This is a genomic window from Pseudomonas sp. DWP3-1-2 (assembly GCF_049896285.1).
Lineage (GTDB): Bacteria > Pseudomonadota > Gammaproteobacteria > Pseudomonadales > Pseudomonadaceae > Aquipseudomonas.
The window spans coordinates 1-55,954 of record NZ_JAFCTZ010000015.1 but is presented as its reverse complement, the minus strand read 5'-3'; the positions used below and the strand labels follow the sequence as shown (position 1 = coordinate 55,954).

General features: G+C 56.0%; 52 protein-coding genes and 3 pseudogenes (1 of these 55 cut by a window edge). 25 read left to right on the top strand and 30 right to left on the bottom strand.

Features of this window, described 5'->3' with window-relative positions; translation table 11 throughout:
- A protein-coding gene (locus ACP7B0_RS22270; RefSeq protein WP_426143857.1) for an exodeoxyribonuclease III crosses the window boundary here: on the top strand, window positions 1–366 show its 3' portion. 414 nt of this gene lie to the left of the window's left edge; the window shows 366 of its 780 coding nt (coding positions 415–780); its start codon lies off the left edge, out of view; its stop codon occupies window positions 364–366.
- Window positions 367–547: 181 nt separating this feature from the next.
- Here the strand turns inward: ACP7B0_RS22270 and ACP7B0_RS22265 are convergent, their stop codons facing one another.
- The 3 genes from ACP7B0_RS22265 to ACP7B0_RS22255 all read right to left on the bottom strand — a co-directional run bounded on the left by ACP7B0_RS22265 (window position 548) and on the right by ACP7B0_RS22255 (window position 3,795).
- Window positions 548–1,174 (bottom strand): LysE family transporter, encoded by a 627-nt coding sequence (locus ACP7B0_RS22265; protein ID WP_426143856.1) that lies wholly within the window; start codon window positions 1,172–1,174, stop codon window positions 548–550.
- A 103-nt stretch (window positions 1,175–1,277) separates the two neighbouring features.
- Window positions 1,278–1,868: a mechanosensitive ion channel family protein gene (locus ACP7B0_RS22260; RefSeq protein ID WP_426143855.1), complete on the bottom strand. Its 591-nt coding sequence runs from the start codon at window positions 1,866–1,868 to the stop codon at window positions 1,278–1,280.
- Between the two features lie 16 nt (window positions 1,869–1,884).
- Window positions 1,885–3,795 carry an ATP-binding cassette domain-containing protein gene (locus ACP7B0_RS22255; RefSeq protein ID WP_426143854.1) on the bottom strand — a complete coding sequence of 637 codons (1,911 nt, stop codon included), beginning with the start codon at window positions 3,793–3,795 and terminating at the stop codon, window positions 1,885–1,887.
- Window positions 3,796–3,841: 46 nt separating this feature from the next.
- Between ACP7B0_RS22255 and ACP7B0_RS22250 the strand changes: the two genes are divergently transcribed.
- Window positions 3,842–4,306: a TIGR02444 family protein gene (locus ACP7B0_RS22250; protein WP_426143853.1), complete on the top strand. Its 465-nt coding sequence runs from the start codon at window positions 3,842–3,844 to the stop codon at window positions 4,304–4,306.
- On the opposite strand, the gene ACP7B0_RS22245 is transcribed toward ACP7B0_RS22250, so the two are convergent.
- Window positions 4,303–5,154 carry an AlgP family protein gene (locus ACP7B0_RS22245; RefSeq protein WP_426143851.1) on the bottom strand — a complete coding sequence of 284 codons (852 nt, stop codon included), beginning with the start codon at window positions 5,152–5,154 and terminating at the stop codon, window positions 4,303–4,305. The two genes, ACP7B0_RS22250 and ACP7B0_RS22245, sit on opposite strands and share 4 nt — an antisense overlap.
- A 217-nt stretch (window positions 5,155–5,371) precedes the next feature.
- On the opposite strand from ACP7B0_RS22245, the gene ACP7B0_RS22240 reads away from it, so the two are divergent.
- Window positions 5,372–6,049 carry an FKBP-type peptidyl-prolyl cis-trans isomerase gene (locus ACP7B0_RS22240; protein WP_426143850.1) on the top strand — a complete coding sequence of 226 codons (678 nt, stop codon included), beginning with the start codon at window positions 5,372–5,374 and terminating at the stop codon, window positions 6,047–6,049.
- Window positions 6,050–6,147: 98 nt separating this feature from the next.
- Here ACP7B0_RS22240 and rsd read toward each other — a convergent pair whose 3' ends face one another.
- The 8 genes from rsd to ACP7B0_RS22200 all read right to left on the bottom strand — a co-directional run bounded on the left by rsd (window position 6,148) and on the right by ACP7B0_RS22200 (window position 13,865).
- Window positions 6,148–6,612 carry a sigma D regulator gene (gene rsd, locus ACP7B0_RS22235; protein WP_426143848.1) on the bottom strand — a complete coding sequence of 155 codons (465 nt, stop codon included), beginning with the start codon at window positions 6,610–6,612 and terminating at the stop codon, window positions 6,148–6,150.
- A 174-nt stretch (window positions 6,613–6,786) separates the two neighbouring features.
- On the bottom strand, window positions 6,787–7,314 hold the full coding sequence (locus ACP7B0_RS22230; protein WP_426143847.1) for a disulfide bond formation protein B: 528 nt from the start codon (window positions 7,312–7,314) through the stop codon (window positions 6,787–6,789).
- A 229-nt stretch (window positions 7,315–7,543) separates the two neighbouring features.
- Window positions 7,544–8,788, bottom strand: a complete 1,245-nt coding sequence (locus ACP7B0_RS22225) for a heme biosynthesis protein HemY (RefSeq protein WP_426143846.1) — start codon at window positions 8,786–8,788, stop codon at window positions 7,544–7,546.
- Complete coding sequence (locus ACP7B0_RS22220) at window positions 8,785–9,933, bottom strand: uroporphyrinogen-III C-methyltransferase (RefSeq protein ID WP_426143845.1); 1,149 nt, start codon at window positions 9,931–9,933, stop codon at window positions 8,785–8,787. Before ACP7B0_RS22220 ends, ACP7B0_RS22225 begins: the two co-directional genes overlap by 4 nt.
- A 51-nt stretch (window positions 9,934–9,984) precedes the next feature.
- Window positions 9,985–10,761 carry a uroporphyrinogen-III synthase gene (locus tag ACP7B0_RS22215; protein ID WP_426143844.1) on the bottom strand — a complete coding sequence of 259 codons (777 nt, stop codon included), beginning with the start codon at window positions 10,759–10,761 and terminating at the stop codon, window positions 9,985–9,987.
- A complete protein-coding gene (hemC, locus tag ACP7B0_RS22210) occupies window positions 10,758–11,699 on the bottom strand; it encodes a hydroxymethylbilane synthase (RefSeq protein ID WP_426143843.1) in 942 nt (313 codons plus the stop codon). Before hemC ends, ACP7B0_RS22215 begins: the two co-directional genes overlap by 4 nt.
- Window positions 11,700–12,039: 340 nt before the next feature.
- Window positions 12,040–12,786, bottom strand: a complete 747-nt coding sequence (locus ACP7B0_RS22205) for a LytR/AlgR family response regulator transcription factor (RefSeq protein ID WP_426143842.1) — start codon at window positions 12,784–12,786, stop codon at window positions 12,040–12,042.
- A complete protein-coding gene (locus ACP7B0_RS22200; protein WP_426143841.1) occupies window positions 12,783–13,865 on the bottom strand; it encodes a sensor histidine kinase in 1,083 nt (360 codons plus the stop codon). The genes ACP7B0_RS22205 and ACP7B0_RS22200 overlap by 4 nt, the downstream gene beginning before the upstream one ends.
- Window positions 13,866–13,996: 131 nt before the next feature.
- On the opposite strand from ACP7B0_RS22200, the gene argH reads away from it, so the two are divergent.
- Window positions 13,997–15,391, top strand: a complete 1,395-nt coding sequence (gene argH, locus ACP7B0_RS22195; RefSeq protein ID WP_426143840.1) for an argininosuccinate lyase — start codon at window positions 13,997–13,999, stop codon at window positions 15,389–15,391.
- A gap of 214 nt (window positions 15,392–15,605) precedes the next feature.
- Here the strand turns inward: argH and ACP7B0_RS22190 are convergent, their stop codons facing one another.
- Complete coding sequence (locus ACP7B0_RS22190) at window positions 15,606–16,292, bottom strand: glutathione S-transferase family protein (protein ID WP_426143838.1); 687 nt, start codon at window positions 16,290–16,292, stop codon at window positions 15,606–15,608.
- A 201-nt stretch (window positions 16,293–16,493) separates the two neighbouring features.
- On the opposite strand from ACP7B0_RS22190, the gene ACP7B0_RS22185 reads away from it, so the two are divergent.
- From ACP7B0_RS22185 to ACP7B0_RS22175, 3 genes are all read left to right on the top strand, one after another.
- Window positions 16,494–16,769 (top strand): hypothetical protein, encoded by a 276-nt coding sequence (locus ACP7B0_RS22185; protein WP_426143836.1) that lies wholly within the window; start codon window positions 16,494–16,496, stop codon window positions 16,767–16,769.
- A gap of 213 nt (window positions 16,770–16,982) precedes the next feature.
- The gene (locus tag ACP7B0_RS22180; RefSeq protein WP_426143835.1) at window positions 16,983–17,231 is read left to right on the top strand and encodes a TIGR02647 family protein; all 249 of its coding nucleotides are present in this window, start codon (window positions 16,983–16,985) and stop codon (window positions 17,229–17,231) included.
- Between the two features lie 193 nt (window positions 17,232–17,424).
- A complete protein-coding gene (locus tag ACP7B0_RS22175) occupies window positions 17,425–20,271 on the top strand; it encodes a class I adenylate cyclase (protein ID WP_426143834.1) in 2,847 nt (948 codons plus the stop codon).
- A 232-nt stretch (window positions 20,272–20,503) separates the two neighbouring features.
- Here ACP7B0_RS22175 and rnk read toward each other — a convergent pair whose 3' ends face one another.
- From rnk to cyaY, 3 genes are all read right to left on the bottom strand, one after another.
- Window positions 20,504–20,914, bottom strand: a complete 411-nt coding sequence (gene rnk, locus ACP7B0_RS22170; RefSeq protein WP_426143832.1) for a nucleoside diphosphate kinase regulator — start codon at window positions 20,912–20,914, stop codon at window positions 20,504–20,506.
- Between the two features lie 137 nt (window positions 20,915–21,051).
- Window positions 21,052–21,303, bottom strand: a complete 252-nt coding sequence (locus tag ACP7B0_RS22165) for a DUF1289 domain-containing protein (protein WP_426143830.1) — start codon at window positions 21,301–21,303, stop codon at window positions 21,052–21,054.
- Window positions 21,304–21,305: 2 nt separating this feature from the next.
- On the bottom strand, window positions 21,306–21,638 hold the full coding sequence (cyaY, locus tag ACP7B0_RS22160; protein WP_426143829.1) for an iron donor protein CyaY: 333 nt from the start codon (window positions 21,636–21,638) through the stop codon (window positions 21,306–21,308).
- Between the two features lie 238 nt (window positions 21,639–21,876).
- Between cyaY and lptM the strand changes: the two genes are divergently transcribed.
- The 6 genes from lptM to ACP7B0_RS22130 are packed head-to-tail and all read left to right on the top strand — an operon-like array spanning window position 21,877 to window position 26,446.
- Window positions 21,877–22,023 carry an LPS translocon maturation chaperone LptM gene (gene lptM / locus ACP7B0_RS22155; RefSeq protein ID WP_426143828.1) on the top strand — a complete coding sequence of 49 codons (147 nt, stop codon included), beginning with the start codon at window positions 21,877–21,879 and terminating at the stop codon, window positions 22,021–22,023.
- A 9-nt stretch (window positions 22,024–22,032) separates the two neighbouring features.
- Window positions 22,033–23,280 (top strand): diaminopimelate decarboxylase, encoded by a 1,248-nt coding sequence (lysA, locus tag ACP7B0_RS22150; protein WP_426143826.1) that lies wholly within the window; start codon window positions 22,033–22,035, stop codon window positions 23,278–23,280.
- Window positions 23,281–23,283: 3 nt separating this feature from the next.
- On the top strand, window positions 23,284–24,114 hold the full coding sequence (dapF, locus tag ACP7B0_RS22145; protein WP_426143825.1) for a diaminopimelate epimerase: 831 nt from the start codon (window positions 23,284–23,286) through the stop codon (window positions 24,112–24,114).
- 13 nt (window positions 24,115–24,127) lie between these two features.
- Window positions 24,128–24,862, top strand: a complete 735-nt coding sequence (locus ACP7B0_RS22140) for a DUF484 family protein (RefSeq protein WP_426143824.1) — start codon at window positions 24,128–24,130, stop codon at window positions 24,860–24,862.
- Window positions 24,862–25,761, top strand: a complete 900-nt coding sequence (gene xerC, locus ACP7B0_RS22135; RefSeq protein WP_426143823.1) for a tyrosine recombinase XerC — start codon at window positions 24,862–24,864, stop codon at window positions 25,759–25,761. The genes ACP7B0_RS22140 and xerC overlap by 1 nt, the downstream gene beginning before the upstream one ends.
- Complete coding sequence (locus ACP7B0_RS22130; protein WP_426143822.1) at window positions 25,754–26,446, top strand: HAD family hydrolase; 693 nt, start codon at window positions 25,754–25,756, stop codon at window positions 26,444–26,446. The genes xerC and ACP7B0_RS22130 overlap by 8 nt, the downstream gene beginning before the upstream one ends.
- Before the next feature lie 199 nt (window positions 26,447–26,645).
- On the opposite strand, the gene sutA is transcribed toward ACP7B0_RS22130, so the two are convergent.
- From sutA to glnK, 4 genes are all read right to left on the bottom strand, one after another.
- A complete protein-coding gene (sutA, locus tag ACP7B0_RS22125; RefSeq protein ID WP_426143821.1) occupies window positions 26,646–26,972 on the bottom strand; it encodes a transcriptional regulator SutA in 327 nt (108 codons plus the stop codon).
- A 99-nt stretch (window positions 26,973–27,071) separates the two neighbouring features.
- On the bottom strand, window positions 27,072–27,497 hold the full coding sequence (locus ACP7B0_RS22120) for a secondary thiamine-phosphate synthase enzyme YjbQ (protein WP_426143820.1): 426 nt from the start codon (window positions 27,495–27,497) through the stop codon (window positions 27,072–27,074).
- Window positions 27,498–27,654: 157 nt separating this feature from the next.
- Window positions 27,655–28,992 carry an ammonium transporter gene (locus ACP7B0_RS22115; protein WP_426143819.1) on the bottom strand — a complete coding sequence of 446 codons (1,338 nt, stop codon included), beginning with the start codon at window positions 28,990–28,992 and terminating at the stop codon, window positions 27,655–27,657.
- A 33-nt stretch (window positions 28,993–29,025) separates the two neighbouring features.
- Window positions 29,026–29,364, bottom strand: a complete 339-nt coding sequence (glnK, locus tag ACP7B0_RS22110) for a P-II family nitrogen regulator (protein WP_002555808.1) — start codon at window positions 29,362–29,364, stop codon at window positions 29,026–29,028.
- A 418-nt stretch (window positions 29,365–29,782) separates the two neighbouring features.
- Here glnK and ACP7B0_RS22105 point away from each other — a divergent pair, with 418 nt between their 5' ends.
- Entirely contained in the window at window positions 29,783–30,046 is a 264-nt protein-coding gene (locus ACP7B0_RS22105; RefSeq protein ID WP_426143818.1) for an accessory factor UbiK family protein, read from the top strand.
- A 162-nt stretch (window positions 30,047–30,208) separates the two neighbouring features.
- Here ACP7B0_RS22105 and ACP7B0_RS22100 read toward each other — a convergent pair whose 3' ends face one another.
- Window positions 30,209–31,276 (bottom strand): PLP-dependent cysteine synthase family protein, encoded by a 1,068-nt coding sequence (locus ACP7B0_RS22100; protein ID WP_426143817.1) that lies wholly within the window; start codon window positions 31,274–31,276, stop codon window positions 30,209–30,211.
- A gap of 132 nt (window positions 31,277–31,408) precedes the next feature.
- Here ACP7B0_RS22100 and ACP7B0_RS22095 point away from each other — a divergent pair, with 132 nt between their 5' ends.
- The 5 genes and pseudogenes from ACP7B0_RS22095 to ACP7B0_RS22075 all read left to right on the top strand — a co-directional run bounded on the left by ACP7B0_RS22095 (window position 31,409) and on the right by ACP7B0_RS22075 (window position 37,553).
- Window positions 31,409–31,867 (top strand): Lrp/AsnC family transcriptional regulator, encoded by a 459-nt coding sequence (locus tag ACP7B0_RS22095; RefSeq protein ID WP_426143816.1) that lies wholly within the window; start codon window positions 31,409–31,411, stop codon window positions 31,865–31,867.
- 78 nt (window positions 31,868–31,945) lie between these two features.
- A pseudogene (locus ACP7B0_RS22090) lies at window positions 31,946–32,854 on the top strand (YifB family Mg chelatase-like AAA ATPase); the annotation flags it as partial.
- Window positions 32,855–32,985: 131 nt separating this feature from the next.
- Window positions 32,986–34,203 carry a HEPN domain-containing protein gene (locus ACP7B0_RS22085; protein WP_426143815.1) on the top strand — a complete coding sequence of 406 codons (1,218 nt, stop codon included), beginning with the start codon at window positions 32,986–32,988 and terminating at the stop codon, window positions 34,201–34,203.
- An 84-nt stretch (window positions 34,204–34,287) separates the two neighbouring features.
- Window positions 34,288–36,372, top strand: a complete 2,085-nt coding sequence (locus ACP7B0_RS22080) for an ATP-binding protein (RefSeq protein ID WP_426143814.1) — start codon at window positions 34,288–34,290, stop codon at window positions 36,370–36,372.
- A 2-nt stretch (window positions 36,373–36,374) separates the two neighbouring features.
- Entirely contained in the window at window positions 36,375–37,553 is a 1,179-nt protein-coding gene (locus ACP7B0_RS22075) for a PP_RS20740 family protein (protein ID WP_426143813.1), read from the top strand.
- Window positions 37,554–37,565: 12 nt separating this feature from the next.
- On the opposite strand, the gene ACP7B0_RS22070 is transcribed toward ACP7B0_RS22075, so the two are convergent.
- A complete protein-coding gene (locus ACP7B0_RS22070) occupies window positions 37,566–38,822 on the bottom strand; it encodes a DNA cytosine methyltransferase (protein WP_426143812.1) in 1,257 nt (418 codons plus the stop codon).
- 1,154 nt (window positions 38,823–39,976) lie between these two features.
- Here ACP7B0_RS22070 and ACP7B0_RS22065 point away from each other — a divergent pair.
- Window positions 39,977–40,243 carry a helix-turn-helix domain-containing protein gene (locus tag ACP7B0_RS22065; RefSeq protein ID WP_426143811.1) on the top strand — a complete coding sequence of 89 codons (267 nt, stop codon included), beginning with the start codon at window positions 39,977–39,979 and terminating at the stop codon, window positions 40,241–40,243.
- A 13-nt stretch (window positions 40,244–40,256) separates the two neighbouring features.
- On the opposite strand, the gene ACP7B0_RS22060 is transcribed toward ACP7B0_RS22065, so the two are convergent.
- Genes ACP7B0_RS22060 through ACP7B0_RS22045 form a run of 4 tightly spaced genes read right to left on the bottom strand, consistent with a single transcriptional unit; the run spans window position 40,257 to window position 44,928 of the window.
- Entirely contained in the window at window positions 40,257–40,661 is a 405-nt protein-coding gene (locus ACP7B0_RS22060) for a TetR/AcrR family transcriptional regulator (RefSeq protein ID WP_426143810.1), read from the bottom strand.
- A complete protein-coding gene (locus tag ACP7B0_RS22055) occupies window positions 40,654–42,498 on the bottom strand; it encodes a hypothetical protein (RefSeq protein ID WP_426143809.1) in 1,845 nt (614 codons plus the stop codon). The genes ACP7B0_RS22060 and ACP7B0_RS22055 overlap by 8 nt, the downstream gene beginning before the upstream one ends.
- The gene (locus ACP7B0_RS22050; RefSeq protein ID WP_426143808.1) at window positions 42,495–44,114 is read right to left on the bottom strand and encodes a tyrosine-type recombinase/integrase; all 1,620 of its coding nucleotides are present in this window, start codon (window positions 44,112–44,114) and stop codon (window positions 42,495–42,497) included. The genes ACP7B0_RS22055 and ACP7B0_RS22050 overlap by 4 nt, the downstream gene beginning before the upstream one ends.
- Window positions 44,101–44,928 carry a tyrosine-type recombinase/integrase gene (locus tag ACP7B0_RS22045; RefSeq protein WP_426143807.1) on the bottom strand — a complete coding sequence of 276 codons (828 nt, stop codon included), beginning with the start codon at window positions 44,926–44,928 and terminating at the stop codon, window positions 44,101–44,103. Before ACP7B0_RS22045 ends, ACP7B0_RS22050 begins: the two co-directional genes overlap by 14 nt.
- A 366-nt stretch (window positions 44,929–45,294) precedes the next feature.
- On the opposite strand from ACP7B0_RS22045, the pseudogene ACP7B0_RS22040 reads away from it, so the two are divergent.
- Together ACP7B0_RS22040 and ACP7B0_RS22035 are read left to right on the top strand one after the other, a co-directional pair.
- Window positions 45,295–45,882: pseudogene (locus tag ACP7B0_RS22040) on the top strand (ATP-binding protein); the annotation flags it as partial.
- 71 nt (window positions 45,883–45,953) lie between these two features.
- Window positions 45,954–46,604: a LysE family translocator gene (locus ACP7B0_RS22035; RefSeq protein WP_426143806.1), complete on the top strand. Its 651-nt coding sequence runs from the start codon at window positions 45,954–45,956 to the stop codon at window positions 46,602–46,604.
- Between the two features lie 94 nt (window positions 46,605–46,698).
- Here the strand turns inward: ACP7B0_RS22035 and ACP7B0_RS22030 are convergent, their stop codons facing one another.
- From ACP7B0_RS22030 to ACP7B0_RS22020, 3 genes and pseudogenes are all read right to left on the bottom strand, one after another.
- A complete protein-coding gene (locus tag ACP7B0_RS22030) occupies window positions 46,699–47,421 on the bottom strand; it encodes a methyl-accepting chemotaxis protein (protein WP_426143914.1) in 723 nt (240 codons plus the stop codon).
- Between the two features lie 132 nt (window positions 47,422–47,553).
- Window positions 47,554–48,675: pseudogene (locus tag ACP7B0_RS22025) on the bottom strand (Cache 3/Cache 2 fusion domain-containing protein); the annotation flags it as partial.
- A gap of 194 nt (window positions 48,676–48,869) precedes the next feature.
- Window positions 48,870–49,790 (bottom strand): LysR substrate-binding domain-containing protein, encoded by a 921-nt coding sequence (locus ACP7B0_RS22020; RefSeq protein ID WP_426143805.1) that lies wholly within the window; start codon window positions 49,788–49,790, stop codon window positions 48,870–48,872.
- Window positions 49,791–49,946: 156 nt separating this feature from the next.
- Here ACP7B0_RS22020 and ACP7B0_RS22015 point away from each other — a divergent pair, with 156 nt between their 5' ends.
- Window positions 49,947–51,326: a NorM family multidrug efflux MATE transporter gene (locus ACP7B0_RS22015; RefSeq protein WP_426143803.1), complete on the top strand. Its 1,380-nt coding sequence runs from the start codon at window positions 49,947–49,949 to the stop codon at window positions 51,324–51,326.
- A gap of 39 nt (window positions 51,327–51,365) precedes the next feature.
- Here the strand turns inward: ACP7B0_RS22015 and ACP7B0_RS22010 are convergent, their stop codons facing one another.
- Entirely contained in the window at window positions 51,366–52,928 is a 1,563-nt protein-coding gene (locus ACP7B0_RS22010) for a putative bifunctional diguanylate cyclase/phosphodiesterase (RefSeq protein ID WP_426143913.1), read from the bottom strand.
- 323 nt (window positions 52,929–53,251) lie between these two features.
- On the opposite strand from ACP7B0_RS22010, the gene rep reads away from it, so the two are divergent.
- Both rep and ACP7B0_RS22000 read left to right on the top strand, forming a co-directional pair.
- Complete coding sequence (gene rep, locus ACP7B0_RS22005; RefSeq protein WP_426143802.1) at window positions 53,252–55,261, top strand: DNA helicase Rep; 2,010 nt, start codon at window positions 53,252–53,254, stop codon at window positions 55,259–55,261.
- A 43-nt stretch (window positions 55,262–55,304) separates the two neighbouring features.
- Entirely contained in the window at window positions 55,305–55,871 is a 567-nt protein-coding gene (locus ACP7B0_RS22000) for a xanthine phosphoribosyltransferase (RefSeq protein ID WP_426143800.1), read from the top strand.
- Window positions 55,872–55,954 lie beyond the last annotated feature (83 nt).

The following is a 55,954-nucleotide window of genomic DNA, read 5'->3' as shown; positions in this document are numbered from 1 at the left end:
AAGCGTCGCGAATACATCTATTGCGGTTCGCTGTACGTTGCGCAACAGAAGCTGGACATCAAGAACTGGCGTGACAGCCAGCAATCCCCTGGCTTCCTGGCACCCGAGCGTGCCTGGATGGACGAAATCGTCGGCACCATGGGCTATGTCGATGCCTTGCGTGAAGTGAGCCGCGAAGGTGATCAGTACAGCTGGTGGCCCGATAACGAACAGGCCGAGATGCTCAACCTCGGCTGGCGCTTCGATTATCAGTTGCTGACCCCGGGTTTGCGCCGCTTTGTGCGCAGCGCTCGCTTGCCGCGTCAGCCACGCTTTTCGCAGCACGCGCCATTGATCGTGGATTACGACTGGACCCTGACCATCTAGTCGCCCATCGCACAGCAAAAAGCCGACTTCGTGTCGGCTTTTTTGTGGGCGAATGCTGACTCCCGTTGGAGCGAGGCTTGCCCGCGAATCAGGCGCCTCGGTGGCGCAGATATACCACGTTATCGTTCTTCGCGGGCAAGCCTCGCTCCAACGCGCATTTCACTTTCGCGTCGGATCGTACTCAAGCCCGATGCAAAGTCGCCAGGAACCCCGCTGCGCCCACAAACAGCCCGGCGAAGGTGCGGTTCATCCGGCGTTGCTGTTTCGGGGTCTTCAGCAGGCGCAACACCCGCGAGGCGAGCCCGGTGTAGCCCGCCATGACGATCATGTCCACGCAGACCATCGTCACACCGATGGTGAGGTATTGAGCGAGCAATGGCGCGTGCGGGTCAATGAACTGCGGCAGAATCGCCAGCATGAACACCAGCGCCTTGGGGTTGCTGATATTGACCAGAAAACCTCGCATCAAAAGGCTCAGCGGCTTGCCAATGGGGCGGATGGCCGGATCGTCAGACATATCGCTGGGCAGTGTTTTCCATTGCTTCACGCCCAGATAGATGAGGTACGCCACGCCAAACCATTTGATGAGCGTGAACGCCAGTGCGGACGTTGCCAGCACCGCTCCCACCCCTGCCGCAACAATTGCGATCTGCGCAGCCAGCGCAATTTGCAGCCCCAGTGCGTTCCAGTAACCGCGCCAGAAGCCGTATTGCAAGCCACAGGCCATCGAAGCAATCGCCCCGGCACCCGGTGACAAGCTGATGACCCAGCAAGCAGCAAAAAACCCCAGCCATGTTTCCAGCGCCATCGCACACCTCCAACCGTCCCGAGTACTGGCTAAAGTAGTGTTTGCGAGAAAAATTGACTAGCAAATTATTGCGGTTTGTTGCGCAGGCTTCACGAAGCGGGCGTCAGTCCGCCAGAGGCTTTTCAGTCACCGATGCCGTCGGCAAGGCATCAGTGCCGCGCCAACGCCGTACGGACTTCTGAAAAAACTGGCTATTGGGCACTTGCACCAGTGCACCGCCGACTTCGGGTTGTTCAATGAGGGTGGTGAACATCAGGTTGATCGCGGTCACGCGACCTTTGACGCCGGGCTTGTCGAGGGTATCGACCAGCTCCACCACATCACCGATGCGGAACGGGCCAATGGTGTAGATCAGGATGGCGCAGAGCAGGTTGGAGAGCACGCTCCACATGGCGAAGAACGCCACGGCGGCCACGGCGACAAAGCCTGACAGGGCGGTCCACAGGACAGTGGCGGAAACACCCAGCTGGCCTAACACGAAGATGAACGCGCTGCCCATGATCAGCCAGCGCAACCCTCCGCGCAATGGCATCAACAGTTCGGGTGGCAGCGGATAACGCTCGCCCAGGCGGGTCAGGAAACGGCCCACCAGGCGTTGCAGCAGGTAGCCGGCCATCAGAATCAGCAGGATTTGCACGCCAAGCCAGATGGGTGCGACCCAGTCTGGCGGGACCGGCAGAGTGAAATTGCCCATCATGCGCGAACCTGCATCACGACAAGGCTTCCAGCTCGGCTTGCATGGACTCCAGCAACTCCAGAGACTCCATCCACGACTCTTCCAGCTCGGCTTCACGCACTTTCAGGCTGGCTTGTTCGGCCAGCAGATCGCGCAATTTGTCCTTGTTGGCGGCCTCGTAGTTGGCGCTATCAGCCAGTGCCGCTTCGACCTTGGCGAGCTTTTCGTGCAGCAAGCCCAGGTCGCGCTCCAGTTTGTCGGCCTGCTTCTTGTGCGGCGCCAATTGCTGACGCAAGGCCGCCGCTTGCTGGCGCTGGGCCTTTTTGTCGGTCTTGTCGAGGTTGATCGGCGTGTTGCTGACCGGCGCATTGCGCAGGCGATATTCCACCAGCCAGCGTGCGTAGTCTTCCAGATCGCCGTCGAATTCCTGGACGCGACCGTCAGCCACCAACAGGAAATCATCAGTCGTGCTTTTGAGCAGGTGGCGATCGTGAGAAACCACCAGCACCGCGCCACTGAATTCCTGCAGCGCCATGGTCAAGGCCAGACGCATCTCCAGGTCCAGGTGGTTGGTGGGTTCGTCGAGCAGCAGCAGGTTGGGTTTTTCCCAGGCAATCAGCGCCAGGGCCAGACGGGCTTTTTCGCCGCCGGAAAAATTCAGGACCGGTTCGTCCAAGCGTGCGCCACGGAAGTCGAAGCCGCCGAGGAAATCGCGCAGGGTCTGTTCGCGCTCGGTCGGCGCAATGCGCTGCAAGTGCAGTAACGGGCTGGCCTTGGCGTCCAGCGAGTCCAACTGGTGCTGGGCAAAATAACCCACTACCGTGTTCTCGCCGCGCACCAGTCGCCCGCTCAACGGTTCGAGCTCGCCCGCCAGGTTTTTGATCAGCGTCGATTTACCCGCGCCGTTCGGCCCGAGCAAGCCAATGCGCGCGCCCGGCGTCAGTTGCAGCTTGACCTTTTCCAGCACCGCACGATCGCCGTAACCCAGACGGGCATCGGACAAATCCAATAGCGGGCTGGAAATTTTGCTGGACTCGCGGAAGGTGAAGTCGAAGGGCGAATCAACGTGCGCCGCCGAGAGTTCTTCCATCCGCTCCAAAGCCTTGATCCGGCTCTGGGCCTGCTTGGCCTTGGTGGCCTGGGCCTTGAAGCGCGCGATGAATTTCTCCATGTGCGCGCGCTGTGCCTGCTGCTTGTCGTACGCCTGTTGCTGTTGGGCCAGACGCTCCGCACGGGCGCGCTCGAAGGCGCTGTAGCCACCGCGATAGAGCGTGATCTTGCGCTGCTCGACGTGGGCTACGTGATCGACCACGGCATCGAGAAAGTCCCGGTCGTGGGAAATCAGCAGCAAGGTGCCGGGATAGCTCTTGAGCCAGTCCTCAAGCCACAGAATGGCGTCGAGGTCCAAGTGGTTGGTCGGCTCATCGAGCAGCAACAGGTCTGATGGGCACATCAAGGCTTGCGCCAGGTTCAGACGCATCCGCCAGCCACCAGAGAAATCGGCTACGGGTTTGTCCATCTGCTCATTGGTGAAGCCCAATCCGGCCAGCAGTTTGCGAGCGCGAGCGTCAGCCGTGTAGCCGTCGGCGCTGTCCAGCTCCGAGTGCATGCGCGCCTGCGCGGCACCGTCCTGAGCCGTTTCGGCTTCGGCCAGCAGACGCTGCACTTCACGCAAGCGCAGGTCGCCATCGAGCACGTAGTCCACCGCAATGCGGTCGAGGGTGTCGATCTCCTGCCGCATATGGGCGATGCGCCAGTCGGCGGGGAGCAGACAGTCGCCGGAATCCGGGGTTAATTCACCCAGAAGCAACGCGAACAGGCTGGATTTACCGGCGCCATTGGCACCGATCAGGCCGGCTTTCTGACCGGCGTGCAGGGTCAGCTCGGCGTCTTCTAGCAGACGTTGCGGGCCACGCTGTAAGGTAAGGCTTTGAAGTCGAATCATAATGGCGGCGGAGTCTACCAGCTTCGTCTCAAACAGGTAGATCACTATGCATGCTGACCTTTGGAGTTTCACCCTCGATTTCTATGCCAAACCGGGGATCGAAGAGGCGTGCCTGAGTTTGCAGGCCAACGGAGCCAACGTTTGCTCGCTGTTATGCGGCGTCTGGCTGATGCATCGCGATGTGCCGTGCACCCCGCAACGGGCGCAACAAATCGGACAATTGGCGACGCCTTGGCATGACGAGGTGGTGCGCCCGCTTCGGGAGTTGCGCACACAATGGCGCGGTGCAGCACAGCAAGACCCTGTGCTGGGCTCGTTTCGCGCCCGCGTCAAAGCGCTGGAGCTTGAGGCCGAGCATGAATTATTAACGAGGTTGCAGGCGCAGACGCAGGACTGGTCAGCCACCGGAGTAACGGGTCGGGAAGACTGGTTGACGCTGTTGGCGGGCGAAGCCGCCAGCAAGAACCACGACGCGCTGCATGTGCTGCGCGTCGCGGCTAACCAGGCTTAGGAAGCGCTGGTAGGCGTGGTGCCGGTTGTTGCGGGCGCTGCTGGCGTTACGGGTGTTGCCTGCGTCGCTGCGCCGGTCGTTGCCGGCTTGGTCGCTGCCGGTTTTGCAGTGGCAGGCTTGGCGGCTGCCGGTTTTGCAGCGGCTTTGACAGGAGCTTTGGCGACTGGCTTGGTTGCAGCTTTAACCGGGGCCTTGGCAGCGGATGCAGCTGGCGCTTTTGCCGCAGGCTTGGCCGCCGGGGCTTTGGCAGCGGCTGGTTTGGCTGCAGCCGGTTTGGCAGCGGTTTTCACCGGTGCCTTGGCGCTTGCAGGTTTGGCGGGGGCTGCCTTGGCTGCAGGCTTGGCCGCGGCTTTAGCCGGTGCCTTCGCAGCAGGCTTGGCTGCCGGTGCGGGTGCCTTGGCTGCCACCGCTTTGGTCGCCGTTGCCTTGGCAGGCGCTGGCTTCGCCGCACGGCTTTCCAGTGCCTTGCTGACGGCTTCTTTCACACGGCCAACGCCTTGGGCCAACTTCAGGCTTTCCTGGGCGTCGCGTTTGAGTTGCAGGATGTAGGTGCGGGTTTCGGTCTGACGGGACTTGAGCGCATCAAGCAGCTCTTCCAGTTCGGCGACGCCGCTTTTGGCCTTGGCCTGTGCCTTGGCTTTACCGGCAGTGGCTGCGTCCTGCAGTCGGGTGCGGGATTTGTGCAGCTTTTCCTGAGCTTTACCGCGTTGCTTTTCAAGCTTGGCGAGCAGTTTTTCGGCATCAGCCAACGCTTGAGAACACGCATCTTCCAGGTGATCGAGCAAGCTGCCCGAAAGCTGTTGTAGTAAATGCAACGGGGTGTTTACTGGCTTCTTTTTGGCCGACATGATTTACCCTCTGGATGGCTGAATTGCGGCTCATACTAGACCTCTGCCTGCACCGCCGCTAGCGCATGTTGACAGTGTTGCAAGCAACCTGTTGCATTTCGCGGAAAAACCTTGCGGTGCCCATGATCGAGGTCATGCAAAAAACACTTGGCAAGTCTCATCACACACAAGCGGTTGCGCTGGCATAATCGCTCACTTCCCAGGCCGGAGAGCATTCATGTCACGCTACCTGTTAACGTCGTTATTCTTGTTGCTACCATTGGCTCAGGCCTCGGAAACCGGTGCGTCCAGCGATGCCCACGATCTTGCGTACAGCCTGGGAGCAAGCCTGGGTGAGCGTTTGCATCAGGAAGTGCCTGATCTGGAACTACCCGCTTTGATCGAAGGTTTGCAGCAGGCTTACAAAGGTAAACCTCTTGCGCTGAAAAAAGAACGCATTGATGAGATTCTCAGTGAACATGACGCTGCGATTGCTCAGGCCGAGGCATCAGGGCTATCGGAGCCGCAAAGTGAAGCGGCCTTGAGTGCAGAGCGGAGCTTCATGGACAGTGAAAAAGCCAAGCCGGGCGTGAAGGAGCTGGCAGACGGCATCCTGATGACAGAATTGACGCCAGGCACGGGCGCCAAACCCACTATCGACGGGCGCGTCGAGGTTCGTTATGTGGGGCGTCTTCCGGACGGTACCATTTTCGACCAGAGCAGCCAGCCTCAATGGTTTCGCCTCGACAGCGTGATCAGCGGCTGGACCACCGCGCTGCAGAGCATGCCCGTCGGTGCCAAATGGCGTCTGGTCATCCCGTCAGACCAGGCTTACGGTGCAGAGGGCGCCGGGGATTTGATCGATCCGTACACACCGCTGGTGTTTGAGATTGAACTGGTCGCCGTCGGCCATTAACCCACCCACGGCAGCAGGGTACAAACCCCGGCAGCCAGAAACGCGAAGGGGTGCAGAACGCACCCCAGGGCAATATCAACTTCGTTCGCCGGACCGATTCAGGCCTGAGCAGCAACTACTTCTTTGTGGGAGTTGTGCAGGACTTCGATCAGGCAGTCTTCCAGTTCAAAGCGCTCGTGCAGCAAGCCACCCAGCTTGTTGAACTCGTCGGTGACCGTGGTGCAGTCGCCGCTGTCGCACTGGTCATTGAAAGCCAGCGCACGCTCGGTGATGACTTCCAGGCGTGGATAAATCTTTTCCGCCAATTCAAGCCCGCGTTCGTTGTTGAATGCCTTGGCTTCACTGCTGAGTTGTTCGTAAATTTCGAAATGCCCGGCCGAAACATAGTCGACCAGAACTTCACAAAATTTCTGCAGACCCTCGCGGTCAGCCGCCAGGGCCTCCGGCGTGTCACCCAGCGCGTCGTAGACGCGAATCAGCTCAAGGCGTTCTCGTAGCCAGCGGTCGATCATTGTATTGACCCCACCCCAGCGTTCCTGAGCATTCTGACAACTTTCCAGCATGATGTTCTCTCTTCCCTTCAGGGGCATGCAGACTAGCGGCGACCTTTGGATGTCTCAGCGAAGGAGACAGGCTGTGCACACAGGATTTGCATAATTTCAAAACGCTTGCGGTCCAGATTATGCCCGCAGGACTAGCCCATCAAGGTACGCAGGACACAAAGTTCATACAAGTGTTTAATCCTCGGCCCGACTTTCGGCACCCGAGACCTTCCCTGACGATTGAAAAATCGGGTACAGCGCCAGCAGGGCGAGGCCTACGAAAGCCAGCAGGCTCCACTCCGGCAAGGTCATGCCAAACAATGACCAATTGATCTCGGCGCACAGGAGGGTGTCGAAACGTAACCGCTCGACGACATGGCCCAAAAACAGGGCATCCAGGCTGCGTTCGATGGCCGCGATGACAGGTACAAGCTCGTCCGCGGTCGCCGTTTGCAGCCAGACCTGGGTGCCGGCAATGGTGCCGCCGGACAGGGTCAGCACCAGCATGAGTGCACCATACCGGCGGCAACCGTTCGGCCCTGGCCCATGCCAGGCCGCAGCGAGGGCCAAAGCCGCGCATATCAGGAACACCCAGCGCTGCCAGACACATAACACGCAAGGTGTCAGATCGAACACACGTTGCAAATAAACGACGGTGCCGATGATCAGCGCACATGCGATAAACGCCAGGAAAAAAAGAGAGCGCGTGCGAGCCAGAGGCATGGCAAATCCGTAACAAGAAACGAAGGCGGTTACGGTAGAGGAAAGCGCACAGCCCTTTCAAGGCGCTGCCGTAAGGATACTTCCCTGTTTTGCCGGGGAGTTCCTGACAGAAGAAGAGCGCTTCAATACAACCCTTCGAAAGATAAATCCTGCGATGGCGATTTGCTGGAGATATTTCCTACAAATCGCCTTCGTAGCGCTAAGACCAACGCGTCATTATTGACCCGAATCAGCCAGCCAATGCCGGGAGCGGACGCGCCAGAAGGCGTTCATCCAGCAACCCCAGGCCTTCCTGAAATAACTGATTGCTGCGATCGGTTTCGCCCAGTTGGCCCAGCAACCGCGCCAGCTCCGCACAGGTTTCAGGGTTGCGCTGCAAGCGCAGGCTGCTCTCCAGATAATCACGGGCCTTGCCCCACAGGCTGCTTTGCAGGCACAGCCGGCCCAGTGTCAGCAGCAGGCTTGGATCAGTGGAGTGCTCTTTGAGCCAACCTTCGGCCGTTTGCAGTTGGCGGCCCGGATCACTGCCGCGCACCAGCCCGTACAGACGCGCCAAATGGCTGTTGTACTGGCGCTTGAGGGCTGTGCGCAGCGCTTCCTCGGCTTTGGCATCGGCTCCCAGGCGACGCAGTTGCTCGGCATAGGCCAGCACCAGTTGCGGTTCCTGACGCTGGGAAGAAGACAGGCCGTTCCAGGCCTTGTCCAGCGAAGGCAGGCCCGCCAGTGCCGCATCACCTTCCGGTTCCCGATAAGCCGCCAGCGTGAGGTTTTCACCCCAGGCGCGCCGCTCCAGATCGGCCAGTTCCTGGGGTGGCAGGACCTTATCCTTGCGCAACTCCGGCATCAGCTTGATCAGCGCCGACCACTCGCCGCGCTGTCGATACAAGCGCTGCAACTGGCGCAGGATTTGCGCATTGTGCGGATGACGTTCGTGCATCACTTGCAGGGTGCTCAACGCACCATCCGTGTCGCCGCGATCCTGCTGCAGTTGCGCATGGCTCAAGGCAATCGCCAGCTCCGCCTGGGGCTGACGCTCCAGTGCACGCTCCAGAAGGCCGTCGCATTCTTCGTATTTGCCTTGCTCGTTGGCCGCACGTGCGGCGCCCAGGTAATATTGCAACGGCTGGGGTTCGGCTTCGGCGGCCCGGTGCAAATGACGCTGGGCGCTGGCCCAGCGGCCTTCTGCGAGGTCCATCTGACCTTGCTCGATGGCCACCTGAACACGACGGCTGCGGTTGCGCCGCGACCACGGATTCACCACGCCACTAGAGGTCAAGACCAGGCCCAGCAGCGTACGAACCATGTAGATCACCAGCCAGATGGCGATCAGCAGGCCCAGCGTCGCCCAGAGGCTCGATTCATAGCGGAAGTTCTGATACGCAATCAGCACGTATCCGGAATGTTCCGCGACCGCCACGCCGATCAATGCCGCGATGGCGATGGCGATAAACAGCAGGATATAGGCGCGCTTCATGGGCTGGTCCCCTGCCTGGCTTCAGCAGGCTGGCTGCTCGAATCCGTTGGTGCATCGGTCGCCATGTTTCGGCGTGCCAGGTAGGCCTGCACGGCGCTCAGGCTCTGCGTCAGGTCCGGTGTCATGACGGCAACCGGCTGCGTGACCAGCGCACTCAGGCGCTCGTTCAGCATTTTGACTTGCGTGTTGTCCTGATTGAAGTTGGTCTGCAACACGTCCCGCGCTTCAGCCACTGCCCGTGCGTAAACCTGCGGCTGGCCGTTGAGTGCGGCCCATTGCGCCTGCTCCAGCGCCAGACTCAACGCCAGACGAACCTGAACCAGACTCTGCCCGGCCAACAACGGGCGTACATTCTTGTCGGCATTGAAGTCGATGCGGATGTACCGGGAGATCTGATCCCACCACTGTGCCCAGCGACTGTCTTGATTGTCGCCGGTTGTCAGCCCTAGCAGGGATTCGCCGTTGTCCTTGTACTCCGGTGCCAGTTCGTTGAGCTGTTCGACCTGATCGCGCAGTGCGGCCAGTTGCAGGAACAGGCCGGTGCGATCCGGTTGGTCGATGCTGCGCAGCGCCGCGAGGCTCTTGGCTAATTGATCCCGGGCCGCGAAGGAACCGGGGTCGTCCTGTTCGCGAAGGATTTCATCGGCGCCCTGTACCAGGGCCTGTGCGCTGGTGATGTCCTGCAAGGCCGAGAGGCGCAGGCTGGCCAGACGCAACAGATGTTCGGCTTCAGCCAGGCGCCAGTCCTTGCGGCTGGCACCCAGTACGGTTTCCAGACGCTGGCTCAATCGCTGCTGATCGCCCTGCAATTGCGAAACCAGGCGACGGCGCTCCTCGAGTTCTTCGGCGCCGGGGAGCTGGGCCAGTTGCAGCGAGAGCTGCTGTTCGTGTTGTTGCAGCGTTTGCGTCTGGGAGGCGAGGTCCAGCATTTGCGTGCGTTGCACTTGATGGCTGGCCTGAACCGCCCGCAACTGCCATACGCCCCAACCGGCCACGGCCACGCCCGCCACGCCAAACAGTAAAGCCACGATCACCAAACCATTGCTGCGGCTGCCAGAACGTTTCGGGTCAGTCGGGTCGGGTGTCGGCGTGGCGTTGACCAGCACCGGTTCGGAGTCATCTTTGGGCAAGACTGTTTCGCTCACGTATCCATCCTTTGCATTAGGGCGTAATCGACTAAACGACAAGCAAGTCGATCAAGGCATCTGAATAACGGGTCCGGGTTGTTCCCGCAACGCCGTCAGCAAGGCCGCAGCGTTTGCGCCACGGCAGTTCACAACTGTTCGAGCCCCGGCAAGCCGCGCCAGTTCAGCGACGCGAGGGCTCGGTACAAATAGCGGCATTTGCGCCAGTTCAGGCCAGGCTTGGCCCGCTAACTGACGCAAGTGTTCAAAACCCTGTCCACTGCTGACCACCAGCGCGTTCAAGCGTTCCGCTTTGACGCGCTCCGCCAGCGTCGAGGGCGGGTAGAGCGGCAGCTTGCGACGATACAGCGGTAGATAGTCGACACTAGCACCCAGTTGCCGTAAACGCTCGGCCAAAAGTTCTCGACCTTCTTCGCCCCGCATGATTAACACACGACTTCCCGGCAAGGCCACGGCTTGTTGCAGTTTGGGGAGCTTGAGCAGGGCTTCGCTGTCATCGCCTTGTGCGGGCCAGCTCACGTCCAGATAGTGGTCCCGCAACAGTTGCGCCGTGCCTTCGCCAACGGTGAACCACGGCTGTGTCGGCGGCACCGGCCAGCTTTGGTCCAGCAATGCCAGACCCAGGCGTGCTGCGGGTTTGCTGACGACGATGACGGCGTTGAAGTGATCAAGGTGCGCAATCAAGCCGCGGTGAGCCGCCGTGAGGGGGACTGGCTCGATTTCAAGGAGTGGCAGGCTGCTGCTGAAGATGCCGACATCCGCGAGCACCTGGGCCAGCGCTGCAGATTCATCGACGGGCCGGGTCAGCAGCAGCCGCCAGCCATTCATTCCTGAGCCGCCTCGCCGTAGACCGCCTTGAGGATGTCCGCCGCGCCCTGAGCCAGCAATGCCTCGGCGACCTCTACACCCAAAGCCTGGGCGTGTGCCTGCGGGGCACGGGCTTCGGCGCGCAGCAGCGACTTGCCGGAAGGATCGCCCACCAGGCCGCGCAACCAGATCGAATCGCCTTCGAGCACCGCATAACATGCGATGGGCACCTGGCAACCGCCGTTGAGGTGTTTGTTCAACGAACGCTCGGCAATGACCCGCACGGCGGTGTCATCGTGGTGCAGCGGCGCGAGCAAGGCGTGGATTTCGGCGTCAGCGCTGCGGCATTCGATGCCGACTGCGCCTTGACCACCGGCAGGCAGGCTGTCATCGACGCTGATGCTGCTCGTGATCCGGTTTTCGAAGCCGAGGCGAATCAGGCCAGCCGCAGCAAGAATGATTGCGTCATATTCGCCGGCATCGAGCTTGGCCAGGCGCGTATTGACGTTGCCACGCAGGAAGTGGATGGTCAGATCCGGTCGCCGGGCCAACAGCTGCGCCTGACGCCGCAGGCTCGACGTGCCGACAATACTGCCAGTGGGCAGCACGTCGAGGCTGTCGAAGTTGTTGGAGACGAACGCATCGCGGGGATCTTCACGTTCGCAGATGCAGAACAGGCCCAGGCCTGGCGGGAAGTCCATCGGCACGTCTTTCATGGAATGCACGGCGATATCGGCTGTGTTTTCCAGCAGGGCCGTCTCGAGCTCTTTGACGAACAGACCTTTGCCGCCGATTTTCGACAGGGGGGAATCGAGCAATTTGTCGCCACGGCTGACCATGGGCACCAGCGTGACGATCAAGCCCGGGTGAGCCTGCTCCAGCCGGGCTTTGACGTATTCGGCCTGCCATAGGGCCAGCGCACTTTTGCGAGTGGCAATGCGAATTTCGCGAAGGGACATGAATCGATCCGTACTTGATGGTTGCCACGGATAATAACAGCTCAGGCAAAACGGCTCAGCGCTGTGTGCAAAGACCGCTGAGGAGGTTGATCCTGATCAAAATACTGGGGCGAAAACTTGCTGGCGAAGTGGTGTGAGTCAGCTACCCGTGCCTCGCGCGTGCCCCATAATCCTCTGAGCTGATCAGGATCGTGGGACCGGCTTTAGCCGGGAAGAGGCCGGTACATCTGCTGCATTTTCATCGCAGGCAATGCCGTCTTCCCGGATAAATCGGGTCCCACATGTCAGCTGTTTGCAGCTCGACACAGCGGTGTCTGGACCCCGGTGGACCTCCTACAGGTCAAAGCTGCTGCATCATCTTGCGCACCCCGGCCACATGCCGACGGCTGACGATCAACGCGTCGCCATTGAGACCCTTGAGGAACAACTGAAAATGCCCCAAAGGTGTTCTCTGCAAGCGTTCGATTCGCTCGCGGGCCACCAGCGCGTTGCGGTGGATGCGCACGAAGCGGTCACCGAATTCGTCTTCCAGGGCCTTCAGCGGTTCGTCCAGCAATACCTCCCCTCCCTCGTGACGCAGGGTGACGTATTTGTGATCCGCGATGAAAAAGATCACCTGATCCAGAGGGATCAGTTCAATGCCTTTACGGGTCCGGGCGCTGATATGGCTGCGTGGACCATTGCCGCTTTCGGCGGCAGGGCGGGTCATGGCCGCCAGTTGCACACGGTTGGGGCGCTCGGCTTTTCGCAGCGCTTCCACCAGATGCTCGGGGCGTACGGGCTTGACCAGGTAGCCAACAGCGCTGACCTGGAAAGCATCAAGGGCAAACTCGTCGTGCGCAGTACAAAAGACGACTGCGGGCGGGGTTTCGCGCTCGCACAATTTTGCAGCGACTTGCAGACCATCGATTCCCGGCATGCGGATATCGAGCAACACGATATCCGGCTTGAGGCTGTCGATCAGCGACAAGGCTTCTTCGCCGTTAGAGGCGCTTGGTTCCAATACCCGGTAACCCTCGATTTCGCTGACCAATCGGCTCAGTCGTTCGCGGGCCAGGGGTTCGTCATCAACGATCAGGACATTCATATTGCTCTGGCTTCCTGCGTGAGTCTCGCACAAGGATAGCGTAGACAGGTGAAGTGACGACCGTCACGGCGCTCCACGCTCAGACTGGCGTGTGGGCCAAAAAGTGCCGTAATGCGTGCACCGATGTTTACCAGGGCCTGTTGAGTACCGTTGGAAGTCTGCCGGGTGGCAACTTCGTCATAGGGATTGCTGACACACAATATGAACTCTCCCTTTTTATAGTCTGCTTCAACCTTTATGACACCACCTTCAATGCGTGGTGCGATCCCGTAAAGCAAAGCGTTTTCCAGTAATGGCTGCAAGGTTAGCTGGGGAATCGGCAAATCGTCCGGAATTGCGCTTACCGCCCAGTCCAACTGTAGACGCTCGCCAAGACGATATTGCTCAATTGATAAATATCGTTTAGCCAATTCCAGCTCATCGCGCCAGGTGACCAGGCTGCCCGGCTTGGCGAGACTCGCCCGGAACAGGTCCGACAGGTCCAGCACCGCCTGCTCCGCTTTGGCAGGTTGGGTTGCCACGAGGCTGGCAATGCTGTTGAGTGTATTGAAAAGAAAATGCGGACGGATACGGGCCTGAAGCGATTCGATCCGGGCGCGCAATTCGCCCTGCTGCTGTTTGCGCCACTGACTTTGCAGATAGAAATAACGCAGCATCAAGGCCGACATGATCAGCGCGATCAAACCATAGCGCAGATAGCGCTCGATCATCCCGCCAGGATTGAGCTTGCCGCTCAACTGGCAGATGTCCGTGACCGCGGTGCACGCCAGGGTCAACGCCACCACCAGCAGGCATCCCACCAGCCCCGCCATGCCCGGTGGCAAGCGTGCCAGCCATGGGCGCAAGCCGCATAACAGGGCGGCGGACAGCAAAACGATCCATTGTACGAACAGCGACATCAGGGCCAGGCGTACCCAGTCGAAACCGGTGCGCATGGGTTCGACCAACACCAGCACGAGCACCAGCAGTTCCGCGAGCAGCACAAGTACCAGCAATGCTTGAGGCAGGCACAGTTCAGGCAGAAAGAATTCTTTGCCTTGATCGTCAGGCTGGCGGCGCTTCAGGGGGTCGTTTCGCATCGGCTCAGTCTCAACGTTGCTGCCTTCAGCGGCAAGCCGCACCGCAATAAAAAACTGCAACCTGCTATTATCGCGTGCGCCCGGCGATTCCTGGCGGGCACGCCCCTTTCAGCAGATCAACGAGCGAATCCATGAGCACCGACAAGACCAACCAGTCCTGGGGCGGCCGCTTCAGTGAACCCGTCGACGCCTTCGTCGCGCGCTTCACCGCCTCCGTCACTTTCGACCAGCGCCTTTATCGCCACGACATCATGGGCTCCATTGCCCATGCAACGATGCTGGCCAAGGTCGGCGTTCTCACCGACGCCGAGCGCGACACCATCGTCGACGGCTTGAACAGCATCCAGGCTGAGATCGAAGCGGGCAGTTTCGACTGGCGCGTGGATCTGGAAGATGTGCACATGAACATCGAGGCACGCCTGACTGACCGCATCGGCGTGACCGGTAAAAAACTGCACACCGGACGCAGCCGTAACGATCAGGTCGCCACTGATATCCGGTTGTGGCTGCGCGATGAAATCGACCTGATCCTGAGCGAAATCACCCGCTTGCAACAGGGCCTGCTGGGTCAGGCCGAGCGTGAAGCCGAGACCATCATGCCGGGCTTTACGCACCTGCAGACCGCGCAGCCCGTGACGTTCGGTCACCATATGCTGGCCTGGTTTGAAATGCTGAGCCGCGATTACGAGCGTCTCGTGGATTGCCGCAAGCGCTTGAACCGCATGCCGCTGGGCAGCGCTGCGCTGGCGGGCACCACGTACCCGATCGACCGCGAACTGACCTGCAAGCTGCTGGGCTTTGACGTCGTGGGCGGCAACTCGCTGGACAGCGTGTCGGATCGCGACTTCGCCATCGAGTTCTGCTCCGCCGCGAGCATCGCGATGATGCACCTGTCGCGTTTCTCCGAAGAGCTGGTGCTGTGGACCAGCGCTCAATTCCAGTTCATCGACTTGCCCGACCGTTTCTGCACCGGCAGTTCCATCATGCCGCAGAAGAAAAACCCGGACGTTCCCGAGCTGGTTCGTGGCAAGAGCGGCCGCGTATTCGGTGCCTTGATGGGGCTGTTGACCTTGATGAAAGGCCAGCCGCTGGCCTACAACAAGGACAATCAGGAAGACAAGGAGCCGCTGTTCGATGCCGCCGATACCCTGCGCGATTCGCTGCGGGCGTTTGCCGACATGATCCCGGCGATCAAGCCCAAGCACGCCATCATGCGTGAAGCGGCGCTGCGTGGTTTCTCCACGGCAACGGATCTGGCCGATTATCTGGTTCGTCGCGGCCTGCCATTCCGTGATTGCCACGAAATTGTCGGTCACGCGGTGAAATACGGCGTGGAGAGCGGCAAGGACCTGGCGGAAATGAGCCTGGAAGAGCTGCGTCAATTCAGCAATCAGATCGAACAGGATGTATTTGCCGTGCTGACGCTGGAAGGTTCGGTCAACGCGCGTAATCACATCGGCGGGACCGCGCCGGCCCAGGTGAAAGCGGCGGTGGCCCTTGGTCAGGCGTTGTTGGCTGCGCGCTGATTACGGCGTGGACGTAACTGCCCTGTAGGGGCGGATTGACCCGCGAAGACCGACATCACACTGTAGAACCGGCTTCAGCCGGGAAGAGGCCAGGGCGTTCGCTGCATCTGCATCGTCTGAAATACCCCTTCCCGGCTGAAGCCGGTCCCACGGGTACGAGCACCAATTCCAGACTCAGTGGCCCGGAATATAGGGCTTGCGAAGGAATCCGCTCCTATTCGTTTTGTACTTCCCGAGCCCTATCCCGAGGCCTTACCCTTTCCAGAAAGGCGGGGAATTCAGCGTCCTTGTCGAGGGCGATGCGTTGTACGTGGGGGTTTTGCGCCAGGCGCGCCAGCAATGCCCGTGCGCAGGGCATGTCCTCCAGATAATCCGTAGCAAACAGCTGCTTGCCCACCAGTCTGGCCAGGTCGACGCTGTACAGAAAATACAGATCCGCCACCGTAAAACTCGTCCCGGCCACGTAAGGGCTGAATTGTGCCCGTTGCTTCAAGGCTGCGAAACCCTTGAGCAAGTCGCGGCCCGCTTTGGCTTTCAGTGCTTCGGGTGTCGGTCTGCCGCCGAAAATGACTTCGACGTAACAGGAACGCGCTGGCAGTTCGATATACAGCTCGATTTCCTTGGCAAGGGTCCAGACCTGCGCACGTTCGTACGGGTCGGCGGGCACTAAAGGGTGGGTCGGGTAGACGTCTTCCAGGTACCTGAGGATAACGTCGGTCTCACTGATAAACCCCTTGTCGGTTTCCAGAATCGGCACCTTGCCCCGGGCGCTTATGGCAAGAATTTCCGGGTTCTGGCAGCCGTGTATGGGGATCATGTCAAAGGGCAGCTGCTTCTCCAGCAGTGCGAGCTTGACCATGTTGAAGTAGTTACTTGCGGCAAATCCATAGAGTTTCAGCATTCAAGCCTCCTGGCCACTTTGTTTATAACTCATTGAACATTATAGATTTTAATGATTTGCAGCGTCCCGCGCCGCTGGCTACGCGGACCCACGGAAAATTCAGAAGCTGCTGACAGAACACTCCTTCAAGGTTTCCCACGCTTGGGAATTACGCAGGCGATCAATGTGAGTAAACTGACGGCCTTTTCCGAGGAGCACGCCATGACTGACGCCATCGACAATGACGAAGAAGAATTTGCTGAATCGACCCTGATCGAGGCCATCGAGAATCAGATCGAAAGCGACAACCCGCCCGCCGCCAAGGCCACGTTCAACAAGTTGACGCTGGTGGGGTACGAGCGTGAAGAAATCCTGCAGCTGATGGCCCATGTGCTGGCTGTAGAGATCGACGCACTGCTCAAGGCCGATCGTCCGTTTGACACTCAATGGTACGAGCAGGCGCTGCGTGCCCTGCCTGAATTGCCGCCAGAGGCGTGATTCGGCTCGATTGATAGTCGAAAAGATAGGCGCTGCAAAAAATTCAGACTGTGTCTACACTGCACATGCCCCGCTGCCACTGAAACCATACGGGGCTGTCACGCCAAGCCGGCTTTAGCGGTCATCCAGAACCGACAAACGCTGCACCGACATGTCGATTCCAGAGAGCCCGCCCGCCAGCGCGGCGTATCACTAGAAAAGTCTGGAGCACCTATGTCGTATACCCCTGAGTTGGTTGCCGAACTGGAAATCCTCGCACTGTTCAATCTGGGCAATACCCTTGAAGGGCTCAAAGTCCATCACGTGGCCGCCCCGACTGCCATTGCCGCTGCCCAAAGACTCTTCGAAAAAGGACTGACGACCCAGGTCGATGGGGGCTATCTGACAAGCCTGGGACTTGAAGCCGCTGAGCATGCGCAGTCCTTGCTGACGATCCTGAACGTATCCAAACAAGCCGCTTAATCGCCAAGAGGGTCCGCCAGCCATCAATAAAGCCCTGACGGACCCTTCATTTATAGAATCTGCTGCCGATAGCGAATTGGCGCCAGAACATAATGCCTTGCTCAAGGCGTTCGTTATCAGACTGTTCCTGCCCGCCTTCCCGTTCATTTTTCAATGATCACCCTCACACGTTTGTGCAGTCGGTTGAATGGCGATGACGCGTAACTTTGAAATTCGTCCCGATCTGGATGAAGGCATCGACCGCAAGGTCCTTGCGCAACTGCGCGCCCGCTTTCTCACGCTGAACAGTGGCCGGTTTGCCCGCGCCATGGAGGGCCTGTCGACACGACAACAGTCGGTGTTGACGCTCTTGCCGCTTTTTTTTCATGTGAACCACCCTCTGCTGCCCGGTTATGTGTCGGGCAGTACGCCTGCGGGGGTTTCGCAATACGAGCCCAGCGCGCTGGCGCTGGCCGAAGCGCAACGCCTGACCCGGTCGTTCTCCTATAAAGCTCGACGCGCCAATGCACCCGAACCGATTCTAGGGCTGTTTTTAATGGGCAGCCTCGGGACGCTGGCTCAGGCTGAGCAAAGCGATATGGATGTCTGGGTGTGCCACGAGCCAGGCTTGCCCGCCGAAGCGATCCAGGAGCTGCGCAAGAAATGCCAGATGCTGGAAGACTGGGCCGACAGCCAGGGTGCCGAGGCGCATTTTTTCCTGATCGACCCACAACGCTTTGTGCTGGGTGAGCGCGATGCGCAACTCAGTTCCGAAGACTGCGGCACCACCCAGCACTACCTGTTGCTCGATGAGTTCTATCGCACCGCCATCTGGCTCGCCGGGCGCACGCCGTTGTGGTGGCTGGTCCCGACTTACGAAGAGCAGCGTTACGCCGAATACACCCACACCCTGCTGTCCAAGCGCTTCATCCGCGAAGAAGACATCCTGGATCTGGGCAATATGGCGCGGATTCCCCCGGGGGAGTTCATCGGCGCCGGGCTGTGGCAGTTGTTCAAGGGCATCGAATCGCCTTACAAGTCGGTGCTCAAGTTGCTGCTGACCGAGGTGTACGCCAGCGAGCATCCGCGGGTGCAATGCCTGAGTATGTGCTTCAAGCATGCGGTCTTTGCCAATCAGCTGGATCTGGATGAGATGGACCCCTATATGGTGGTGTATCGCCGGATCGAGGAATACCTGACTGATCGCGGAGAGTTTGAGCGCCTGGAGTTGGTGCGCCGCAGTCTGTACCTGAAGGTGAACAAGAAACTGACCGGCGCTTCACGCTTGCGCAGCACCGGCTGGCAACGTGCATTGCTTGAGCGTTTGACGGTGGAATGGGGTTGGGATGAGCGCCAACTGGTCTTGCTCGACAGTCGCAGCCAGTGGAAAGTGCGTCAGGTCGCCCACGAACGCCGTGCGCTGGTCAACGAACTCAACTACAGCTATCGCTTCCTGACCCACTTCGCCCGCACGCAAAAAATCGCCAGTTCGATCAATGCCCGCGACCTGAATGTGTTGGGTCGTCGCCTGTATGCAGCCTTTGAGCGCAAGGCGGGCAAGGTTGAATTCATCAATCCCGGCATCGCCCCGGATCTGGCCGAAGATACCCTGACGCTGGTGCAGTCCCCCAACAAGCGTGAGCCGGGGAAAACCCAATGGGCGCTGTACAACGGCAACCTGGCGGCCCATGACTGGCAGAATTTCTCGCCGATCAAGCGTTGCCGTGAACTGCTCGAGCTGCTGACCTGGTGTCATCGCAACAACGTCATCGACACCACCACCCGACTCGCCCTGCATCCCGGCACGAGCGACCTGACGGAATTCGAGTTGTTCAACCTGCTGGGCGCGCTGCAGCAAACGATTCCTGTGCCGCTGGAGGTGGTGAGCGAAGAGCGTCTGCTCAAGGCCAGTATTCCCGCCGATATCCTGTTGCTGGTCAACGTGGGTGTCGATCCGCTCAAGCACCATCGGGACCTGAATATCCTGATGACCACCGAGCGTACTGATTCCCTGAGCTATGCGGGAGTGCGGGAAAATCTGGTGCTGACGCTGGACCAGATCACCGTCAACAGCTGGAACGAAATCTTCTTCAGCCGTTTTGACGGCCCGTATGCGTTGCTCGACTGTCTCAGCGAGCTGCTGAGCAACCTGCCTGAAGGGCCGGTGCAACCCACGGTGCGGGTGCGTTGCTTCTGCCACAATCGCGCGCCGGCGATTGCGCAGCGTGTTGAAGAGCTGGTGGCTACCGCACGGTTGCTATTGGCCCGGCGCCTGAATCATCGCTACCTGATTCAGGTGCAGCAGCAGTATCACGTGCTGGAAATGGTGCCCGGCCAGGTCAGGCATGTGGTGATCAACAGCTTGTCTGGCCTGTTCGAGTACCTGGGCGAAGAGCTGCCGCGCTACAGCCCGTTACACCTGGACCCCCATGCACTGGACGAACACGATCTTTCGCTGCTCCTGCCCCACGGCCAACCCGAGTGCATTCAGGTGTTTTACCGCCTCAACGAGCCTGATGCGGACGTTTATGTGCTCGATGAACATAACGCGCTCTGGCACCAGCGCCTGCCTTATCACGACGAGTCGAGCCTGCTGCTGCCATTGCAGCGGTTTTTTCATTCGCTGGTCTATCGCCGGGGCGCCCTCCTGCCGCTGGACAATGCGCTGGCGCTGACAGCTCTGGAAACCCTGTACTACCAGATAGTGCCCTCCGGGCCGGGACGTGGCCGCCGTATCGAACCGCGCCCTGCGCCCACGGCGTCGGACAAACCCTTTTATGACGTGCAGGCCATTGTCGAAGAAGCCTCGCCGGGGCAGGTCAGCGTCACGCTGTACTGCAACAACAATGAATTCTCCGAGCTGGAATATGGTGATCAGGTGTTCAGTGCCGTGGCACGAAAAATCCTGTCCCGACGCCATGAAACGCAGCGCTATCGCTGCTACATCACCGACCTCGATCTGTCAGGTCTGCTGGGCGACGATCACGGGCAAAGCATCCTTTACCTGCGCTACAAGGCTGATCTGGAAAAGTCGCTCAATGACGCGATGGAAAGCGCCTGACCCGCTATCGCTGCCTCGCGTTGCTCGGGAGCTCCTACACAATCAATGCCTGTAGATACGCTGTTGCAGGGGGCGGAATCGCCGGTATACCCGGCACCTTTGCCGGGTTCCCCACTGCGCAATACCTGCGTTCGGCCGTCCGCTCGCTCCAACGGAGGGGAGACTGTGGTCGGGGACGGCTTTTAATTTGCCAGGACAAAACGGCTTTTTGTTTCAGCGCCAGCGATCGGGATTACTGATCGTACTCACCTGCCGCTTCCGGCTGATATTCCACGGCCAGCAGCGTGAGCTTGAGGGTTTTGCCGCCGGGGGCTGGCCAGTCGATGTGTTGGCCGACTTGCAGGCCCAGCAAGGCAGTGCCCACCGGGGCGAGCACGGAAACGGTGCCTTCGGCGCCAGCGTCTTTCGGGTAGACCAGTGTCAGGTGGTAATCCTTGCCGCTGATTTCTTCGCGGCAATGCACCCGTGAGTTCATGGTCACGACACCGGCAGGTACTTCATCGTGGCCAACGACCTGTTCGGCGCGGTCCAGTTCGGCTTGCAGCGCTTCGACGCCCGGCGTGCCTTCGTCCAGGCTTTCGATCAGCTGTTCCAGGCGCTGCACGTCGAGACGGGTGAGAATGATGGAAGGTGCGGTGCTCATGGGAGGCAGACTCCTTTTTTCTACGCGACATAAAACAAAACCCCACCGGATTCGGCGGGGTTTCAGGACAAGCTTCTATGAGTGAAGCATGTCTGGACACTAACACAGACGAATAAATACACAACCTGACGGGATGGCTAGCCTGCGGCAGTTTGACTTGCGTCAGCCATTACCCGGCGCGCCTGGGCGCCCGCGCAAATCTGCCGACGACGCTCATCGTCCGCCGAGCGCCACTCGCGGATGTCTTCGACGTGGCGAAAACAACCCAGGCAGACTTTCTGCTCATCCAGTCGGCACAGGCTGATGCAGGGCGAAGCCACGGCCGGGCTGACGTTACTGTAGAGCGGTTTAGGCGCCCGAACCGGTGCGGCTGTAGCTGTATCCGTCACGATCAGATCTCGTCGAAGTCGAGCTCGACGCCCCCCTGTTCAAGGGTGATGCGTGCCAGCATTTCGCTCAACAGCTCGTCGCTGGAGTCGCAGACCCAGCGGCTTTCATCTTCGTCGTAGTCGAAGTGAAAGCCACCGGAGCGTGCCGCAAGCCATAGCTGGCGCAGGGGTTCCTGGCGGCTGAAGATCAGTTGGGTGCCATTTTCGAACTTGACGGTGAGCACGCCAGCCGAGTTTTCCAGGTCCAGATCCAGATCACTCTCATCGAAAATATCTTCCAGCGACTGCTGGGTGGCATCGACCAGATCGTGAAAGCGGGCTTCGGTCAAACTCATTGCGTGAACCTCGAAAAATGTCTACTGACAGCGCAGCGACGCAAGATACGGTCGCTCAAACGTAAATGCAAAGCTTACCCGCTCAGCGCGCCGAGTAGACGCCAATAATCCGAACGCCTGACAAAAACCGGCCCAAGCTGCGTCAAACCCCCGCCGGACGGGAAGCCCGCCACGTAGGCAAGGCGCTGGGTGGCCGGTATACTCGGGCGCAATTACTGCTTTTTCAAAGGATTTCGCCATGAAGCGCCTGATCTCTTCGCTTGCTGCGCTTGTCGCGGTTGCTTGTCTTGTTACCGCCTGTGGTCAAAAAGGCCCGTTGTATATGCCTGACGACACTAAATCTCCAGACGAACAAGCCAAGTCGCAATCGCATAAGCCTCTTTAAGGGAATTACATGGACGCCTTCAACTACCGCGACGGTGAGCTGTTCGCGGAGGGAGTTGCGTTGTCTGCCATTGCCGAGCGTTTCGGCACGCCGACCTACGTCTACTCCCGTGCGCACATAGAAGCGCAATACCGGGCCTACGCCGACGCGCTGAGCGGCATGCCGCACCTTGTGTGTTTTGCGGTCAAGGCCAACTCCAACCTGGGCGTGCTCAATGTCCTGGCGCGGATAGGTGCCGGTTTCGATATTGTTTCCCGTGGCGAGCTGGAGCGTGTGCTGGCCGCTGGCGGTCAGGCCGACAAGATCGTGTTTTCCGGTGTCGGCAAGACCCGCGAAGACATGCGTCGCGCCCTGGAAGTCGGCGTGCACTGCTTCAACGTCGAGTCCACCGATGAGCTTGAGCGTCTGCAAGTGGTCGCCGCCGAACTGAATGTTCGTGCGCCGATCTCGCTGCGCGTCAACCCGGACGTCGATGCGGGCACGCACCCGTACATTTCCACCGGTCTTAAAGAAAACAAATTCGGCATCGCCATTGCGGACGCCGAAGACGTGTACATCCGCGCCGCGCAGCTGCCGAATCTGGAAGTCGTCGGCGTCGATTGCCATATCGGCTCGCAACTGACCACGCTGGAACCCTTCATCGATGCGCTGGATCGCCTGCTCGCGCTGGTTGATCGCCTGGGTGATTGCGGCATTCACTTGCGTCATATCGATCTGGGTGGCGGGCTTGGCGTGCGTTATCGCGACGAAGAGCCGCCGCTGGCGTCGGATTACATCAAGGCCGTGCGTGAGCGTCTTGAAGGCCGCGACCTGTCGCTGGTCTTCGAACCGGGCCGGTTCATCGTCGCCAATGCAGGCGTGCTGTTGACCCGGGTCGAGTACCTCAAGCACACCGAGCACAAGGATTTCGCCATCGTCGATGCGGCCATGAACGACCTGATCCGCCCTGCGCTGTACCAGGCCTGGATGGACGTGACCGCTGTTCGCCCGCGCGATGCCGCGCCACGCACCTACGATATTGTCGGCCCGATCTGCGAAACCGGTGACTTCCTGGCCAAAGGCCGCGAGCTGGCGCTGGCTGAAGGTGATCTGCTTGCGGTGCATTCGGCAGGCGCTTACGGTTTTGTGATGAGTTCGAACTACAACACCCGCGGCCGCGCGGCTGAAGTATTGGTCGATGACACGCAGGCTTTCGAAGTACGCCGTCGCGAAACCGTGGCTGAGCTGTTTGCTGGCGAAAGCCTGCTGCCGGAGTAAACCATGCTGCTGCGTTTTACCAAGATGCACGGCCTGGGCAACGACTTCATGGTTCTGGACCTTGTGAGTCAGCACGCGCACATTTTGCCCAAGCATGCCAAGCAATGGGGCGACCGGCACACGGGCGTGGGCTTCGATCAGTTGTTGCTGGTGGAAACCCCGACCAACCCGGACGTGGATTTTCGTTACCGGATCTTCAATTCGGACGGTTCGGAAGTCGAACAGTGCGGCAATGGTGCGCGCTGCTTCGCCCGTTTCGTGCTGGATAAACGCCTGACCGCCAAGCGGCAGATCAAGGTCGAGACCAAAAGCGGCATTATTGAGCTGGATATCCGCAATGATGGCCAGATCAGCGTCGACATGGGGCCGCCCAGGCTGATTCCGGAAGAGATTCCGTTTCAGGCCGTCGAGCAAGCCTTGAGCTACAGCCTTGATGTGGACGGCCAAACCGTTGAGATCGCCGCTGTGTCGATGGGTAATCCCCATGCCGTGTTGCGTGTTGACGACATCAACAACGCCCCGGTGCACGAACTGGGGCCGAAAATCGAGCATCACCCCCGTTTTCCGGCTCGGGTGAACGTCGGCTTTTTGCATGTTGTGGATCGTCAGCGAGCGCAGTTGCGGGTCTGGGAGCGCGGAGCCGGGGAAACCCAGGCCTGTGGCACCGGTGCCTGTGCCGCCGCGGTTGCGGCCATCACCCAAGGTTGGATGGATTCGCCCTTGTTGATCGACCTGCCGGGCGGGCGCCTGTCCATCGAATGGGCCGGGCCTGGGTATCCGGTGATGATGACCGGCCCCGCTGTTCGGGTTTTCGAAGGCCAAGTTCGTCTTTAAGTGAGCAAATGCGATGACCGACACGCCTCAGACTTCAATCGACACGCCCGGCCAATCGCCTGCCGAGACCGCTGCGCCCAACACTGAAGCAGAGGCGATCATCGCTTACCTGCTCGACCATCCCGATTTCTTTGCCGAGCATGACGAACTGCTGGTGTCGATGCGCATCCCGCATCAGCGCGGCGACACGGTTTCGTTGGTCGAACGCCAGCTCAAGCTGCTGCGCGAGCGCAATATCGAGATGCGTCATCGCTTGTCGCAGCTTATGGACGTGGCGCGGGACAATGACCGTCTGTTCGACAAGACCCGTCGCCTGAACCTGGCGTTGATGGACGCCGCCAGCCTCGAAGAAATCGTCATCGCCGTGGAAGACAGCCTGCGTCAGGAGTTCGGGGTGCCTTTCGTCAGCCTGATTCTGTTCAGCGACAACCCAATGCCGGTCGGGCGCTGGGTCACGGTGGCTGACGCGCAAAAAGCCATCGGCGGCCTGATCGGGGAAAAAACCGTGTGTGGCGCGTTGCGTGAGCATGAGCTGGCGTTTCTGTTCGGGGCTGAGCAGAGCAAGGAAGTCGGTTCGACGGCCCTTGTGACGTTGAATCATCTGGGGCTGCATGGCGTACTGGCCATTGGCAGTCGCGATCCGCAGCATTACAAAAGTTCGGTCGGCACCTTGTTCCTCAACTACATCGCCGACGTGCTGGGGCGTTTGCTGCCGCGCTTCACTCACGCCTTGCGCTCGGTCCGCTAGTGGAGCGACAGCTGGACGCTTACTGCACTCACCTGCGCAGTGAGCGCCAAGTGTCGCCTCATACCCTGGAAGCCTACCGCCGGGACCTGAATAAAGTGCTGGCCTTCTGCGAGAAGGAAAAAATCGTCAGTTGGGCAGCGCTGGACATTCAGCACCTGCGCAGCCTGATCGCCCGCCAGCACCAGCAAGGCCAGTCATCGCGCAGCCTGTCGCGCCTGTTATCGGCGGTGCGCGGGCTTTATCACTACCTCAATCGCGAAGGCCTCTGCGAGCACGACCCGGCCAATGGCCTGTCGCCGCCCAAGGGTGAACGTCGGCTGCCCAAGACCCTGGATACCGACCGGGCCCTGCAATTGCTCGATGGCGGCATCGAAGATGATTTTCTGGCCCATCGCGATCAGGCGATTCTGGAGTTGTTCTACTCCTCGGGCCTGCGTTTGTCCGAGCTTACGGGGCTGAACATGGAGCAACTGGACCTCAGCGAGGGCCTGGTTCAGGTGCTCGGCAAGGGCAGCAAGACGCGAGTCCTGCCGGTGGGCCGTAAAGCCCGCGACGCGCTGCAAGCCTGGATCGCCCTGCGCGCCCTGGCCAACCCCGAGGACGACGCCGTTTTCATCAGTCAGCAAGGCCGCCGTCTGGGGCCACGCGCCATTCAGAAGCGGGTCAAACTGGTGGGCGAGCGTGAACTGGGGCAAAACCTGCATCCCCACATGCTGCGCCATTCCTTTGCCAGTCATCTGCTGGAATCGTCCCAGGATTTACGCGCCGTACAAGAACTGCTGGGCCACGCCGACATCAAAACCACGCAGATCTACACGCACCTGGATTTCCAGCATCTGGCGACGGTGTACGACAGCGCCCATCCACGGGCCAAACGCAAAGGTTCTGACCATGATTAAGCTGATCACCTTCGATCTCGATGACACGTTGTGGGATACCGCCCCGGCCATCGTCAGCGCCGAGGCCACCTTGCGTGACTGGCTGGCCGACAACGCGCCTAAGCTGGGGCCCGTGCCCGTCGAGCATCTATGGGAGATTCGCACTCGGTTGCTTGCGGACGATCCGACGCTGAAACACCGCATCAGCGCCTTGCGGCGTCGGGTGCTGTTCCATGCACTGCAAGACGCGGGCTATGCCCATGATGTGGCGCAGGATCTGGCTGACAAGAGTTTTGAGGTGTTTCTGCACGGTCGGCATCAGGTGCAGATCTTTCCTGAAGTGCATCCCACCCTGGAAATTCTGGCCAAGACCTTCACGCTGGGCGTGATCACCAACGGCAATGCCGATGTGCGCCGACTGGGGCTGGCTGACTATTTCGCCTTTGCGCTGTGTGCCGAAGATCTGGGCATCGGCAAGCCTGATCCTGCCCCTTTCAGGGAGGCGCTCAAGCGCGGCAATGCGGATCCGGCGCACGCCGTGCACATAGGCGATCACCCCGGCGATGACATCGCCGGCGCCCAACAGGCTGGCATGCGCGCCATCTGGTACAACCCGCAGGGCAAACCCTGGGAAGCCGAAAGAGCGCCCGATGCCGAAATCACCAGCCTGACGCAATTGCCGGATGTGTTGCGAGGTTGGGCGTAGCGGTTTTTTCAGCCAAAACACTGCCCATTCCGTTGGAGCGGGCGGCGTGCCTGCATTACCGAGGCGTCCAATTCGCGGGCAAGCCTCGCTCCCACAAAATGACATCCTCCTCAGACAGAGCGCCCGCTCGCTCCAACGGGATAAACACGCAAAAAAAAGCCCGCAGCGACAGCGGGCTTTGTCATACAGGCGTCACACCCTAGATCGGGCGGCTTCCGTATTTGTTGTCAGGTTTCTTGGGCGGATCGGCGACCACGTTGGCTTCCACTTCCTGCACCTTGCCGCCACGGGCGAGGAACTCTTCCATGGCGCGAGCCAGAGCATCACGCTCTTTGTTTTTGGCTTCTACGCTAGGAAGTTCATCAACCGAGACTGCAGCCTTGGCTTTTCCCTTGGTGGGTATAACGGCGGCTTCGACGCTGTCATCAACTTCGGAGCCATCGTCTTCGGCAGCAGCTGCAAGCTCCTCGCCGTCTTCCTCACCTTCCAGATCATCAACCAGATCGTCGTTGTCGTCGTCGCTCATGTTCTACCTCATGACTTGCGAAAGCAGATTAGTTATAGCCCAGCGGCGTCCGTTTTCGAAGGCTGCCGGGAAAATTCAACAACCACTGGAGACCAGCGGTTACGCCTGCTCACCCTGCAAGGTGGCGAGGACGTTGCGGGCACCGCCAACATCGCGATGCTCGCCCAGATAGACACCTTGCCAGGTGCCCAGCGCCAATCGCCCCGCCGTCACCGGCAACGTCAACTGGCAGCCTAGCAAACTGGCCTTGAAATGCGCCGGCAAGTCGTCAGGCCCTTCGTCGTCATGTTCATAGCCGTTTGCGCCCTGAGGGGCCAGACGGTTGAAAAAACGTTCGAAGTCACGACGCACGGCCGGGTCGGCATTCTCGTTGATGGTCAACGAAGCCGAGGTATGCTGCAGCCACAAATGCAACAGTCCGACTCGACAACTGCGCAACTGGGGCAAGCCTGCCAGTATTTCGTCGGTCACCAGATGGAACCCGCGAGGCCTGGCCCGCAAGGTGATCCTGGTCTGTTGCCACATACAGTTCTCCGCACGTTCGGCGCGCATTCTAACGCGCTGGTAGAAAAAGCAAAGCGCGCAATGGGCTGCCCTCTCTGTAAGCCATCGACGATGCCCACTATCGACAAACCCCAGACAAAAAAATGCCCGGTAAACCGGGCATTTTTTTTGCGCAGGCTTACAAGTTGTAGCCACGCTCGTTGTGTTGCGCAAGGTCGAGGCCGACCGCTTCTTCTTCTTCGGTGATACGCAGGCCCATGACCGCGTCCAGCACCTTGAGGATGATGAAGGTCACGATGGCGGTGTACACAACCGTGAAGGCCACGCCTTTGAATTGAATCCAGACCTGTGCGGCGATATCCGTCACGGTGCCGAAGCCGCCCAGAGCAGGGGCTGCAAATACACCGGTGAGGATCGCGCCGACGATGCCGCCGATACCGTGAACGCCGAAGGCATCCAGGGAGTCGTCGTAGCCCAGCTTGCGCTTGAGGCTGGTGGCGCAGAAGAAGCAGATCACGCCTGCTGCCAGACCGATGATCAAAGCGCCCATCGGGCCAACAGTACCGGCGGCAGGTGTAACGGCAACCAGACCGGCAACCACACCCGACGCGATGCCCAGGGCACTTGGTTTACCGTGGGTCAGCCATTCGGCGAACATCCAGCCCAGTGCAGCGGCGGCGGTCGCGATCTGGGTAACCAGCATCGCCATACCGGCCGTGCCGTTTGCCGCAGCAGCGGAACCGGCGTTGAAGCCGAACCAGCCGACCCAGAGCATGGCCGCGCCGACCAGGGTGTAACCCAGGTTGTGCGGAGCCATCGGCGTGGTCGGGAAGCCTTTACGCTTGCCCAGCACCAGGCAGGCAACCAGACCCGCTACACCGGCGTTGATGTGAACAACAGTGCCGCCTGCGAAATCCAGAACGCCCCAGTCCCACAACAGGCCGCCAACGCCGCCCCAGACCATGTGCGCGATGGGCGCGTAGACCAGGGTGAACCAGATGCCCATGAAGATCAGCATCGCGGAGAACTTCATGCGTTCTGCGAAAGCACCGACGATCAGGGCTGGCGTAATGATAGCGAAGGTCATCTGGAAGGTGACGAACACCGCTTCAGGGAACAGCGCAGCCGGGCCGGTGATGCTGGCCGGGGTAATGCCCGCCAGGAACGCTTTGCCCATGCCGCCGAAGAAGGAGTTGAAGTTGACGACGCCTGCTTCCATACCCGTGGTATCGAACGCAATGCTGTAGCCATAAATGACCCACAGGATGCTGATCAAACCAGTGATAGCGAAGCACTGCATCATCACGGAAAGAATGTTTTTCGACCGAACCATACCGCCGTAGAACAAGGCGAGGCCGGGAATTGTCATGAACAGCACCAAAGCTGTCGAAGTCAGCATCCAGGCGGTGTCGCCTGAGTTGAGGACTGGAGCTGCCACTTCGTCCGCCGCCATGGCAAGGCCAGGGGTTACGAGGGACAACAGGGCTCCTAGCCCTGCGAATTGACGCAGAGTCATATTGTTTTCTCCTGGGGCGTTGGGGTTGGCGGCTTAGATTGCGTCGGTATCGGTTTCGCCCGTACGGATGCGAATAGCCTGTTCCAGATTGACCACGAAGATCTTGCCGTCACCAATCTTGCCGGTGTTGGCTGCTTTGGTTATCGCCTCGATAACCCGATCCAGATCCTTGTCATCAATGGCAACATCGATCTTCACCTTGGGAAGGAAGTCGACTACGTATTCCGCACCGCGATACAGCTCGGTGTGGCCTTTCTGACGACCGAAGCCTTTGACTTCAGTAACGGTGATGCCCTGCACGCCGATTTCAGACAGCGACTCGCGCACGTCGTCCAGCTTGAACGGCTTAATGATTGCAGTGACTAGCTTCATGAAACTTTCTCCCGAATTGGTGGACTTGCCCCAGGAAAACAAACCCGACTCAAGTCTAAGCGCAGTGCCTGGCTTTGTAACGCGTCGGTCGCCTGATGGAGGCCCGACCAACCCCAGAAACCGCTTCTGACGAAACACATCCCCGCTCCGCCTGCCGCACTGCCTTCGTCACAGCGACTGCCTCAGTGCATGGGTCATAAGCGTCTAAGCAGAAAGCTTGCCATCTCGTGAATTTCCATTGAATACAGGCCGTTGACGCTTTATCGCCCCCCGCCGGCCGCGTTCAGACCCACTCAATGCACAACTACGGTGCGCGCGTGCACGCTGCGATGCGCGATAACCGTGCATCGGCGCGGGTCTGGATTGACTATAGACGCTGCGTGCTACACTGCCGCTTATCTGATTCTGGAGTCTGACCATGCTCGCGCCCAAAGCTTTCCTCGATGCCCTGAGCGGCCACGCCTCGCGCTTGTTCAATGGAGAGACGCCCGTACCGCGCAGTGAATTCGAAACCCAGTTCAAAGCCCTGCTGCAAAGTGGCTTCAGCAAACTGGACCTGGTCAGCCGTGAGGAATTCGACAGCCAGATGGCTGTGCTCGCACGCACCCGGGCACGCCTGGAAGCGCTGGAAGCCAAGGTTGCGGAGATGGAAGCGAGCGCCGCGTCAAAGAACGACGCATGACACATGACCGTCTGAGTTAAACCGATTTGTTGGAGCGAGCGGGCGGCGTCCGACTTGCCCGCGAACCAGGCGCCTCGGTGCACCAGATTCACCGCGTTATCGTTCTTCGCGGGCAAGCCTCGCTCCCACGGATCGGTATTGCCCTGTATCGAAACAGTGCGCTTACCGACTGTTGACCTGTCTGGCAGGCACCAACAACTGCTCCAGCTTGCGCGTATAAGGCGTCAGGTCACCCACGGTGCGCGTGACCCATTGCGGGTCGTAGTAGGTATCCAGATAACGTTCGCCGCTGTCGCACATCAGCGTCACCACAGACCCTTTCACGCCTCGCTCCTGCATCTGCAACGCCACCGTCAGTGCGCCCCACACATTGGTGCCCGTCGAGCCGCCGGGTTTCTTGCCGAGCAGTCGCTCCAGCCAGCCCAGCGTCGCAATGCTCGCCGCGTCAGGCACCTGCACCATATCGTCGATCACATCCGGCAGAAACGAAGCCTCGACCCGAGGGCGCCCGATGCCTTCGATGCGGCTGCCGTGCGGGCTGGTCAGGCTGATATCCCCGGTGCGAAAGCTCTCATAGAAGACCGAGTTCTCCGGGTCCACCACGATCAGTCGGGTGTCATGCCCCTTGTAACGAATAAAGCGACCAATCGTCGCCGTCGTGCCGCCAGTGCCCGCGCTCATCACGATGGCCGCTGGCACCGGATGTTCCTCGCCTTTTAACTGCTCGAAGATGCTGTCGGCAATATTGTTATTGCCCCGCCAGTCGGTGGCGCGCTCGGCGTAGGTGAACTGGTCCATGTAATGGCCGTCACCTTCGGCGGCCAGCCGCTCGGCCTCGGCATACACCTCGCAGGCGCGCTCGACGAAATGACAGCGGCCACCCAGCAATTCCACCTGCTGGATTTTCCTGCTCGCGGTATGGCGGGGCATGACGGCGGTAAAGCGCAGGCCCAGCAGCTTGGCAAAATAGGCTTCAGAAACCGCCGTGCTGCCTGATGAAGCCTCGACCACATGGGTGCCCTCACGGATCTTGCCGCTGCAAATGGCGTGCAGGAACAACGAGCGTGCCAGCCGGTGTTTCAAGCTGCCGCTGGGGTGCGTGCTCTCGTCCTTGATGTAAATATCCACGTCTCGGAGCGCGGGCACTTCCAGCTTGAGCATGTGCGTGTCGGCCGAGCGCTGTTGATCGCAGGAGATTTTTCTCATGGCCGTACGAATCCAGTCGCTCATCACGTTTATGCCTTTGCTCAATGCCGGGGAGATGAGCAAATTTTACGAAGCCTGGCAGAAAAGAGTTTTCCTTCGTTCTCGCAAGATGGCTAAGCTGTAGAAAATAATTCTCCAAAATATCGGTAACGAAGAATGGACAGTTTTGACCGGCATATTCTCAGCCTGCTCCAGCGCGATGCGTCCATGCCCCTCAAGGACCTGGCCGAAGCGGTAAACCTGTCGACCACCCCGTGTTGGAAGCGCGTTAAAAAGCTCGAAGAAACAGGTGTCATCAAATCCAAAGTCCTGTTGCTGGACGCCGAAAAGCTCGGTCTGGGCTTATCAGTGTTCGTGCAACTCAAGACCCAGCGCCATGACAGCCAGTGGCTGGAGCAATTCGCCCAGACAGTCACGCAGTTCGAGGAGGTGATGGAGTTCTACCGGATGGCCGGGGAATGGGACTACATGTTGCGGCTGGTGGTCCACGACATGGCCGCCTACGACCGCTTCTACAAAAAGCTGATCAGCAGCACCGAAGGCCTGTCGACCATCACCTCCAGCTTCGCCATGGAGCAGATCAAATACACCACCGCCTTGCCATTGCCGCGTTAACACTCTGTATTCAATGAATCCGTCATGACGCTTCGCAATGTCGCAGGATGCGCAAACCGCATTCTCAAGGAAGAGTCCATGTCTCTCGCTATCGTTCATAGCCGCGCCCAGGTTGGCGTGGAAGCACCTGCCGTTACTGTCGAAGCCCATTTGGCCAATGGTTTGCCTGCGTTGACGCTGGTGGGATTACCCGAGGGTGCCGTGAAGGAAAGCAAGGATCGCGTGCGCAGTGCGATTCTGAATTCCGGGCTGAAATTTCCCGATCGGCGCATCACCCTGAACCTGGCCCCGGCGGATCTGCCCAAGGATGGCGGGCGCTTTGATCTGGCGATTGCCCTGGGGTTGCTGGCGGCGAACGGCCAGGTGCCGCTTACGGCGTTGCAGGATGTGGAATGCCTCGGGGAGTTGGCGTTGTCGGGGGCGATCCGGCCGATTCAGGGGGTTTTGCCAGCGGCCCTGGCGGCCCGCGCCGCCGAACGTACGCTGATCATCCCGGCGGTGAACGCTGAAGAAGCGTGCCTGGCGTCGGGCTTGCGGGTCATTGCCGCTCATCATCTGCTGGACCTGGTGGCGCATTTCAATGGGCAGGCGCCCATCGCGCCCTATCAGGCCAGCGGGCTTTTGCATCAGACCCGTCCCTACCCGGACCTCAGCGAGGTTCAGGGCCAGAGCTCCGCGAAACGCGCCTTGGTGATCGCCGCAGCGGGCGCGCACAACCTGTTGTTCAGCGGCCCACCCGGGACAGGTAAAACTTTGCTCGCCAGTCGCCTCCCCGGTTTGTTGCCGCCGCTGGACGAGCATGAAGCACTGGAAGTGGCGGCGATTCAGTCGGTCGCCAGCCAGACTCCGCTCACGAGCTGGCCGCAGCGCCCGTTCCGCCAGCCCCATCATTCGGCGTCCGGTCCCGCATTGGTGGGCGGCGGCAGTCGTCCGCAACCGGGGGAAATTACCCTGGCTCACCATGGCGTACTGTTCCTGGATGAGCTTGAACTTAGGTGAACATGTCAACACTGTCGCCCTGAGAGCCGCTAAGAAAATAGTGGCGAAACGCTGACATGCGATAAGCTTGTGCAATCTGCCCTGCTGACGTAGCCGGGCTCCGCACGGTGAATCAAAGCATGGACCGCTCGGTAACGCGTGAGACAATCGCAGGTGAGTTCTGGACACCAGAAAAGCCTGAAGTGAAAATCTCCGGAAAGCTATTAATCAACATAGATGGTTCATTTTCACTAGAAATAACAAAAGCATTCAGTTGTGATGATTGCGTGTTTGAAAGCGCTGTTTATGGAATGCTTGCCAATGAGAAAAAAGTGTCCATGCATGGCCCAGTTTATATGAGCAAAACCATCGGGCTGGGCGATGTCCAACCTTCAGTCTTAAGCTCATCAATACTGTATTTGGGAAGCGATTATCTAGAAAATAAGGAAAGTTTAAAGGGCACGGTTTTCAAGACCAGGCTTCAGGGGTTAGACGCGTGGTTCGAGGAAGAAAATCAACGAGTAAAGAAAATCTCTCGGGATATAACAAACTTAAAGTTTTCTGGACTGACAATTACTTTCAGGTACGACGGCAGTAACAATACAGACCTAAACAGTTCTGTATCCAGTGCGAATAGCGAAACTCTGGTTTCCCTAGAGGAGTTCCAGAACGGCTTACATCGCGCAGTAACATTTTTATCTTTTGCCACCGGAAAGATTTTGCAGCAAGGAAAAACTCAGCTGACTAACGGTTCTGATACGTGGGATCTATACTATAAGCCAGCATTTTTTAGTGAAAGAAAACAAACTTTTGTTACTCCGCTCTTCAGAAGCGGTGAAAAAGATTTACAGCAAAAATTCGATAAATGGAACAAGGTATACGACGATTTTCTACCTTTAATCGTCTTATACTTTTTGCCAAAAATAAATAAAATTGACACCAACACAGACTTCATATTGAAAGCGCAGTTGATAGAAGCATTACATCGAAAGCTGGAGCGAAAAAACGAAATGGTTTACAACTTAAGAATAAAAAATATCGTATCCAGGCCAAAGTATACAGCCCTGCTCTTCCCGGCTCAAAGCCAGGACTCCTTAAGCAAGCTCTGTAAAAATATCACTAGCGCTAGAAATTATTTTACACATTACAGCCAGAAAGGCCCACCAGAAGCAGCTTCGCCTGCAAACCTTCCTTTCCTAACGTTCAAGCTAGAAACGATAATTGATTTATATCTATTAGATAAGATCGGATTCGATAAGGCGTACTTCGAAAAAATAAAACATTCTATAATAAACGACAAATTTACTCGACAGAGAGCTGTTGGGCGCTTCCTTGAAAGAAAACAAGGAGGCAACTGAAAATCATAATTTATATTTTTTGCCCAATCAGTAATGCAGACATGAAACGCTACCGCAACCTAACTCATTAGAGGGTGTTCAAGGATGGAATCTAAAGAAGTCCTAAACAAGGACGAGTTAGACCTTGTTGAAAAGATAAAAAGCTATGGCCAGACAGGCCAAGCAGCTAAAACAAAGCTGGAAACAGACGAAAAGGTTTTAGCTAGAGTCACAGACGGTATTTACCGGCTCCCAGGTTCCGCTATACGGGAGCTTATATCAAACGCCTATGACGCGGATGCGGTGAACGTCATTATCGATACTGATGTGCCGCGATTCCAAACAATAACAATTAGAGATGATGGTAATGGGATGTCCATTGAAACCATGGTCAACTTATTGAATCACGTAGGTGCAAGCGCGAAGCGAAGCGTTAAAGGAGGTAGCTTAAAAGTAACAGATGATAAGGATAGCTCTTTAAGCATTAATAAAAAAAGAAAACTAATCGGCAAGATAGGAATCGGGCTATTCAGCGTCGCGCAGTTGACCCGTGATTTCGACATTATCACTAAGCAAAAAGGCGACAACTACTATCTAAAAGCACGCATAAGGCTCCATAATTACTCCGAAGAATATGTTAAAGAGAAAGAAAGGGAATTCGAAGAAAAACTTTCCGCGTCAGAAGCTCAAGATAGCAAAGCTGAAGCAAACTCTAGCGGCGTGGGTGCACGGGGAGCTAGCTTTGAAACTGGAGAGGTGGAGATATGGACAGACCCGACGGATAATATTGACGCTCACGGTACCGATATCGTCTTAAGAAATATAAAGAAGAGTGCGAGGGACCAGCTCCGAAGTGTAGATATTTGGGGGCAAGAAGCTGCCGAAACTGAATTAGAATCGAATCTACAAAGTGATGACCTGCTTAATTCATCAAAGCTCGAAAAACCAAAATTCCATGTAGGAAACTACTTTGGGAAAGATGGTTTTGAGTTCTATGACGGAAAGGACAGAGAGCCGGAGCTGCCTTGGAGCGAAAATGATGATGGCGAAGGAAAGCTTCTTAAGCTATACAACTCCGTTCTATCTCTTACAAACGTAACCACCAACCCGAAGCTTGCCATCGTCTTTGACAACTATCTCAATATGCTATGGACTCTTTCGCTGTCCGTGCCGTTAAATTATATTGAAAAACATCCTTTCTCTTATAACCTCAATGAAGTTCAAGACGTTTACCTGATAAGCAATAAGCTAAAGGGGCAAGCTCAAAAATATGAGCCTGAAAACAAAAACAGCTCAATTGGCGAAGTGCTTCCTTCTACATCAGCGTATGTAGATATCGACTTTAATGTTGTCATAGACGGGGTAAAACTCTTCCGGCCATTAAAACTAACAGGGCTCCCAAGATCCAGCGGTGCAGTAAAACGGCCCATACTTTTTGTTGGTAGCTACTCGCCCGATTTATCGGGAGTGGATACTCAGGACTCTGGAGGAAAAATATCGTTCGACGCCTATTTACTATGGACGCCTAAAGTCATACCGAGAGATCACAATGGCGTGCTAGTCCGCGTACACAATTCATCAGGCACTTTATTTGATGAAACCTTCATGAAACACCAGGTAGCTGAGCATACGATAAAAAGCCAACTTACGGTGGAGATTTTTGTAAATAACGGTCTCGACTCTGCCCTGAATATTGATCGTGAGTCTTTCAATATATCCCACCCTCACTATCAAATAATGATGAAGTGGTTGCACCAGGCTATAAGGCAAGTTGTAAATAAATACAAATCAATAAAAAAAGAAGAAGTCGAGAAAAATCAAGATACTAGCAGAAACAGCTACGACGAAAATCTCTCCAAGATCGTACTGAAAAGCATAAACAAAAGCGGGCTTGATTATAGCGATGTGAGTAGCCTGTATTTAGTTGACGGTAATAAAGCATCATCCAATGTCAAAGGAGATATCGCGATCTCCGAATTGCCAATGGAGTCGATAAGGATAGAAAAAGACAGATTTCTGGAACTATCAGGGCTTACAACATCGAAATCTAAAAAAAGCCATTTTATTGAAAGTAAAACAGAAGCGATAATACAAGTTCTTGAAAGTTACCGAGTTCTTAATGACCTGTCCGCCTCGCAGCGAGAAAGTCTCATTGAAGATATTATCCAAATCATCAGTTTCGAGGGATAGAAATGAGCAGTTTTTTTGGAGATGACGACGGAATATTTGATATTGAGGAAGTTGCAGGCGGCATTTCATCTACAACGCCAAGCGTTATGGTGTTTAAACCATGGCACAAACCGCGCAAACAGTATGTCCGGGACAAACAGTGGTGGTTTCATCTGGATTTCCTTATACAGAGGTTTGGCCAATACAGAGATATAACTACAATTAAATACTTTGGCCTTCCAGGCAGCGATCTTTTAGATGTAAATTTTTTCAGTAAAAAAATGCTCGCTACTGAAAAGTTTGAGGCTAAGCGATTGCTGGTACACGGCTTTATCGACACCGAGGCGGAGAAAGAACGAGCAGACATACGTCTTAGTGAACTGCTAGATAGACCTAATGTAGATCGAGAGTCAAAGGTAGAGCACTACAACTTTCACGCATTGGCAAAAAAAGGATCTCTAGCCCTCAAGCGGGTTAAGCAAAATGGCGCATACCACTTAATTAACTTAGACTTTTGTGACGGGGTATTTAAACAAGAAACATTTGATTCAATGATGGCTTTGTTTACTATGCAATTCAATCAGATGCTTGATACCCCATGGCTTTTTTTCCTAACGACCAGAGCCGATAAGGAAGGCATTACTCAGGAACTTCTTGCGAATTTAGATCGTGTCTTTCGAGAGCAAGTGAGTGACGATGAAACATTCGTGGCAGCGCTTGAAGAGTACCGACGCGAAATTTACGATTTGGCTCGAGGAAAAAAAGGCTTTTCAGATGAGCCTATTACAAAACTAGAACTTTCAGAAATACTGCAAGCCTGTTTCCTTTATTGGGTCGTGCGTCTTACACACGCCAACGAGGCTAGAATGAATGCTGTTAGCGTAATGAAATACAACGTACACGGCGGGAACGACTTTCCCGATATGTTTTCTTATGTTTTACGATTCACTAAGCAGGCAAGTGTGAAAGCTGACGCGCTGGGTCTAGCTAAAAGTCCGACCGAGGTTACTGTCGCTTTGAGCGATGAGGATAAGTGCTCTGACAAAGCTTCTGCGGTAAAAAAACTTTGTACATCGTTAGACGTTGACGAGCTTCTAGTAGCTAATGCTAACCTATATGAAGAATATGCACAGGATATGAAGGCTTTGCTAAAAGAGTCAGGTTGGGATGTTACAACCTACGATGACGAAATGAGGGCTTGAAGCTAGGGGCCTTTATACGGCCCCTGACCTCTCATGCCTATCTAACAGCATACCCAGTGCCTCCGCTAAAATAGGGGGCACTGCGTTACCGACTTGAGTATATCGAGGACAAGTGTATTTGCGCTGTTTTCCACCAGTTGTATACACACCCTGAAAAGCGAACCAGTCAGGAAATGACTGCAGCCTCGCATTTTCTCGTACTGTAAGTATACGAGGCTCTAAATAATGAAGTATATCGTCAGGCAAAGTCGTAACGGTCGCCGAGGGTAAGTCGCCATCCAAAGGTGTTATTGCTTGTTTCTTTATATTGAACTTAGTTCTAAACTCGTCTGAGATTGTTACGCCACGTTCACACTTGTCTAAAATAAGCTGAAAGCGAGAGCTAACTATTTCACTGTGCTTAGCTAACCTCAGGCTGTTTGGAGGGGTTGAATCCCGTTGAGATTGAAGAAGCTGAAGATAATTACTAGGCGATGATGATTGAACAAACTCAGCCTCAACAAATCCCGATCTACCAGAATCTAGATTTGGAACAAGGCTCTTTCCTGTGACTTCCAAGTCACCGATTGCGTCACGGACACTGACTGGCTTGTCTGGGCATAAACCTTTTTTAACAAGGAATCCACGCCGGAATTTTTCTAAATCAATAAAGGGGTCAAAATTATCACTTTCAGTATTCCTTTTCGCAATCATTATAAAGCGCGGACGATGCTGTGGAACGCCCCACTCCGAACTTTTGATTATGCGAAATGAAACACCATAACCCAGAGCTTCGAGTCGTTTTTTTACGACCAAAGAATATGGAATACTATCTTGACCGCCGCTATTTTTAAATTTCGTATTAAATCCCCGAACATTCTCCAACAGCAAATACTTAGGCTGCACAATTTCAACAACCTTTATATATTGTTCTGCCAGCTTGTTTCGAGGGTCATTAGGATCTCTTTTGCCAGCATGCGAAAAGCCTTGGCAAGGTGGCCCGCCGGCTATTAAGTCAACTTTTCCTCTAAGGTCCACCAGCTCAGTTTGAAAGTTATCAATTAAATGGCTGACTTCCATGTTTATCTGAGGCAGCCATTCTGGCCATTGGTACTTATAACGAGTGCCCAAAATTAAATTGTGCTCCAGTGTCTTGTAAGCACCGGCTGTTTTTTCAATCGCAAAAAGGCCATCCCAGCCAGCTTGCATTAAGCCAAGAGAAAGCCCGCCACATCCTGAAAAAAGGTCAATGAACGTACCCTTCCTTTCTGGGCGTTCTGAGAAACCCATAACTTTAAAGCCTCTACTAGTCAACGACGTAATGAAAATAGCTCGCCCAGGGTAAGCTGAAATGGCCAAAAGTCAAGAAAACTGGTGCTCGAGAGCCGCTTTGCCAACCATCTGGCTCCTCCCTGCTCCAGCAGCGATCTGCTTCGCCGTAAAAAAAGGGTGTGGGCAAGCGAGTCTCAGCGCCAAACGCTTCTCGTGCACCCTGCCTAGACAGCGTGAGGGCATCAGGATCGTTTATGCACAGACCTGCTCAGTGCTTCCTGACCTCCAACACTCAAAAATGCTGCTGAAGCTTCATGCGTGAAAATTTATGGACTAACAAAAAACTTTTTGGCAACAGGCTCTAACTGAGCGATATTGTCTCGAAAGTCGTAGAGTGCGTGCTCGTAAACTGATATATCCGAACCCGGTAGCGAACTTTCAAGGTCGATAGATTTTTGCAATATCATCTCCCACTCGGCGATCAGCAAACTGCGAGGAGATTGGCGCTTGCCTTCTGAGCTAATTAGAAACGTGAGTAATGAAATTAGATGATTGTGAGTGTCTTCAACTTTTTCTATTAGGCATAGACACTCTTTATGCCCCATATTTCTGCGCTCAGCTCCCTGTATCAACATAACGACCTCACCTAAAAGTAGAATATATAATTATTTTTGCCATGCCCATACGCTTGGTTTAATTAGAGCAGGGCCTTCCCAACTGCGAACCCAACACTCAAATTCTTCGACCGTATGAATCACGAAGCACTGAACCCCTTTTTCTTTGTAAAACTCGATGAAGTCTAGTCCGTTAACTGCCCTAGGTGCTCTAACCTCTCCATCGCCCCCCCATGAAACCCCCTTACTATAGATAGAAATTTCTCCATCGACACACTCTGTTAACAAGAAATAGTTACTATCTACTTCAGGCACTCTATTCAAGCAATTTTGTTTCAATTCTCGATTAGTAGTGGAGCTGTGATAATTTTTATTTTCCATATCTCTCACATGTTGGCCCTGTTAGTAGATCTCATAGGTAGCCTATCGAGCAGACATACAGTCGATATCTGAAGCTTTTTTGGACTGAAATCTACCAAACTTGGACAAATATACTCTATAGAGCATAGCGTTTTCCACCTCTAGCAGGCTTCATTTTCACCTTTTACCGAGGTTAAAATGACGCTTGATGAAGCAATTGGTCTTGCAATCAGGCAGAGCCGAACTCAAAAGGGTTTATCTCAAGAGGCAATCGGAGCAAGCCAGAGTTTCGTAAGTGATGTAGAACGTGGTAAAAAGTCAATCACGATGAATAGACTCGAGGGTTTTGCAAACTGCCTAAATGTCAAACCGGCATCCTTGGTCATAAGGGCTGCATTGCTGGCAACCCCTAACTTAACTTTGGACGAATTATTCGAGCAAATTAGATATGAGATCACGCCCTGATGTCTAATTGGCTCTATTTTACAATCCTTAATTTTTTGCTTTCCAGCTTAGCAATTTTGCTTTCTAGATAAGCCAAGCGTGCATTACTGGCTTTTTGAACTTGATCAAGTGTCTCTTCAAGCTCATAGATTTCTATAAGTTGGTTAGAGCAGATATTTGACAGGTAGGCCACTAACTCTTTATTTTTTGATAATTGCCTCCTAATTAGATCAATTTTATTCATGTCTCTAGCGCTGTCTACCTCGGTAGAGGTTTGATGTTGGCCTCTCAGAAGGGTTAGCACATCCGGATAATATTTATAAATAGTAGAGCGACTGACGCCAGCGGCCTCCGCAAGAGCAGATACAGTAACAGATTTGCCATTTGCGTTTTTTAGCCTTAAAACTAGATCCTTCAGCTGCTGGCGTGTATCATTCATGATCGTAATCCTTGATTTTTTCTATTACCGTCTCGGCCGCGGCGAGTCTTTTTTCAAGCAGAAGTTTTGTTTGGACAGGCAGATTACTTTGGCTTAAAACTTTATTACAGTCAGTTTTGAATTCTAACCACCACAACAAATTCCGGGAGGTAGCTACAAAGTTTGTGCATTTTGAACATACTAACGGGCTCCTCTTTACTATGTCAGGTTTTGTTTTAGTTCCCTCGCAAGCGCTAGTTTGTTGCATATATAAGCAGACTCCCCATTGGCAGGGAATCATAAGAGTGCCGCTTGAAAATAAGAGTTTTATATCCCGAGCTTTTCGTAACTCCCCCACGAACTTCCCAACTCGATCATTTCCAGGCGTTGAGTACACTCCACTTTCAGATGCTTCCAGTAGTGCGTGTCCTACTTTAGCCATTTCACTGCTAAGCTCCTCGGTCAGCATTCTCTGAAACTCCGAATCGGGCTTGGCATAGCTCATATCAATGCTATCGGCCGATAGGTGAGAATACTGTTGTGCTAAATCACCTAACGCTGAACGATCCCTTTTAGCTACAAAACGAGCTAGGTGCTTACGGCCCATGTGCGAGTGAAGCCGTCCCTTCCATCCCGTATTAGCCTCTAAATCTATGAAGCTGGCGAAATTATTAATTCTAATATTTATTTGAGATGGACTTAGCACACTAAAAGCTTTCTTTGGAAAGAAAGGCCACAGGGAATTTCCGCAGGAAGTTAGCCAAAGATTATCCATGCCGCCTTTTTCTCGAGCTGGCTTAGATAGCTTTATGAGGATATTGAAAGCCTCTACAGCAGCAGGGGAAAGTATCCATGGAAAATTGCTATGACCAGTCCCATCACTTCGTCTATCCTCCGCAGAATACCGACGTTTTGAACGAGGAGCATTGTAGTAGAAATGCTCGAATCCACTGTCATGAATTCGGGATACTACACTGGTAGAACTTGCTCGCCTAACCTCACTCACACGCTGTCCGCAAGTAAAGGTGATTGTTATGAAGCACGCAGTTGATAGGTACTTAGTGAGTTTTCCTATGGAGATTGCATCAGCGCTCCACTTTTCGCAGCCATCAATGCCCTTAAATACATTTGCGAAATCTTCATGAGAAAGGTTTGACTCTATATATTTAGATAGTTGTTTGGATGAGCATCGTCCATTTGCAATCCCATTATTGACTACGGAAATGTATTTCTCATAAAATCTCAGAATTTGCTCTGAGTGGTTTTTCATAAAATCCATAGATTTTTTAAGCAAGAAAATACAAGCAGGCTCCGTGGGTGCCTCCCAATAACCAGGCTCTCGAAGTGAAATAGATATCCTTGTAATATCTTTTCTTGAAATTGGCTGCCCTATGAAGCAATCATTTATGAAGATTTTCAATCGATAAAACTGATTTATCGTAGTCACCCACCACTCAAACGTATCCTTAGTGACCCCTCTACCCTTTCTTGCTTCGTCACCTATGATCTTGACGATTACAGAGGTGGTGACTAGCCCAATCCTTTCATACCCATTGACCTGAAGAGCCGAGAATAATCTGCGCAAAAAAAGAACTTTCGGCTTAATGGTGCGAGGTGAAAAATCACCCCTCACACCAAGTAGCATTCCGGTAGCAAACTTTTTCAAAAGATCTATATAGTGAGAACTAAGAGGGCTTTTTTCCCGCCCTTTTCTCCACTCTATTTTAACTTGTTTGTCTGCTAAGTCGGAGCCGTGTGGGGTTAAAACCCAAGTTTCATCAGTGTAGATAATACCTAATGAGCTCAAAGGATTTATTTCAGATTTTGTTGCCTCTTTATACAAGTTTGTTTTTTTCATGTCATAGCCGGTAGGTCTGGAATGGTGCCTCTTAATTTAACTGCAACTTTGTAGGTCGAATTAGGTACACTGCGCATTATCTCACTTTTTATTATGTTTAGAATGGGGCGATACACCTTCTCAAAGCGTTCTCTCGCTTCATGATCTAACATAGATTCGCCAGCCAACCTCTCCAAATGCTCCTGAGCGCGAATTATTCTAGCTATAGCAATGGGATCATCTACGGGTACCACTGCGTTTTTGCACGTTGCACATGATAGAAACTCTAGGCATGGTTCGCCTTTTTTCGACCCGAAAACAGTGCCTTCAAGTGGCGCTGAACAATTAAAACCCAGAGCTGTATTGAAGACTGAGTCGTTACTTCGGTTAGCCAGTTCAAGCATTTGACCTTGAAATTTAGCTAGTTTTTCGTATGTGTGTTGCGCTGCAGTTTGGCTTCGTAGATATGGGTTGGTGCTGACTTCATTTCGATGCTGTAAAAGCTTGGAAACCTCCTGTACAGATCCTGTCTGTTTATATACTAGCTCAGCAACTGCTCGTCGTATGTCGGCAAATGTGAAGTGATTTATTCCATGCTCTTGTCTAAAAGCTTTTAGAGCGTTATGAAGACTTTGAACGCTGAGGCGCTTTGCCTTATCGCCCGTTCTAGTTAAAAATAGTAAATCTTTGTCTGCTGCAGACGCCAGATGTCGTATGGGAGCGGTCATGTCAATAACGAGCTGAACCAGATTTGGAACGGAGTAATTACCTTCTCGCATAAGACTTATTTTTTGCGTTTTGGAAGCTCTATGCTTTTCCCAAATCAGCATTGCCGAATTTGGATCTAAAGGATTGTGCGTTATACATTCTAAATTTATTTCCATCAGCGATAGTGGATTTGCTGCTGTTTGAACCATTATCAATAAATAAATCGGTAGAACGCTGGGCATCGTTAATTCTTTGCATGCGAGTATATTCCTCAGTCCGCACCCGCCCAATGTTGCGTATCCATTACTCGCCATTTGCTTTTGTGTCCAAATAGCTTGCTTTTCAAGCTCAATTAGTTTTTTGAGGTTTTTAAGATCTCGTTCCGAATATAAATTCTGCGTGTACGGTACATCGTCTAGAACTAACTTTCTAAGGGAGAACTTCTGCTTCACTTCTTGAATGCTCTTTTTACACGCCGAAGAAATTTTTTTTAGAACTTCGACGCTTATAGCATTATGCCTAGGACAATCGATTTCCCTATGAAAACTCTTAAATCTTAACCCTTGATTGTGCCAAACCGGCAATGAGCTTTCCGCCGCAATATGTTCTACTAGGCGGCGTATAATATTATAGTGAGTACCATTGGTTTTTTTGAGTTGCCCAGTGCTGTTCAAATATTCCGCAAAGCCGCTTACTACGTCTACTTCTTCGCTAGACTCAGAAAACCCGCTAACATACAAATAGCTGACAAATTTTTTTACTGATCGCCAAGCTTGATCTCGACTCCGGGTATTATAATGCCCAGTGACATCACTGAATGCTTCCATTATGTCATTAGCAATTTCCCTGCCTAAAGTAATAGTGCGCAATCGATAAGTCACATGGTTTTTTCTATTCTCATCGTAAAAAGTCTTTTCAATGTAAGGCAAGTTCATCTCCTAAATTTCGAGAATTCACTTCCAGCAGTTTCAATACTTCCACATTGTAAACGCTCAGACTTTCTAAATACATCATCGTTGTCTGGGCACTTGCATGCCCAAGCAGGCCTTGTATAATTTTTATGTGATCGAGTCCATTTTCTTTTCCATATTCCCTCAGTGACTTCTCCATAAAACTAGCGAAGGTAGTTCTTGTCTGATGGGGGTGTGATTTTATACCTAGAGTCTTACAAGCTCTCTTGTAAGCCGCGTAGTAGCACTCATAGTTCACTGCCGCTCCATGTTTATTTATGAAAAGCATCGGACTTGTTGAGTTTGAAGAAGACTTGCTGCGAAGCTCGAGAAGCCTGCGTTCTAAAGCGATGTATTTCCTAGTCTCACTAATGACATATTCGGTTAAAAACACCTTCAGATATTTTCCCCCTTTAGACAACACCTCAATAAACCCTCCGCCGCCTTCTTCTATTGAGGAATGAAAAACTTCCGTCTTCAGGGATAATATGCTACTAACTCTCAACCCGGTTGATATAGCCCAGATAAATATTAGGCGATGCGCACTATTAAGTTTTGCACTTAGCTTTCTGCAGGACTCAGCTGAAATTGCTGTAGGGCGCGAATACTTGCCTCTTATAGATATGCGAGTCCTAGTCAGCTCAGATGAGTTAATACGCTTTTGTGAATGAAGCTCATCACCTTCTGCGCTGGAGCTTAGGTAGTACTTCAAAAAGTCAACCACCACTGTCGTTCTTAAGTTAATAGTGGTGGATTTTAGGCTTTTTTTGACTTGGCCTGATGATGACTTCATAGAATTTCGGTATGCGATTACGCTACGGAAGGAGGATTCCCTCCAATCTATTCCTAGGGAGCTACAATATTCAAACCAGTGATTAAGACATTCGGAATATGTTTTCATGGTTTTGAAGGACGACATGCCTTTAGAGAGTAAATGTTTCTCGTATAAGTAGTTATGCGACTCTCGAATTAACAAACCGTCGCTAGTAAGTAATATCGGGATGCACGCGCTGTACTTGTTAATATAAGCACATAGGTCTTCTTGGTTGTTGTCAGGAAATTTCATACGGTGCCCTGAGGCGTGGGTAATGGTTTTCGCTGGTATCAACGTCATCGGATACTCCTGCTGCAAGGGTCCACACTGTAGCCCATCAGTCTAATGCCGGAATTCGATCGACGTGTCCTTGAGGTGCTGCGCGAGCCTCTGGAATCGGGCCATATCGTGATTTCAAGGGCGCGGGATCGGGTGCGCTTTCCGGCGCGATTTCAGTTGGTTGCCGCGATGAATCCCTGCCCCTGCGGTTATCTGGGGGAGCCGACCGGGCGTTGCCGCTGTTCTACCGATCAGATCCAGCGTTATCGCAACAAATTGTCCGGTCCGTTGCTGGACCGGATCGACCTGCACCTGACCGTGGCCCGAGAAGCCACCTCCCTCAGCCCCGCGCCGCAGCAAGGCGACGATACGGCCAGCGCCGCCCGATGGGTCGCCCAGGCCAGGGAGCGTCAAACGCGCCGGCAGGGTTGCGCCAACGCATTTCTGGACCTGCCGGGCCTGCGCCGACACTGTGCGCTGTCGGCGGTGGATGAAGCCTGGCTGGAAACCGCCTGCGAACGGCTCACGCTGTCCTTGCGAGCGGCGCATCGTCTGCTTAAAGTGGCGCGCACCCTGGCCGATCTGGAGCAGGTCGAGGCCATCAACCGCAGCCATGTGGCAGAAGCTTTGCAGTATCGGCCTGCAAGCGGTTGAGCAATTTTTCCAATGGTTTCCCGGTGCCCGCTGCTTTCATGGCCGCACCTCACGCAGCAAGGGACATGTCGATGGAGTTCAACAACGGCTTCCTGCTCAGCTTGTCGCTGTGCCTGGAAATTGGCCTGGCCAACATGGCGATGATCAATATCGCCATGCAGCGCGGCTTCACTCAAGGGCTGTGGCTGGGCCTCGGTACCTGCGTGGGTGATCTGGTCTATGCGGTGCTGGCAATGACCGGCATGGCTGTGTTGCTGCAGTTCGAGGCGGTGCGCTGGGTATTGTGGATCGGCGGGTCGCTGGTGCTGTGCTACCTGAGCGTGAAAATGCTGCTCAGCGCGTTCAAGGTCGAGGGTTCGATCCAGTCCAGTGCACAGCAATGGGGCGCGACTAACCTGGCGTTGTTTTCCCGGGGCATCATGCTGGCGATGTCTTCCCCCAGTGCCATCTTGTGGTTTGCGGCGGTGGGCGGCGCCATTATTGCCCGTCAGGGCAACGACATGGCCAGCGCGGGGCTGTTCCTGTCAGGCTTTCTGGCCGCTGGCGTGCTGTGGTCGATTTCGCTGTGCGCGGTCGCGTACCAGGGCGGTCGGCTGATCGGCGAGCGGTTGATGAAATACACCTACATCTTTTCGGCGCTGATCTTTGCCTACTTTGCGGTGTATGTCGTGGTCACCGGGTACGCCGAGTTTATCGGCGGCTCAGTCCCGTTCGAGCATTGAGCGGTAGCTCCCCGGCAAGACGCCCGTCATCGGTAACCTACACAGGCTCCTCGCTGTACGCGCGGCGTCAGTGCCGCCGCACGCACAACTCGCTTCAGCGGAAGCGGTCAACCTCGGTGCGCAATTCTGCAGCGAGTGCGTTCAGCTCCTGAGCGGTAATCGCCAGGTGCGAAACCACTTCGCGCTGCTCACTGTTGGCCATGGCGATGCTTTGCAGGTTGCTGCTCAGCAACGTCGCTGTGCTGCTTTGTTCCTGGGTGGCGGTGGTGATGGCGGCAAACTGGTCACCGGCAGAACGGCTTTGCTCGTCAATCTGGGCCAGGGCGGCTGCCACCTTGGCGTTGCGTGACAGGCCTTCCTGCATCAGCGTATTGCCCTGTTGCATGGTGCTGATGGCGTTGCCGGTTTCCTGCTGGATGCTGGCGATCATGCCGGAAATCTCGTCGGTGGCCTTGCGCGTGCGCGACGCCAGGCTGCGTACCTCGTCGGCCACTACCGCAAAACCTCGGCCTTGTTCACCGGCGCGAGCGGCTTCGATAGCCGCGTTGAGGGCCAGCAGGTTGGTCTGATCGGCAATCGACGTAATCACACCGACGATGCTGCCGATTTCCTGAGAGCGCTGCCCCAGTGTGTCGATGACCTTCGCGGTGCTGCTCAGCGAAGACGCGATCTGCTCAAGGGACGAGGACGCCTCCTGCATCGAAGCGCGACCGATGCGTGTCTGCTGGGCGTTTTCCTGAGCCAGGCGCTCGGTGTTGCCCATGTTGTCGGCGATATTCAGGGAAGTGGCGCTGAATTCTTCGACCGCTCCCGCCATGCTGGTGATTTCCCCCGATTGCTGTTCCATGCCCTCATACGCCCCGCCGGAAAGCCCCGACAACTCATGGGCGCGGCTGCTGACTTGTTCGGCAGCGGTACGGATGTGGGAAACCATGTTCGACAAGGCCTCGCCCATCGTGTTGAAGCTGGCGGCCAACTGGCCGATTTCGTCATGGCTGGAGACGTTCAGGCGAACGCTCAAGTCCCCGGCACCCAGGGCTTGCGCCTGACGGACCAGATCGGACAAAGGCTGGAGTTTGCTGCGCAACAGCCAGATAGCCGAGCCCACCGCGATCAGCATGGCCAGCAGGCTGCCAATCGCCAACTGGGTGCCGACCTTCCAGGTCACTGCGCTGATCTCAGCCTCTGGCATGCTGGCAATGACCGTCCATGGTCCATCCTTGAACGGTTGGGCCACGCTGTAGAAGTCTTGCTCGGTGTCATTCCAGAACTGCCCCTTGCCTGGGTGCTTGATGAACTCAGCGGCGATTTTGCCCGATTGTTCCGGGGCTTTCGCGCCTGCGGGCGGTACCAGCCAGCGACCTTGATCGTCCAGCAGGGCCAGAGAACCGGTCGTGCCGATACGGAATTTCTTCAGGTTTTCAAACTGGGCGTTTTGCGCGTCGGTGTAGTCGAACCCGACAAACAGCACGGCAATGACCTTGCCGCTGGTGTCCCGCACCGGGGTGTACTGAGTCATGTAGTTGTGGTCAAACAATACCGCCTTGCCCACATAGCTCTGGCCCGCCAGCAAACGTTCATACGCGGGATGTTTATGGTCCAGCTGGGTGCCGATCGCGCGGGTGCCGTCCTGTTTGCTGAGGGAGGTGCTGACCCGGATAAACTCCTCGCCGCTGCGCACGAATACCGTCGCGACCCCGGCGGTAAGCTGCTTGAAGTTGTCGACCTCAGTGAAGTCGTTGTTGATGACACTGGTCCCCTGATACAGCCCCGGCGTCTGCACGCCCGCGACCGTGACGGGTTTGTCGGCCTGTACCGTGAGTCCACCGGCGAAGCGTTTTTCGAACAAGCCGCTCAAGCGCTGGGTGCTGTCGCGCAGGGTGCTGTGGAACGTGGTGAGCTGGTCAGCCAGCAGTCGTGCCTCACTGGCCATATGTTCTTCGCGAATGACCAGGTTTGCAGCGTCCAGCGAACGCAGCGCGAAGACAGTACTGCAGGTGATCACTACCGCCAGAATGACGGCCAGGGCAATACCGAGTTGCGATGCAATTCGGGCACGAGGCTTTGACATGGGGGCTCCTGACCGAGCAGTGGGATCTTGAGATCTCGAATGACTGCTCGGTAAATTGTCGATTTAGGTTTTAGGTCGGTTCATACACTTTCGTACTAAAAGACCTACGCGAAAGCATCGGCCCGAAAGTTCCATACTTGAGTCTGTTTTGTGGTTTTTCGCAAACGATTGCGGATCTCATCGCGGGTGATGAGTTACCGCAGGATTTCCACATCCGGCAACGCCATGGCCTGGACCTCGCTTTGCAGAAAATCCCCCAGCCTGCGCAGACGCTCTGCTCCGGGCCGCGTGCGGGGCCACACCAGGTAATAATCCTCGCCGCTGTAAACCGCCGTGCGCCACGGCAGACTCAAACGACCCTGCGCGACGTCCTCGGCAACCATCAGCAAATCGCCCATGGACACGCCATAGCCACGCGCAGCAGCAATCATGCCAAGTTCCAGGGTGTCGAAGACCTGGCCGCCTTTGAGCGATACCTGTGCTGACAGCCCTGTGCGTTCCAGCCAGCTGCGCCAATCGCGCCTGTCCGGAGTTGGGTGCAGCAGCTCCGCGCTGGCGAGGCGCTGCACATCCCAAGGCGGCTCTTGGAGCAGGCTGGGGGCGCCCACCGGCACCAGGAGTTCCGGGAACAGGTAGACGGCCTCCCAGTCCGCCGGGAAATGCCCGCGACTGAGCAGGACCGCGCAATCGAAGGGTTCCTGGCTGAAGTCCACGGCGTCGATCTCCATCCAGGCGCTGGTCAGTTGCACCTCGTTGCCCACCTGTAAATGACGAAAACGACTGAGCCGCGCCAGTAACCAGCGCATGGTCAAGGTCGGCGGGGCCTTCATGCGCAACATGCCGTCGTCGCTCAGCAGCGTGCTGCAGGCTCGTTCCAGGGATGAAAAACCGTCACGCACGCCGGGCAGCAGGGTGCGCGCCGCTTCGGTGAGCTGCAAATGGCGACCTTTACGTTGAAACAATCGGCAGGCGAAATGATCTTCCAGCGTACGAATGTGTCGGCTAACCGCGCTTTGGGTGATGGATAACTCTTCAGCAGCGCGTGTGAATGAGCTGTGACGTGCGGCCGCTTCGAATGCACGAAGCGCATACAAGGGAGCGAGACTACGTGCCATTCAGATCCTTCCAACGGTGACGGGGGTGATCCCGCAGCAAATGAACCAGTATGAGTATTACTCATGAAAATGATCGTATTTATCCCTTTGTGCATCCTCCTGTAAATGCCGAGAATGGCTCCCTCATCAATACCTCCGAATTCGAGCACCATCGCTATGCACGCTCCCGCCATCAAAGAACTCTGGATCATCCTGCGCCTGGCCGGGCCGCTGATTGCTTCCCAGATGGCGCACATGCTGATGGTGTTCACCGACACCGTGATGATGGGCCAGATTGGTCCCGAAGCGCTGGCGGGCGGTGGTCTAGGGGCTGCCACTTACAACTTCATCTCGTTTTTCTGCGTCGGCGTCATGGCGGCGGTGGGCACCCTCGTGGCCATTCGTCATGGTGCCGGTGACAACAAAGGCGCGGCGCAACTGGTTCAGGCCGGTATCTGGCTGGCCTGGGGCATGGCGCTGATCGCCATGTTGATCCTGTGGAACCTGGAGCCGATTCTGCGGCAGTTCGGCCAGACGGAAGCCAATGTGCACATGGCCGGTCAATTTCTGATCACCCTGCCGTTGGCATTGCCGGGGCTGCTGACATTCATGGCACTGCGCGGCTTCACCAGTGCGCTGGGTCGCGCCGGGCCGGTGATGGCCATCAGCATGGGCGGCGCGGCGGCCAACTTCGCGCTCAACTACGCCTTTATTCACGGCCTGTTCGGGCTGCCTCAACTGGGGCTGATGGGGATCGGGCTGGTCACGGCCATCGTCACCAATGCCATGGCGCTGATCCTGGCGCTGCACATTCGCCAGCACCCGGCCTACGCCGCGTACCCGATCCGCCAGGGGTTCTGGGACCTGTCGCGCAGTCACCTCAAAGAGTTGTGGCGCCTGGGCCTGCCTATTGGCGGCACGTATGCGGTGGAGGTCGGGTTGTTCACGTTTGCTGCATTCTGCATGGGCGCCATGGGCAGCACGCAGATGGCCGCGCACCAGATCGCCCTGCAAACAGTGTCCATGGCGTTCATGATCCCGGTGGGCATTTCCTACGCCGTGACCATGCGCATCGGCCAGCACTACGGCGCAGGCAATCTCTTGCTGGCGCGAACGGCCGGGCGTGCGGGCATCGTCTTTGGCGGCGGCGTGATGCTGGCGTTCGGCGTGCTGTTCTGGCTGGCGCCGCACCTGATCATCGGTCTGTTCCTGGACATCAATGACCCGGCGTTTGCCGAGATTGTCGACCTGGCCGTAAAACTGCTGGCGGTTGCCGCCTGGTTCGAAATCCTTGATGGCACTCAAACCATCGCCATGGGGGCCATTCGCGGATTCAAGGATGCCAAGACCACCTTCCTCATCGGGCTGGCGAGTTACTGGCTGGTGGCCGCGCCTGCTGCGTGGATTCTGGGTTTCTACATGAATCAGGGCGCCGTCGGCGTGTGGTGGGGCCTTGCTATCGGCCTGCTGTGTTCGGCGCTGGCGTTGACCTACGCGTTCGAGAGGAAAACTTCACGCCTGTTGCGGCGTGAGGCGAGAGCAACGGTGATGGCTTGATTGCAATGCGCTCCAGCGAAATGCAGTCGGCTTTGCCGATCAAACGCCGCTCAACGCCTTCGAAACACTCTGATCGAAGGTCATGAACTCCAGCAGTTCGGGCATCGGCAGTGGATGGCTGATGAGGTAGCCCTGCACCTGATCGCAGCCAAAACTGCGCAGTAAAGCCAGTTGTTCAACGGTTTCGACGCCTTCGGCCACCACTTCCAGGCTCAGGTTATGGGCCAGGTTGATCATGGCGTGGACCAGTTTGCGGTTTTCTTCGCGCTGTTCCATTTCGCCCACAAAGCTCTTGTCGATCTTGAGCAGCGCAATGGGCAGGCTGTTCAGGTGGACGAAGGACGAGAAGCCTGTGCCGAAATCATCCAGGGAGAAGCGCACGCCGAGTTTTCCCAGCGCATCCATGGTGTGCTTGACCAGATCGCTGCGCCGCATGACCGCCGTCTCGGTCAGCTCGAATTCCAGCCATTGGGCATCGACACCCCGGTCAGCAATCAGCCGGCTCAGCGTCGCCAACAGTTGATTGTCCTGAAACTGCCGGAACGAGAGGTTGATCGCCATGTGCAGCGGCGGCATACCGAGTTCGCGCAGGGCCTGCATGTCGCGCAGCGCCCGGGAAATCACCCAGTAGCCCAGCGGGACGATCAGGCCACTTTGCTCCGCCAGCGGCACGAACTCGCAGGGGGGCAGCAGGCCGCGCTCCCGGTGACGCCAGCGCACCAGCGCTTCCAGACCGACGATACGCCCGCTGGTCAGGCAAAGTCTGGGTTGATAGTGCAGTTCCAGTTCGTCACGACGCAGCGCCCGGCGCAGCTCGCTTTCCAGGTCCGCAAGGCTGCGGGCATTGCGATTGATCCGCTCGTTGAAGACATGGAAGGTGCAGCCTTGCGTCGCTTTGGCTTGCCGCATGGCGATGTGTGCGTGCCACATCAGCGGGTCGGCACCGGCCAGGGCGCGGGAGTGGGCGATACCGAGACTGCAGCCGATCAACAGGCTTTCGCCATCGACCCAGTACGGCTCGGCCATGGCTTCGGTGATGCGCTCGGCCATCCATTCGGCCCGGCGCGGCGCACGTCGCGTGTCGATCAACAATGCGAACTCATCGCTGCCCAGGCGCGCCACTTGATCCCCGACCTCCAGCTGGCTTTTGAGGCGAGCTACGACCTGAAGGATCAAGCGGTCACCGGCCTGATGGCCAAGGGCATCGTTGGCGCGTCGAAAATTGTCCAGATCAAGGTGCCCCAGCGCCAGGCCCCGGCCCTCGTTTTCCAGCAAGCGCGCGGCCAGCAGCGTCTGAAAACCCTGGCGATTGGCGATGCCTGTCAAGGTGTCCTGTTCGGCCAGACGCTGCAGGGTGTCTTCCAGCAAGCCGCGTTCGCGAACATGACGCAGGCAGCGGCGCAGAGTGTCGGCGGTCAATGCACTGCGAACCAGCCAGTCGGCAGCGCCAACCGGTCCGACCAACGGTTCCTGTTCGAGCAGCATGATCACCGGCAAGCTGCAGCGGCCTGGCGCGGGCTGTAGCTCAGGCGTGGTCAGCAATACGGTGTTGCTCTGGGTCGCGAAACCCTCGTCGATGTCGAGCCAGTCAGTGGCACACATCAGTTCAGTACCGCCAGACAAAGGTGCCAGACAGATGCGCAATAACGCCTGCCATTCAGCATCCTTAGCCAGCAACAACAATCGCACGGGTTGGACAAGCGTAGACAAGCTAGCTCCCTAGACTCGATGAGTACAACGCAAAAGCCCAAAAACATGGGGCCAAACCGGCGCGCCTATAGCGCTTTGGTGCGCAAATGTAACAAAACTTCTGGAATTAGATAGCGCAGCGCTATTAAGTGCAAGTACAGGGGCGGACGGTGGCTGCACAAACGTCCCAGCCTGTTAAAATGCCCGCCCATTTCGCTTGTGACCCTCTCCCCGATATGTCCCGACTCAATCCTCGGCAACAAGAAGCCGTGAACTACGTCGGCGGCCCGCTTTTGGTGCTCGCCGGCGCGGGCTCCGGCAAAACCAGCGTGATCACGCGCAAAATCGCCCACTTGATCCAGAACTGCGGCATTCGTGCTCAGTACATTGTTGCCATGACGTTCACCAACAAGGCCGCGCGGGAGATGAAAGAGCGGGTCGGCACCCTGCTGCGCGCCGGCGAAGGCCGCGGCTTGACCGTCTCTACCTTCCACAACCTGGGCCTTAACGTGATCCGCAAGGAGCACACGCGGCTAGGCTACAAACCGGGCTTTTCGATCTTTGACGAGACAGACGTCAAAGCCTTGATGACCGACATCATGCAGAAAGAGTATTCGGGCGAAGACGGGGTCGACGAAATCAAGAACATGATCGGCTCGTGGAAAAACGACCTGATCCTGCCGCCCGAGGCGCTGGCCAACGCCCGCAATCCCAAGGAACAGACCGCCGCCATCGTCTACACCCACTATCAGCGCACGCTCAAGGCGTACAACGCGGTGGACTTCGACGACCTGATCCTGTTGCCGGTGAAGCTGTTTCAGGAGCACGCCGACATTCTGGAAAAGTGGCAGAACAAGGTCCGCTATCTGCTCGTCGATGAATATCAGGACACCAACGCCAGCCAGTATTTACTGGTCAAGCTACTGATCGGCATGCGCAACCAGTTCACCGTGGTGGGCGACGACGACCAGTCGATTTACGCCTGGCGCGGCGCACGGCCGGAAAACCTGATGCTGCTCAAGGACGATTACCCGTCCCTGAAAGTCGTCATGCTGGAGCAGAACTACCGCTCCACCAGCCGCATCCTGCGCTGCGCCAACGTGCTGATTTCCAACAATCCACATGCTTTCGAAAAGCAACTGTGGAGTGAAATGGGTCACGGCGATGAAATCCGCGTGATCCGCTGCCGCAACGAAGACGCCGAAGCCGAGCGCGTGGCCGTGGAAATTCTCAGCCTGCATTTGCGCACCGACCGGCCCTACAGCGATTTTGCGATCCTCTATCGCGGTAACTACCAGGCCAAACTGATCGAGCTGAAGCTGCAGCACCATCAGATTCCGTATCGTCTGTCAGGTGGCAACAGCTTTTTCGGACGTCAGGAAGTGAAAGACCTGATGGCCTACTTCCGTCTGCTGGTAAACCCGGACGATGACAACGCCTTCCTGCGGGTGATCAACGTACCGCGCCGTGAAATCGGTTCCACGACCCTGGAAAAGCTCGGCAACTACGCCACCGAGCGCAAGATTTCCATGTACAACGCCACCGACGAAATCGGCCTGGGTGAACACCTGGACAGCCGTTACACCGACCGTTTGCAGCGCTTCAAGCGCTGGATGGATCGCGTGCGCCAGCAGTGCGCCCAGGACGATCCCATTGCCGCGCTGCGCAGCATGGTCATGGACATTGATTACGAGAACTGGCTGCGGCAGAACAGCTCCAGCGACAAGGCGGCCGACTACCGCATGGGCAACGTCTGGTTTCTGATCGAGGCGTTGAAAAACACCCTCGAAAAGGACGAAGAAGGCGGCATGACCATCGAGGAGGCCATCGGCAAACTGGTGCTGCGCGACATGCTTGAACGCCAGCAGGAAGAGGAAGATGGCGCCGAAGGCGTGCAAATGATGACCCTGCACGCCTCCAAGGGCCTGGAATTCCCTTACGTCTTCATCATGGGCATGGAGGAAGAAATCCTCCCGCACCGTTCCAGCATCGAAGCCGACACCATTGAAGAAGAACGCCGCCTGGCCTACGTGGGCATTACCCGGGCGCGGCAGACACTGGCATTCACCTTTGCCGCCAAGCGCAAGCAATATGGCGAGATCATCGACTGCTCCCCGAGCCGTTTCCTGGACGAGCTGCCTCCGGACGATCTGGCCTGGGAAGGCAACGATGACACCCCGCCCGAAGTGAAGGCCGTGCGCGGCAATACGGCATTGGCGGATATCCGTGCCATGCTCAAACGATAATTTGATCATTTTTTGCGCAATCTAGCGCAGCCGAGGAAACGACGTGGAAGCACTGCACCAGAAAATTCGCGAAGAAGGCATCGTATTGTCCGATCAGGTGCTGAAGGTCGATGCGTTTCTCAATCATCAGATCGATCCTGCCCTGATGCAGTTGATTGGAGATGAATTCGCCAGCCTCTTCGCGGGTTCAGGTATCACCAAGATCGTCACCATTGAGGCTTCGGGCATCGCCCCGGCGATCATGACCGGCTTGAAGCTCGGCGTGCCGGTGATCTTCGCCCGCAAACACCAATCCCTGACGCTGACGGAAAACCTGCTGTCGGCCACGGTTTATTCGTTCACCAAGCAGACCGAAAGCACCGTCGCCATCTCGCCCCGGCACCTGAACAGCAGCGACAACGTGCTGATCATTGATGACTTCCTGGCCAACGGTAAGGCATCCCAGGCGCTGATCTCGATCATCAAGCAAGCCGGCGCTACCGTGGCCGGGTTGGGCATCGTCATCGAGAAGTCGTTCCAGGGCGGCCGCGCCGAACTGGACGCCCAAGGCTATCGCGTCGAATCGCTGGCGCGGGTTGTTGTGGCTCAATATTTATGGACCATGATGTAGGAGTATCAACCTAAGGAAGCATCATGGGATTTCGGGTCGTTACTGCCGAAGAAAAAGCCGAAGCTATTCGTCTGGTCGTTGAG

Excerpts from the sequence above, each read along its gene's own strand:
- ACP7B0_RS22265 (WP_426143856.1), bottom strand. The coding sequence starts at position 1,174 with ATGGCGCTGGAAACATGGCTGGGGTTTTTTGCTGCTTGCTGGGTCATC.
- ACP7B0_RS22260 (WP_426143855.1), bottom strand. The coding sequence starts at position 1,868 with ATGGGCAATTTCACTCTGCCGGTCCCGCCAGACTGGGTCGCACCCATC.
- ACP7B0_RS22255 (WP_426143854.1), bottom strand. The coding sequence starts at position 3,795 with ATGATTCGACTTCAAAGCCTTACCTTACAGCGTGGCCCGCAACGTCTG.
- ACP7B0_RS22250 (WP_426143853.1), top strand. The coding sequence starts at position 3,842 with ATGCATGCTGACCTTTGGAGTTTCACCCTCGATTTCTATGCCAAACCG.
- ACP7B0_RS22245 (WP_426143851.1), bottom strand. The coding sequence starts at position 5,154 with ATGTCGGCCAAAAAGAAGCCAGTAAACACCCCGTTGCATTTACTACAA.
- ACP7B0_RS22240 (WP_426143850.1), top strand. The coding sequence starts at position 5,372 with ATGTCACGCTACCTGTTAACGTCGTTATTCTTGTTGCTACCATTGGCT.
- rsd (WP_426143848.1), bottom strand. The coding sequence starts at position 6,612 with ATGCTGGAAAGTTGTCAGAATGCTCAGGAACGCTGGGGTGGGGTCAAT.
- ACP7B0_RS22230 (WP_426143847.1), bottom strand. The coding sequence starts at position 7,314 with ATGCCTCTGGCTCGCACGCGCTCTCTTTTTTTCCTGGCGTTTATCGCA.
- ACP7B0_RS22225 (WP_426143846.1), bottom strand. The coding sequence starts at position 8,788 with ATGAAGCGCGCCTATATCCTGCTGTTTATCGCCATCGCCATCGCGGCA.
- ACP7B0_RS22215 (WP_426143844.1), bottom strand. The coding sequence starts at position 10,761 with ATGAATGGCTGGCGGCTGCTGCTGACCCGGCCCGTCGATGAATCTGCA.
- hemC (WP_426143843.1), bottom strand. The coding sequence starts at position 11,699 with ATGTCCCTTCGCGAAATTCGCATTGCCACTCGCAAAAGTGCGCTGGCC.
- ACP7B0_RS22205 (WP_426143842.1), bottom strand. The coding sequence starts at position 12,786 with ATGAATGTCCTGATCGTTGATGACGAACCCCTGGCCCGCGAACGACTG.
- ACP7B0_RS22200 (WP_426143841.1), bottom strand. The coding sequence starts at position 13,865 with ATGCGAAACGACCCCCTGAAGCGCCGCCAGCCTGACGATCAAGGCAAA.
- argH (WP_426143840.1), top strand. The coding sequence starts at position 13,997 with ATGAGCACCGACAAGACCAACCAGTCCTGGGGCGGCCGCTTCAGTGAA.
- ACP7B0_RS22190 (WP_426143838.1), bottom strand. The coding sequence starts at position 16,292 with ATGCTGAAACTCTATGGATTTGCCGCAAGTAACTACTTCAACATGGTC.
- ACP7B0_RS22185 (WP_426143836.1), top strand. The coding sequence starts at position 16,494 with ATGACTGACGCCATCGACAATGACGAAGAAGAATTTGCTGAATCGACC.
- ACP7B0_RS22180 (WP_426143835.1), top strand. The coding sequence starts at position 16,983 with ATGTCGTATACCCCTGAGTTGGTTGCCGAACTGGAAATCCTCGCACTG.
- ACP7B0_RS22175 (WP_426143834.1), top strand. The coding sequence starts at position 17,425 with ATGACGCGTAACTTTGAAATTCGTCCCGATCTGGATGAAGGCATCGAC.
- rnk (WP_426143832.1), bottom strand. The coding sequence starts at position 20,914 with ATGAGCACCGCACCTTCCATCATTCTCACCCGTCTCGACGTGCAGCGC.
- cyaY (WP_426143829.1), bottom strand. The coding sequence starts at position 21,638 with ATGAGTTTGACCGAAGCCCGCTTTCACGATCTGGTCGATGCCACCCAG.
- lptM (WP_426143828.1), top strand. The coding sequence starts at position 21,877 with ATGAAGCGCCTGATCTCTTCGCTTGCTGCGCTTGTCGCGGTTGCTTGT.
- lysA (WP_426143826.1), top strand. The coding sequence starts at position 22,033 with ATGGACGCCTTCAACTACCGCGACGGTGAGCTGTTCGCGGAGGGAGTT.
- dapF (WP_426143825.1), top strand. The coding sequence starts at position 23,284 with ATGCTGCTGCGTTTTACCAAGATGCACGGCCTGGGCAACGACTTCATG.
- ACP7B0_RS22140 (WP_426143824.1), top strand. The coding sequence starts at position 24,128 with ATGACCGACACGCCTCAGACTTCAATCGACACGCCCGGCCAATCGCCT.
- ACP7B0_RS22130 (WP_426143822.1), top strand. The coding sequence starts at position 25,754 with ATGATTAAGCTGATCACCTTCGATCTCGATGACACGTTGTGGGATACC.
- sutA (WP_426143821.1), bottom strand. The coding sequence starts at position 26,972 with ATGAGCGACGACGACAACGACGATCTGGTTGATGATCTGGAAGGTGAG.
- ACP7B0_RS22120 (WP_426143820.1), bottom strand. The coding sequence starts at position 27,497 with ATGTGGCAACAGACCAGGATCACCTTGCGGGCCAGGCCTCGCGGGTTC.
- ACP7B0_RS22115 (WP_426143819.1), bottom strand. The coding sequence starts at position 28,992 with ATGACTCTGCGTCAATTCGCAGGGCTAGGAGCCCTGTTGTCCCTCGTA.
- glnK (WP_002555808.1), bottom strand. The coding sequence starts at position 29,364 with ATGAAGCTAGTCACTGCAATCATTAAGCCGTTCAAGCTGGACGACGTG.
- ACP7B0_RS22105 (WP_426143818.1), top strand. The coding sequence starts at position 29,783 with ATGCTCGCGCCCAAAGCTTTCCTCGATGCCCTGAGCGGCCACGCCTCG.
- ACP7B0_RS22100 (WP_426143817.1), bottom strand. The coding sequence starts at position 31,276 with ATGAGCGACTGGATTCGTACGGCCATGAGAAAAATCTCCTGCGATCAA.
- ACP7B0_RS22095 (WP_426143816.1), top strand. The coding sequence starts at position 31,409 with ATGGACAGTTTTGACCGGCATATTCTCAGCCTGCTCCAGCGCGATGCG.
- ACP7B0_RS22085 (WP_426143815.1), top strand. The coding sequence starts at position 32,986 with ATGGACCGCTCGGTAACGCGTGAGACAATCGCAGGTGAGTTCTGGACA.
- ACP7B0_RS22080 (WP_426143814.1), top strand. The coding sequence starts at position 34,288 with ATGGAATCTAAAGAAGTCCTAAACAAGGACGAGTTAGACCTTGTTGAA.
- ACP7B0_RS22075 (WP_426143813.1), top strand. The coding sequence starts at position 36,375 with ATGAGCAGTTTTTTTGGAGATGACGACGGAATATTTGATATTGAGGAA.
- ACP7B0_RS22070 (WP_426143812.1), bottom strand. The coding sequence starts at position 38,822 with ATGGGTTTCTCAGAACGCCCAGAAAGGAAGGGTACGTTCATTGACCTT.
- ACP7B0_RS22065 (WP_426143811.1), top strand. The coding sequence starts at position 39,977 with ATGACGCTTGATGAAGCAATTGGTCTTGCAATCAGGCAGAGCCGAACT.
- ACP7B0_RS22060 (WP_426143810.1), bottom strand. The coding sequence starts at position 40,661 with ATGAATGATACACGCCAGCAGCTGAAGGATCTAGTTTTAAGGCTAAAA.
- ACP7B0_RS22055 (WP_426143809.1), bottom strand. The coding sequence starts at position 42,498 with ATGAAAAAAACAAACTTGTATAAAGAGGCAACAAAATCTGAAATAAAT.
- ACP7B0_RS22045 (WP_426143807.1), bottom strand. The coding sequence starts at position 44,928 with ATGAAGTCATCATCAGGCCAAGTCAAAAAAAGCCTAAAATCCACCACT.
- ACP7B0_RS22035 (WP_426143806.1), top strand. The coding sequence starts at position 45,954 with ATGGAGTTCAACAACGGCTTCCTGCTCAGCTTGTCGCTGTGCCTGGAA.
- ACP7B0_RS22030 (WP_426143914.1), bottom strand. The coding sequence starts at position 47,421 with ATGGCGGGAGCGGTCGAAGAATTCAGCGCCACTTCCCTGAATATCGCC.
- ACP7B0_RS22020 (WP_426143805.1), bottom strand. The coding sequence starts at position 49,790 with ATGGCACGTAGTCTCGCTCCCTTGTATGCGCTTCGTGCATTCGAAGCG.
- ACP7B0_RS22015 (WP_426143803.1), top strand. The coding sequence starts at position 49,947 with ATGCACGCTCCCGCCATCAAAGAACTCTGGATCATCCTGCGCCTGGCC.
- ACP7B0_RS22010 (WP_426143913.1), bottom strand. The coding sequence starts at position 52,928 with ATGTGTGCCACTGACTGGCTCGACATCGACGAGGGTTTCGCGACCCAG.
- rep (WP_426143802.1), top strand. The coding sequence starts at position 53,252 with ATGTCCCGACTCAATCCTCGGCAACAAGAAGCCGTGAACTACGTCGGC.